The sequence below is a fragment of the Neoroseomonas terrae genome, assembly GCF_018129025.1.
Classification (GTDB): domain Bacteria; phylum Pseudomonadota; class Alphaproteobacteria; order Acetobacterales; family Acetobacteraceae; genus Neoroseomonas; species Neoroseomonas terrae.
On sequence record NZ_JAAEDI010000039.1, the window covers coordinates 1 to 49,635 of the forward strand.

Consider the following 49,635-nt stretch of genomic DNA (forward strand, 5'->3'; position numbering starts at 1 on the left):
GCCTCCGCGACGGCAGGGCCTTCGGCCGCGAGCGCCGGCGGCAACGCGGCGCCATAGACGGCGCGCAGATGCGCCAGCCGGCTCGACGGGTCCCGCAGCGCGCCGGCGGGCGCCAGGCCCCAGCCGGCGATCAGCGGCCGCTCATCGACGGCGAGGATCGACTCCGGTCCGGCCAGCACCAGCGCGCCGCGCAGCAGCGGATCGCTCATCAGCGGCGCCAGCGCGGCGAGCTCGGCGGCGAGGTTCTGCTCCACCGCGGCGCGGCGTTGGGGTGCCAACGCGGCCAGGGGCACCGGGTCTCCGCCTGCCACCGCGTACCAGGACACCGAACCGGTGTTGCGTCCATTGCCCCAGGTGACGACGGGCTCGGCGAACAGCGCCGCGCGTTCCGGGCCGAGCAGCGCGCGCAGCCGCGCATCGGCATCGAGAACGGACACGCCGCCGACCGCGACCGGTTCGAGCCCCGTGAGCTCGGTCTTCAGGATGAAGCGCGGACTCGCCATGTCGTCGTCGGCTCCGGAGCGGATAGGGCGGCGCGCAAGGAAACCGCGCCTGTCGCGGGGATAGTAGGCGGCATGGTCTCAACGGAGAATGGCTTCGCCGTGGCGAAACCAGCCCTGGGCGGTTCTTGCGGCGCTGTGTCGTGAAGCACTTCATCCGCCGGCGCGGCCGTGGTTGACCTTGCACCCCTCGCGACGCGAAGCATCGCGCCGCAACGCTTGCCCAAGGTCCGAACGATGTCGCGCCTCCTGTTCGTGCTCGCCCTGCTGATCGCCTGCCCCGCCCTCGGGCAGGGCCTGCCGACGGCGAAGCCGCCGCCGCTCGGCGCGCCGGGTGGCGCGGCACCGATGCCCGTCCCGATGCCCGCACCCGGGCAGGCACAGGGCGGGGCGCCGGGACGCTGCGCCGCGCCGCTCGCCGCGGGCTGCCAGCGCATGCAGAGTTCCTGCCAGATGGCTTGCCCGCCGATGTGGAGCACCAACCCGAACGCGCCGGCCTTCACGCCGACCGACCGCGCCGGCTGCATGCAGCGGTGCTTCCACCAATACCTTTCCTGCCAGCGGCAATACGGCTGCTAAGCGTTACCACGTCGTCCAAGCGAAGGCTGTCGCTCAACGTTGGGCCGGCAGCGACGGAGACTGCCCTAGCAGCCCTCGATCCCGTACCGCGCCGCCGCGGCGCAGCGCATCGCAACGATGCGGTCGCCGATCCTGAAGACGCGGAAGCTTTCGCCATTGTCGCAGACGGCGTGGATCGAACCGTTCTGCTGCCGTTCAGCTCGCGTCAGGCGCGGGCAAACCTCGGCGTTGAAATTGCCGTGGATGGCGCGGAGCGCGACGCGGCCGGCATCCCCGGCAGGAGCGCCGCTGATCTGCGGCTCCTGCGCCGCCGCGACAACAGGGCCGGCAGCGACCGCCAGGATTAGGGCATGGAGGACGAGGCGAATCATGACACGCAGGTTAGGCGAGCGGGCGCCGGTGCGGAACAGCGTCATCTCCGCTGTGGCGCCGCCCCCGAGCAAGGCGATAGCGATGTAACGCTGCCACGCTCCTGTTTTTCTTAGATCCCGTGTTGGCGTCTACTTCTATCGAATTGATAATACGGCATTTGCAGGAAGGCTATGCCTCAACCACGACATAGGATTCCTCTACGCTTACCGGCACCGTCTCAGCCTGGTACGGGCCCTCGACCAGCGTCGCCCCGGCCTCCACCGCCGCCGGGAAGGGCCGCACCTTCGTTCGCCGCGGATCGAACCAGGACTTCCCGGTGCGGATATCGAACTCCCATTGGTGCCATGGGCAGCGGATGAACTCCCCGGCGCGGGAGAAGTGATACCGCCCCGGCTCGTCGGACAGCGTCAGTCCGCACTGGATGCCGCCGGACAGCGCACCGCCCTGATGCGGGCAACGATCGAGCAACGCAAAGAAGTCGCCATCGAGGTTGAACACCACGATGCGCTTGCCCGCCGCTTCCACCACCTTGCGCCCACCCGGCGGGATCTCCGCGACCGGCGCCACGACATGCCGGCTCATCGGAAGCGATAGATCCGGTTGGCGTTGCCGCCATAGATGGCCGCCCGCTTCTCCTCGGGGATGAAGGATGGGACGGCGAGCCGCGGGTCGTCGAAGTCCCAGTGCGGGTAGTCGGACGCGAACAGGATGCGGTCCCACCCGATCCATTCCATGGCGTCGAGCAGATGCTCCGGCCGCTCGGGCTCCTCGATCGGCTGGGTCGAGACGAAGACGTGGTCGCGCATGTATTCCGACGGCGCGCGGGTCAGATGCGGCACCTCATCCTTCAGCCGCTTCCACGAGGCGTCGAGACGCCAACCCAGTGATGGCATCCAGCCGAAGCCGCACTCGATCATGACCGCCTTCGCGTCGGGGAAGCGTTCGAACACGCCCTCCACGACCATCGAGGCGACCTGCGCCTGGGCCGAGGTCGCGTGTTCCTGCACTTCCTCGACATAGAAGGACGGCCAGCCGCCATTGGTCATGGCGTGGCCCGAATAGCCGAAGGCGTGGATGCCGATGGGCAGCCCCACCTCCGCGGCGGCCTCATAGATCGGCCAGTAACGCTGGCGGCCAAGCGGCTCGCAGGTGCGGCTCATCAACAGCACCTGGCAGAAGCGCGGATCGCCCGCCCAGTGCCGTATCTCGGCGGCCGAGGCCGCGCCGTCCTCGTAAGGCACGACGATGGACCCGCGCAGCCGGTCCTCATGCCGCAGCCAGTGCTCGACCTGCCATTCATTCACCGCGCGTGCGAGTGCCGCCGAGAGCCCGTCATTCACATCGCCCTGGCCCGACGGCTGCAACGGGTTCAGCACGCCGATATCCATCCCGTAGCGGTCGAGCAGTTGCTCCTGCAGGAACGGCAGATCGGACGCCGGCGGCCCGCCGCCCGGCGGCCAGGCATCCCGGCGGCAGGCCAGCGGCGCGGCCTTTGGGAAGGGATACCCTTTGGCGAAACCATGCCGGGCGTGGATGCCGTAGGTGGTCAGCCGGTGCCAGTCGGCATCCGACATGAACGGCCGGAACTCGGCGAGGTCGCGGACGCGCGGGTGGATGTCGACATCCACCAGGCCGAGCGTCGCGGCGGCGGGGCGTCCCGGCGACGCGATCGGGCGGACGAGGTTCATGCGTTTCCTCCTTCTTCCCCGATCCGAACATAGGTCGCCCGCGGGTTGTCCACCATGATCTTCGGCAGCAGCCCCGGCGGCAGGCCGGGCGGGACCAGTGCGTCGCCCTCGAAATGGGCATGTGGCCAGTCGGTCGCCCAGAGCAGCATCTCGTCGGAACGCAGGTGGTCGAGGAGGCGCGAGACGGTGTCGGCGTCCTCGGGCGCATCGAAGGGGCGGACGGTGAGGCGCACCTGATCGCGGATGATCTCGGCCGGCGGCCGGTCCACCCACGGGATCTCGAAGCGCACGCCCTTCCACGACTTGCCGAGCCGCCAGAGGAAGGCCGGCAGCCAGCTGACCCCCGATTCCACCAGCACGACCTTCAGCCCCGGGAACTTGCCGAACACGCCCTCGGTCAGCAGGGACGCCAGCGATGCCTGGAAGCCGTAGGCGTTGGAGACGTATTCCTCGACATGCCAGGACGGCCAACCGACCGAGGTCGGCGGATGCCGCCAGGCGCTGCCGGCGTGGATCGCAAGCGGCAGCCCGGCCTTCTCCAGCGCCGCGTGCACCGGCCACCATTCGCGCCGCCCGAGCGGGATCTCGCCCATGCACAGCACCATGGCCTGCACGAAGCGGCGATCCGGCGACAGTCGCTCGATCTCGGCCAGAGCCTCCTCGACACCGTTCGGCAGCAGGATCGCGGCGCGCAGCCGCGCGTCGCGATCGAGCCATTCGGCCCGGACCCAATCGTTCACCGCGCGGGCCATCGCCGCCGACATGTCGCGGCTGAACGGAAGTTGCACCGGGAACAGCGGGTTCAGGATGCCGATCGCGGCGCCCCAGCGGTCCAGCGCCTGTTCCTGCAACTGCCCGACGGTGGAGGGGGCGCTACCCTTCGGCCCGCGCCAGTCCCCGCGCACGGAGGACGGCGCGTTCGGCGGATAGGAGGCGCTTTCGAGCACCTCGATCCCGCGCTCCTTCAGCGTGTGGCGCCAATGGTCGTCCATGTAGGGCAGCAGCGCCGCCACGCCGGGCACGCCCGGGTGCAGGTCGCAGTCGATGGCCGCGTCCGTCACGTTTCCTCTTCGCCTCTTCTGCCGTGGCGTCGCGACAGGTTCGCCGCGATGGGCGCCCAGGGCAATACCGGGCGGGATCACGGCGGTGCCATGGGGCGGCGGCAGCCATGTCCAGGCGGGGATTGAGCCGCCGGCCCGGCCGGGCCACGCTGTCCGCGACATGGACATCGAAATCCCTCCGCCGGGCGAGGCGCGCGACATCATTCCGGGCCTGCGCTGGATGCGCTTCCCCCTGCCCTTTCCGCCGAATCACGTGAATGCCTGGCTGCTGGAGTACGAGGCCGGCGGCGTGAACGCGCCCCCCAAATGGCTCGCCATCGATACCGGCGTCGCCAATGACGAGACCCGGGGGCATTGGCACACGGCGCTGACGGGTGCGGCCTTCGGCGGGGGCGTGCTCGGCCGGCTGCTCGTCACGCATTTCCATCCCGATCATGCGGGGCTCATGGGCTGGCTATCCGAAACGCACGGCGTCACGCCGGAGATGACGCGCATCGAATGGCTCACCTCGCGCGCGGTCTGGTACGACACCGGCACCGACATGCTGCAACAGCAGGCCGAATTCGCCCGCATCGCCGGGGCGCCGGAAGCCTACAGCGCCTATCTGCTGCGGCGCGGGGCGCTTTACGCGAAGGCGGTCGCGCCGCTGCCCCGCACCTTCCGCGCCATCGCGGATGGCGAAACGCTGACGATCGGCGGGCGGAAGTGGCGGGTGATGACCGGCCAGGGCCACGCCCCCGACATGGCCTGCCTGTTCTGCGAGGAGGAAAAGGTCCTGATCGCTGCCGACCAAGTGCTGCCGCGCATCACGCCCTATGTCGGCCTGCATGCGGGTGAACCCGACGGCGATCCGCTCGGTGGCTTCCTCTCGACGATCGACCGCTTCCGCGTGCTGCCAGAGGACACGCTCGTGCTGCCATCGCATGGCGAGCCTTTCACCGGGCTGCATGCGCGGCTCGATGCGCTGGCCAACCACCACGCCGAACGGCTCGACGCCCTGGACGATGCCATCGGTGTGCCGAAGACCGCCCACGATTTGCTGCCCGTGCTGTTCCGCCGGCCTCTGGATGACCGCAGCCTCGGCTTCGCGCTGGGCGAAACCCTCGCGCATCTGCGCCGACTGGAACACACCGGCCGCGCCTGGCGCCGGTTCAGGGCTGACGGCGTCGTGCTGTGGGAGAGACGCTGACCATGCCGCGCCCCGCCCGCCGCATCCCGCCCGCCCGCGCCATGATCGTGGCACCCCAGCCGGAAGCGGTGGAGGCCGGCGCGGCCGTCCTCGCCGCCGGCGGCAACGCGATGGACGCAGTGCTCGCCTGCGCGTTCACGCAGGGCGTGGTGGACCCGATGATGTGCGGCATCGGCGGGCTCGGCGTCATGACCGTGCATGACCCCAGGACCGACACGGAGGTCGTCTTCGACGGGCTCGCCCCCTGCCCTGCCGGCGCGCATGCCGAGATGTGGTCGAACCTGTTCGAACGCGAGTGCTCCGACGGCTACGGTTTCGTGCTGCGCGGCGCGGTGAATGAGATGGGCCGCACCGCCGTCACCGTGCCCTCCATTCTCCGCAGCTTCGCCGATGCGCACGACGCCTTTGGCCGCATGCCGTGGTCCGGCCTGTTCGACGGCGCGATCGCCTGCGCGCGGGATGGCTGGATGGTGCGCCCGCACGTCCACACGATGATGGCGATGGACGAAAGCGCCTATGGCCGCGTCAGCACCGCCGAAAAGCTGAAACTGACCGAGGATGGCGCGCGGCTGTACCTGCGCGCGGACGGCACACCGAAACGGCCGGGCGAGACGGTCGTGAATCCCGAGCTGGCCACGACGCTCGCGACCATCGCCCGTGACGGTGCCGACGCCTTCTACACCGGCGAGATCGCCCGTCGCATCGCCACCGACATGGCAGCCCATGGCGGGCTGATCACCGAGGCCGACCTCGCTGCCGTGCGGTCGCGCCGCGTCGCACCGCTCCGCGTGCCCTATCGCGGTCGCACGCTGGTGCTGCCGCCGCCGCCTGCGGGCGGCGTCTTTGTGGGCGAGGTGCTGCGCATCCTGGAACATTTCGACCTGCCGGCGATGGGTCACAACAGCCCGGCCATGATCGTCGCGCTGGCCGAGGCGATGAAGATCGCCGGCATCGACAAGGACACCCATGTCGGCGATCCGGACTTCGTACCGGTGCCGCTCGACCGGCTGCTCGGTGACGACCACACGGCCGACGCGGCCGAGCGCATCCGCCGCGGCGAGCGCACCAGCCTGGAGCGCACAGGCGCCGAGCCGAAGGGGACCACCACCATCTCCTGCGTCGATGCGGAGGGGCTGGTGGTATCGGTCACGCATACGCTCGGCGTGCCCTCCGGCGTCGTCGTGCCGGGCATGGGCTTCATGCTGAATGGCGCGATGAACTGGTACGATCCGCGACCGGGGCGCGCGACCTCCTACGCGCCGGGCAAGCGGCGGTATTCGTCCATGTCCCCGCTGATCGTCATGGAAGGCGATACGCCGGTCGCGACCCTCGGCGCGCCCGGCGGCGCCTGGATCGGCGTCGCGCTGGCGCAGGTGCTGGTCAACCTGTTCGATTTCGGCATGGGCATCCAGGAAGCCGTGCTCGCGCCCCGCGTCAGCGCCACGAGCGGAACGCTCGACCTGTCGCTGCGCATCCCGCGCGCGACCGAGGCGGCGCTCGCCGCCGACGGGTATCGTGTGAAGCGCGTGCCGACGACCTACGCCTTCGCCGGCGTCCATGGCATCACCTTCTGGGACGGCATGCTGGACGGCGCCGCCGATCCACAGCGGGATGGCTACCCGGCCGGCATCGCCTGAAACCCGCGCGGACGCGCCTGGAGACGCATCTCGCTTGGAGCCCCGCACCCCGCTACCGACCCGTGGCGCGATTCCCCTGGCCCTTCCAGACGGACCATGACCGCCCCGGTTGCGCAGCCCCAGCATTTCAACGACGCTCCGGTTCGCAGCGGGACGCGGAGTGACCAGTACCCGCGCGATCCGAAGGAAATGCCGCCCATGCTGCTTCGTCGTTGCCTGCCGGTGCTCGCCCTGACGGGCGCCGCGGGGTTCGTCCCGGCCGCCCACGCCCAGTCCCCGCAATTCCCGCCCTGTCCGACGACGGTGGAGGTCGCGCAGCAATTCACCGGCACCGCGCCGGAGGGCTGGCAGGTCGTGCAGCGCCCGACGGACCGGCGGATCGTCGACATCCGCTTCCAGAACGGCCCGTCGCCGACCGAGCCCTTCATCGCTCATTCATCGGGCAGCGGCCCTGGCGCGAGCTGGAGCCTGCACTACGAATTCCCGGCCTCGCGCAGCTCGGTCTACATGGTCTGCATCTATGCCGACACGGCCTTCGCCGCGATCCGGGAGGTCCGCGGCCCGCTGCCGCCGCGCGCGACCGTCACCTACGATCACGTCAACTTCCGGACGACGCTCTCCTACCCCTGACGGCGGCACCGGCCGGCCCCTTACCCCGGGGCCGCCACCCGCCTATGAGGGGGCCCATCCGAACGCCCCGATGGACACCGCCTCATGAACGCCTCCGAGACCATCGCCGCCATCCGTGCGGATGCCCGCTTCGCCAAGGCGGCCGCGCAGCTTGCCGCCGATCACGACCGCACCGTGCAGGACGTGATCACGTTGACCGAAATCCCCTCCCCGCCCTTCGGGGAGGAGAAGCGCGCCGCGGCCTATCTCGACATGCTTAAGGCGCACGGCCTCGAAGCGGTCGAGCAGGACGAGATCGGCAACGTCATGGGCATCCGCCGCGGCTACGGCAATGGCGACCTGCTGGTCGTCGCCGCGCATCTCGACACGGTCTTCCCCCCGGGCACCGATGTGCGCGTGCGCCGCGAGGGGACGAAGCTGTTCGCGCCCGGCGTGTCGGACGACACATGGTCGCTGGCGGTGAACCTCGCCTTCATCCGTGCGCTGGACGCGGCCGGCATCCGCACGCGGCAGGACATCCTGTTCCTCGGCGATGTGGGCGAGGAAGGGCTCGGCGACCTGCGCGGCGTGCGGCACTTCTTCGAGAAGTCGCGCTATCGGCCGAAGGTGCGCGACTTCCTGACGGTGGACAGCCCGCAGGTGGAACACATCGTCTCGGGCGGCGTCGGCTCCCGGCGCTATCGCGTGACGTTCCGTGGGCCGGGCGGGCACTCCTACGCCGCCTTCGGCCTGGTGAACCCGATGTATGCGATGGCCGAGGCAGCGCGTGGGCTCGCCGCCGTCGAGGTACCGAAGTCGCCGCCCACCACGCATTGCGTCTCCGTCGTCTCAGGCGGCACCTCGATCAACGCCATCGCCAATGCGGTGACGATCGAGGTCGACCTACGCTCCGCCTCGGCCGCTGAGTTGCAGCGGCTCGATGAACGCTTCCTGAAGATCGTCGATGAGGCCGTGGCGACCGAGAACGCCGCGCGCTCGACCGCCGCCGGCGTGATCACCGCCGAGATCGCCCGGGTAGGCGACCGGCCGGCCGGCGAGACGCCGGCACGGTCGCCGATCTGCGCCATCGCCGCCGCCGCCGTCGCCTCCGAGGGTTACGCGCCGCGGTTCGAATTCTCCTCGACCGACGCGAATGTTCCGATGAGCCTCGGCATCCCGGCGCTCAAGGTCGGCGCCGGCGGGCGCGGCGGCCGGGCGCATTCGCTGGACGAATGGCTGGATGTCGAACCGGGCGAAAGCCTGCGCGGCATGCGGACCACGCTCGCCACCATCCTGGCCCTGGCTGGAATGGAAGGCATCGGCTGACCACGGACGGGCGCGGAGGGGCCAAGGCCCCTCCATCGACCGGTCGGACTACTTCGTTGATGACGGCGCGCGGCGCCGCGTCCCACGGGGCGCCGCACCCGCCGGCGCCCGTTCATTTGCCCGAGGGCGACGCGGGGCGGCCGCCGCGGTAGCGGCCGGCGGGTCCTCCGCCGCGGGCTGCGTTTCGACGGCCGGCTCGGCGGCCGGCTCCGCGATCGGCGCCGCCACCTCTCCCAGGAACAGGCGTTCCACGACCGCCGCCCGTTCGGCCACCGCCGCCGACATCTCGCCCGTCGCGTCCAGCACCGACCGCAGCACCGCGAAGCCCTCCGCGCGCTGGCGGTGGTCGTCCGGCAGCAGGGCCGGCAAGGTCTCGATGGCCCGTGCCTCATCCAGCAACAGCATGAAAAACTGCCGCCTGATCACACGCTTGAATGCCGGCAGCGGCAGCGATGCCCGGCCGAGCCGGGCCCGGATGTGCCGGATCACCACGAAGCTGCGCTCGTCGACCTGCGCCGTCGGCATGCGTATCCAAAGCAGCGCGCGCACCAGCGCCTCGCGCAGCCCTCCCTCGCCCATCGATGCCGCCAGGCGCTCTGACTGGAGGGCGACGAAGGCGCGGTGATCGGGGGAATCGCCGGGGTGCAGGCGTGGCGGCGCGCTGGCTGCCGCCACGCCGGTCGCCGCCTGCACCAGCGGCGCGGCGTAGAATTGTCGGAAGAAGCGCTCGGTGAGCGCGTCACGCTGCCGGCCATAGGCCTCCAGCAGGTGTGTCACCGCCTGCGAGACCTGGCGTTCGGCGGCGCGGCCGGGATTGTCCTCGGACACGGGCGCACGGCCGGCGCGCGCCATCTCCGCGGCCGCCCCGATCCAGGCCATGGCCGGATTGCGGTCGGAGAACATGGCGTAGGGCAGTCGCGCGGGATGCAATTGCGCCGCAGCGCCCGTCGTCAGCGGCGTCGCCAGCGCACGCACGGCCGGCTGCGCGACATGGCGGTAGAAGGCCAGATTTGTCTCCGACACGCGGCGCATCGCGGCGAAGCGGCGCTCATCCTCGGCACTGGTACCGCCGTGCTTCGCCAGGTCGGGCAGGTCGCGCGCCTCGAAGGTGGCGCGCCATTCGCCATGGCCCGGCATGTCCATCGCCGTGCCCGTCGCCGGGTGCAGCACCGCCTCGTAGAGCCCCGGCGGCAGCACGTCGATCATGTCCATGGTCGAGGCGAACTCGTTGTGTTCCTTCTTCGCCACGCCGCCCGAGACGAAGATGCCGAGATGCCCGATGCTGCCATGCACGGAATAGACGATGGTCTGCCCGTGGGTCTGCAGGTCCTGGAGGCTCGGATAGAGATCGGTGATCCAGGACAATGCCTGCGCCGGTGGCGTGATCTCGTCCCCTTCCGAACAGAACACGATGATCGGTGAGGCGATGGCACGCAGGTCGACGCGCGTGCCATCGGAAAAGGTCAGCTCGCCGGTCGCGAGGCGGTTGCCGATGAACAGCTCGTCGACGATGAACTGCATCTCCCCGGCATTCAGCTCGACGTGGCCGCCCCACCATTTCTCGAAGCCGAGATAACGGTCGGCGGCGCGATCGACGTCCGACCAGACCTCATACTGCTTGGTCCAGTAGGTATTGGCCGGATTGCCCGATTCGAAGTTCGTGACCAGCCAGGCGCCGTCGAAGATGCCACCGCCGATGTCGCCGGTCATGGCGGTCATCCATGACCCGCCGAGCAGCCCGCCGAGGTAGCGCATCGGTGCCCGCCCGGGGACACCGGCCCAGTAGGAGACCGGCGTACCGGCGACCAGCAGCGGACCGAAGGCGTCGGGCCGGATGGCCGCGGCCATCAGCAATGCCCAGCCGGCCTGGCAGTTGCCGATCGTGACGGGCTTGCCGTCGGGCGTCGCGGCGTGCCGGCGCCCGACCTCCTCGGCGAAGGCGACGATGGCGCGGACCACGTCCTCGATCGTCTGCCCGGGTTCCGGCTGCGGCCGGAACCCCACGAAATAGCAGGGATGGCCGGCGGCCAGCGCCACGCCGATCTCACTGTCGGCCTTGAAGCCGCCGATGCCCGGCCCGTGCCCGGCGCGCGGGTCGATGACGATGAAGGCGCGGTTCAGCGGGTCCGTCGGCGGCGCACCCTCGGGCGGGGTGATGCGCGCCATCCAGTAGTTCACGGGGCGCGGCAGGTCGCGCCCGTCCATCACGACCTCGAAGCCGAAGCTGAGGACGTTGCGCATCGGATCGTGCTCGCGTTCCAGGAACGCGTTGCCGCGCTGGCGGAGCACATCGAGGAAAATGACCGAGCGCTGCCAGGCATCGACGGCATAGGCGGCCCAGGGGAACGGGCCGGGTTCCGCGGTCATCGCAATCCTCCTGTCGAGCGCAGGAGCGTGTCCTGTCGCGGCGTGCACGAGGCAGCCGGCCGGTCAGCGGGCGCCCGGCGACCTTCATAGCAGGATCGCCGCGGGCACCGACACGGCAGAGCCGATGATCGGGCTGGTAAATTCCTGTGACACACGCCGCCTCGGCCGCCCGGCCACGCTGGGACCGGGCGGTGGCCGTCTCAGGCGACGCTGAGTTCGACGCCGCGCTTGCTGCGGCCGGGCCTGAACGCAACACCGCCGCGTTCGAAGACGCGGCGGAGCGTGGCAAGGACGGTTGTCGGCGGCATCGCGTGACCGGCTTCGAAGGTCTCGAGCACGGCCACCGGGATGCGCGCGACGAAGGCGACCTCGGCGGTATCGAGGTCGAGCAGCGTCCTCGCCTCGCGGCAAAGCAGCGGCGTCAGGACAGGTTGTTGCTCCATATGGGCCGGTTCCTCCCCTTGGTCCCGGTGGGCCTCAGCCCTTGGCCGCCTTGCGCTTCGCCTTCTTGACGCCGCCAAGCGCCGCGGTCTTGAGCGACGGGCTCGCCTTGAAGCGGACCGTGGCGCCGGCCTTGATCTGGACCTTCTCGCCGGTCTTGGGGTTCAGCCCCGAGCGCTTCGGGGTTTCGCGGACGATGAAGGCGCCGAAATCGGGGATGGTGAAGCGCCCGTTCTGGACGATCTCGCCCTTGATCGCCTCGATGAGGTCACCGGCCAGCTTCGTGGCGGCGACGCCGGTCAGGTCGGTCGAATTGGCGATGACCTCGGACAGGAACTTCTTCGACACAGGCGGTATCTCCGTTGCAGACTGCCCCGCCATAGCCGACGCCGGCCGGCTTGTCAGCGCCGCGCGTGACATGCCGGCCGTGCACCGAACTGCCGGCGGTGGTTCAGCCCATCAGATCGAGCACGAGCCGACGCAGTTCGGCGTTGGAAAGGCCGGCGGGCTCCGGCGCGTCTACCGCGGTTTTCCCGGGAATTCCGGCGAGTGGAAGGGGTTTGTGCCCAGGCAGGGCGATATGTGTGACTTGATTCTTCATAGGCTTCGATATGGCATTGTCGCCTCCGCAACGGCGCGGTGGCTGCAAAGTTTCCTTGATTGTGAATTGAGTGCGACTCGGGGCCTTTAGCGAAGAATCGCGTAGTGTCCCCGGCGGTCGCTCCCCGCATCCTCGATGGGATCGGGCTGCCATGTTGCAGGCTTGTCCGGAGATGGGGGTTGCGTCGGAAATTTCAATGGACGGATGCGCGGAGCCCTGGCCAGCCGTGACATCTCGGCGGGCCGGGAAACATCGAACGCCATGCATGACGTGATCGTAGTCGGGGCCGGGTCCGCCGGTGCACCGCTCGCCGCGCGGCTATCCGAGGACGGAAGGCGCCGCGTGCTGCTCCTGGAAGCCGGCCGCGACTGGCGCACCGCAGAGGCGCCCGCGGCGCTGCGTAGCGCGAACATCGTCCCCTTCATGCACGACCCCCGGCATCAGGCCGGCTGGCAGTGGCCAGGGCTGATGACACGGCGGACCGCGGCGCAGGAACCCCGCTACTACTGGCGCGGGAAGGCGATGGGCGGGTCCTCCACCGTCAATGCGCAGATCGCGATCCGCGGCGTGCCCGCGGCATTCGACGCCTGGGCGGAAGCCGGGTGTGAAGGCTGGTCAGCGCGCGACGTGCTCCCGCTGTTCGACATGATCGAGGACGATGCGGACACCGGCGCGGCGCCGGGTATCCGCCGCGGCGGGCCCCTGCCCGTCTTCCGCATGCCGGCCGAACGCTGGGGCGCGGTCGACTTCGCCCTGCGGGATGCAGCGCTGGCGGCCGGCTTTCGCTGCAAGGCCGACCTCAACGCACCCGAGGGCGAGGGCATATCCTGCAACCCGATCAATCTGCGCGACGGCGTGCGGGTGACGACGAACGACGCCTATCTGGAACCCGCGCGCGGCCGCGCGAACCTGACGATCCGCGGCAATGCCCTGGTGGACCGCGTGCTGTTCGATGGCAGCCGCGCGCGCGGCGTGCGGGTGCGCTTCGGCGATGCGTGGGAGGAGATCGAAGGCAGGGAGATCGTGCTCTGTGCCGGCGCGATCCATAGCCCAACGATCCTGATGCGATCCGGCATCGGCCCGGCAGCGGCGCTGGGCGCACTTGGCATCGCCGTGCGGCACGACCAGCCGGCGGTCGGGAAGAATCTCATGGATCACCCGATCCTGCGCGCGACGCTCGCGCTGAAGCCGGCGTTCCGGGCCCAGGGACCGGATGCGCGCCACACCAATTGCTGTCTGACCTATTCGAGCGGCCTCGCCGGTGGCGGCGAGCGGGACATGATCATGATCGCCTACAACCACCGCGGCCTGACCGCGGATGGCCAGCCGGCGGTGGGCGGCGCGGTTGGCGTCGCGCTCTACGATGCCTTCTCGCGCGGCATGCTGCGCCTGACCTCGGCCGATCCGGAGGCGCAGCCCGAGGTCGATGAGAACATGCTGGACGACCCCCGCGACCGGGAACGCCTGCGGGACGGCGTGCGGCGGCTCGCGCGGCTCGTGGCGCTCGATCCGCTGTCGCGCATCGCCGATGCCACCACCTTCGGCGACAGCGGGCTGTCCATGCCGGATGCCGCGGCACTGGAAGACGAGGCGCTGGATGCGCTGATGCTGCGCGAGGCCGGCGACATCCAGCACGCCGCCGGCACCTGCCGCATGACGGCAAATGAGGATCCGCGCGGCGTGGTCGATCCGGACCTCCGCGTTCGCGGGGTCAGTGGGCTGCGCGTCGCGGATGCCTCGATCATGCCGACCGACTGCCGCGCGAACCTGCACTTCACCTGCGTGATGATCGGCGAGAACCTGGCGAGGCGGATGCGCGCAGCCGGCTGACGCCTACCGCCCTGCGCGCCTTGGCGCCGCCTTGTCCCGGCGCCAGTTCGACCATGTCACCGATGTCGCCCGCGCGCGACGTCGCATCGGCAAGGCGCGACGGGACAGGGCCCTCCCCCGGCGAGACGCTGCGCGCGGGATCGGTTCGCGGCGCGCCTACTGGCCGGCGAAGCGCCCGATCCTGATGGCGCGGGCCACCGTCTCGTGCTCGGCGAGGCTCTCCGCCATCAATCGCCGCATCTCATCCCCCTGCGTGCGCAATGGCACGAAGGCGAGCTGACGCATCACTTCCCGCACTTCCCGGCTGTCGCCCGCGGCGAGGAGCACCTCCGTCCAGCGGGAGGCGACCGCTTCCGGCAGGCCGCGTGGCCCACCGAAGCCGATCCACGGCTTCGCCGACCACGAATAGCCAAGTTCGGGCAATGTCGGGACGGCGGGGAATTCCTCGCTCTTGTCGGCATTGAGAATGGCGAGGATGCGCAGCGATCCGTCCCTCACAGTGGGCAGGACCTCGCCCGAGACCACCGCACATTGGATGTGCCCGCCGAGTAGCGCCGTATTGGCGGGCGCCCCGCCCGTGAACGGCACGAAGGTGACGTCCACGCCCTCCTCGGCAAAAAGCCTCGCCATGTTCAGATGCGAGTTCGCCCCGATCGCTGCCACGCCCACCGTCAGCTTTCCAGGCTCCCGGCGAGCATAGGCGATGAGGTCGCGCAGGCCGCTGAAGGGTGCGGTATTCGCCACCACCACGAAGGTGAGGAAGCTGCCATAGGTCATCAGCGGCGTGAAATCGGCGACCGGGTCCAAGGTCATCGTCACGAGCTGCGGTGCGACGGCGTTCGTGTTCACGCTCAGCAGACCGATCGTCAGCCCGTCCGGTCGGGCGCGGGCCAGTTCATTGAGCATGATGGTGCCGGCGCCGCCCGGCCGGTTCAGGATCGCTATCGGCTGGCCGATCATCGGCTCGGACGCACGCCCCATCGCGCGCTGCGTCACGTCGAACGACCCCCCGGCAGCATACGGTCCGAGGAAGGTCACCGGCCGGCCGGGCGCCCATTGCTGCTGGGCCGATGCCAAGCCGGGCGCCAGGATCATGGCGGTTGCTGCGCGGCGCGTGATCTTCATCCGGTTTGCTCCTTCGGGCACCCGTCATGATGGGACAGCACGACGGCCGAGGCCACCGATGCCGGCCCTCCACTGACGGATTGAAGGAACCACGTGCCGGAACTCGCTCCGCGCAGTTCGGGCGCGACTTGCGAATACAAGATCCTCTACGACGCGATCAGCACCGTGAACGTCACGCGCAGGCGCTGCTGGGGTAGTGTGTACCGGATCATGGAGGCGACGCTCGGCCCGTTCCCAAGCCCTCGTGCCGAAGCGCGGCGCTGGCGAGGTTTTCTGCGCAGCCCTCGACATTGGATCAGTGTGGCGACGTGGGCGGCCCCGGACCTCCGCGGCGCGCCCAGTAGGCGCCGCCGCCGGTCCCGATGCCATCGAATAGCGATGCGTTATCCCACAGCGGCGACAGGAGCCCGTGCAGTTGCGGCAGCTTCACCGCCCAGTGAACCGGCAGGAGCACCTCGTCGCCGCCATTGCCGCCAAGGAGATAAGCCATCAGCAGGTACTGCTCGTTGTAGAACCGCTCATCCCATGCGGACGGGTAGTCGCACGGGAGGAAGATGTCGTGGATGCCGTAGATCACACCGGGTGGGAGCGCCGGCATCACCTCCGAGAAGAATACGGTCACGTCCGAGCCGGGGAAGCTGCGATGGCTGTTGTCGATGAACAGCATGTCGCCGGCTGCAAGGCCTTCCCAATACGAGCCGGGGACGTCTTCCATCCTCTGCACGATCGTTTCATCGCATAGGTCGGACACTGCACCGCGCGGCTCCGGGTCGATCGAGACGATCCTCGTCGCCAGGCCGAGATCCGACACCGCCTGCCGCGCGAAGCGCGTTGAGATGCCGGAGCCGACCTCGAGATAGAGACGCGGCTGCCGTTCTGCGATCAGGCCGTAAAGCGCCGCGCCATCGAAGGGCGGAAACCAATCATTCTCCCAATGAGGCCGGGCCGGGTCTTCCTGGCATCGCGGAATGCGCGCCAAGGCATCCGCATGGCGGGCGATCCCTGCGATGGTTGTCGCGATCGAAGACTCGCTGCGGCGGAACAACTCCTCAATTTGCCGGCCTCCGGCCGCCCTGTCGATCGGACGCGCGACGGGGAAGTACGCGTAGTCGGTCACCAGAAGCCGGCTCTCATCCCGCGCCTGCCGAAGAGGCTTGGTGACACGATCGAGGGTCTCCCTGGCGGCGCGCTCGGCTCTCAGGGCGGCGTCGGCGGTCTGCAGCGCGGAGCGCTCCATTTGCAAGTCTGAGGCGGCGGCCTGCAACGCGGTCTGCGCCGCCTCCAGTTCCGCCCGCAGGCGGTCGCGATGATCCACAAGGCGGCGGAGAGCGGGCACCCGCAAGGCGAGCGAACGAATCTGACGCATGTGCAGATCCCCGGTGCGGCTCAGCGGGCCGGCAAAGTCCGACCGGCTCCGGAACATAGCTTGCCCGGCCCGACAATCGCTCGACAAGCGCAAACAGGCTTCAGAGCTCAGCACTCAATCAACGGCTTGAAGCGACACGGCTGGGCCGGATGCCGCAGGCGAATGACGGGCGGGTGCTCCATGGCATCAGCCATGTCATCGCGTGGCCTGTGGTGGCGCGATGCACCCGCCCCGACGCCCGCAGGGCGGCAAGCCGCATGGACGCGGTCGGCCGCAACCCGTCCGCTTCCGCCTCAATCAGTGGACCCTGAGCCGAGGAATGGTGCCAATTGCGCCGGCTCCCAGCACACCGCAGGCTCGGCCACAGGGGCGTCGAGCCACGCACCCTGCGCCTGAGGGCATGTCATCGCGAATGCCTGGATCTGGTGACGCCTGCATCGCAACCTTGTCGCTATTCTGCATCGTTGGCATTGGAGTCGCGCATGGAACCGAAACGGGCCGGCGGCGCACACCCATGACGGGCTGGCAGCAGTCGCTGCCGCGGTCCGGCGCGCCGTCCTGGCGGGCTCTGGCCGGCGCATTCCATGCCGGCGCGCCGCCGCTGCTGTTCGGCCTGCGCCTCGCCGCCTCAGTCTGCCTTGCGCTTTATCTCGCCTTCTGGCTGGAACTCGACGCGCCCGGCTGGGCCGGGACCAGCGCGGCCATGGTGTGCCAGCCGCAGCTCGGCGCCTCGCTGCGGAAGGGCTGGTTCCGCATGCTCGGGACGATCGTCGGCGCGGTCGTCGCCGTTGCGATAACGGCCGCCTTTCCGCAGGACCGCACCGGCTTTCTCATCCTGCTCGCGCTGTGGGGCGGCGCCTGCGCGCTGGCCGCGACGCTGCTGCGCAACTTCGCCGCCTACGCGGCCGGGCTTGCCGCACTCACCACCGCTGTCATCGTCAGCGACCAGCTGGGCGCGACGGGCGGGCCGAATGGCGACGCGTTCATGCTGGCGGTCACGCGGATGACCGAAGTCTGCCTCGGCATTGCCAGCGCCGGCGTCATCCTGGCCGCCACGGACCTCGGCGCGGCGCGACGCGGGCTGGCGACGACGGTCGCCGGGCTCATCGCCGACATCGGCGGCGGCTTCGCCGAGGCACTCGGCCGCGCCGGCGCCGACCTGCCAGATTCACGCCCCGTCCGGCGGGAATTCATGCGGCGCGTCATCGCGCTCGACCCGGCCATCGACCAGGCGATCGGGGAATCGGCGGCGCTGCGCAACCGGTCGCTGACGCTCCAGGCGATGCTTGCCGGCGGCGTCACCGCGCTCGGCGGCTGGCGGGCTGCCGCACTCCGGCTGGTCGGCCAGGCCGAGGCCGCCCCGATCCTCGCCGCCTTCCCGCCTGCCCTGCGCACCGCCTTCGCATCGCCCGGCCAGCAACCCCGGCTGCATGACCCGGCGCGGCTGGACGCCGAAGCTCGGGCGGCCGCGCGGGCGCTGGCGGACTACCCGGCGCGATCGCCCTCCGAACGGCTGCTCGCCGACCAGACGGCCAAGACGCTTGGCGGTCTTGCCGACATGCTGAATGGCCTGGCGTTGCTCGAGGGCGCCCGTGGCCGCGCCCCGCTCGGGCGTGGCGCCTGGCGCTTCCAGGTGCCGGACTGGCACCCGGCGCTGGTCAATGCCGGCCGTGCCATCTTGACCATCCTCGCCGCGCAGCTCCTGTGGATCGTCACCGCCTGGCCCCAGGGAGCGGTGGCGATCATCTGGGCGGCGGTGCCTGCCATCCTCTTCGCGCCGCGCGCCGACCAGGCGTTTGCCGGCGCGGTCGACTACATGCTCGGCAATGTCGTGGCAGTGACGGGAGCGGCGGTGGTCGGCTTCATGCTGTTGCCGGCACTCTCGTCTTTTCCGGCCTTCGGCCTGGCCCTCGCCGTTTATCTGGTGCCGGTAGGCGCGGTGCTGGCGAGCGGCTGGCGGCCTTCCGTCGCCATGGGCATGGTCGCTTCCTTCGTGCCCTTCCTCTCCCCGACCAATGCCATGGCCTACAACATTGCCGGCTTCCTCAACAATGCGGTGGCGCTGTTCGTCGGCTGCGGCATCGCGATGCTCGCCTTCCGGCTCTGGCCGCCGCCGCCGGTGGCGCATCAGGCGGCGCGGCTGCTGGGGCTCAGCCTTCGCGACCTGCGGGCGCTCGCCGCGGCGCCGCAACGCTGGACAGCCTCGGCCTGGACCGCGCGGCTCTACGCCCGGATCGCGGCCCTGCCCGACCAGGCCGCGCCGCTCGGCCGCGCACGGCTGCTGGTGGCGCATGATCTCGGGGAACAGATCCTCCGACTGCATGGCGAGATCCTTGACGCGGGCCGGTGCGCGTCGCTCGGTACGGCCCTCGCCGCCATCGCAGGCGGGCGCAGCGCCGCAGCCGTGGCGTGCCTTGCCGAGCTCGACCGCGCTCTCGTCGCGGACGGGCCGGCGGCGCTGCAAGCGCGCGCAGCGATCCTCGCGATCTCCGAGGCGCTGACTGACCACGCCGCCTACATCGACGACGGAGCGGTATCGTGAGATTCGCCGAGTTGTCCCTGTTCGGCGTCCTCGTCGCCCCCATCGTGCCGATGATGCTGGCCGCCTGGGCCGTCACCATTGCGCTGCGATGGGCCGCCGCGCGGCACGGACTGCTCCGCCATGTCTGGCATCCGGCGCTGTTCGTCTTCGCCGTCTATGTCCTGCTGCTCTCCGCCATCGTGCTGCTCACTGCCCATGGAGTTCCGGATGCCCTCCCCTGACGACGCTGCCCCGGCTGGCCAGGCTGCATCGCGCACGACCCCGCGCGGCGTACTGATCACGCTGTCGGCGGTGCTGTTGGCGGCCCTCGCCGGCTGGGCCGGTTGGCGGGCCTATATGGCGAGCCCGTGGACGCGGGACGCGACGGTACGGGCCTATGTCGTGACCATCGCACCCGAGGTCGCCGGCCGCATCGTTGCCCTGCCGGTGGCCGACAACGCCTTCGTTCGCCGCGGCGATCTGCTGATCGGCATCGATCCCACCGACTACCGCATTGCCGTGTCGCTGGCCGAGGCGGCCCTGCAGCAGGCGAGCGCCAATGCCGACAACGCCGCGCATGAGGCGCAGCGCCGCGCCCGCCTCACCGACCTCGCCGTCTCGCTCGAGGAACAGCAGAGCTACGCGGCGCATGCGGCTTCCGCGCAGGCGCTGGTGATGGAGGCGCGCGCACGGCTCGACCGGGCACGCGCCGATCTCGACCGCACCGAGATCCGCGCGCCGGTCGATGGCTGGGTGACGAACCTCGCCGCGCGGCTCGGGGACTATGCGAGCGTGGGGCAGAACCGCATCGCGGTGGTCGATGCCGGCTCCTTCTGGGTCGATGGGTATTTCGAGGAGACGGCCCTCGCCGCGATCCGCCCCGGCGACGCTGCGACGATCCGGCTGATGAGCCACGATGCGCCGCTGCGCGGGCGGGTGGACAGCATCGCGCGCGGCATCGCGGTCGCGAATGCACAGCCGAACCAGCAGGGCCTCGCGACGGTGAACCCGATCTTCACCTGGGTGCGCCTGGCGCAGCGCATTCCGGTGCGCATTCACATCGATGCCGTGCCGGAGGATGTCGTGTTGTCGGCCGGCATGACCGCCTCCGTGGAGATCGAGACGCGGGCGCGATAGGTCGGATCACCCCACTGCGCCGCAGCTAATCAGTAGGGCGCAGCATGGGCAGAGTGGCTTCAGAGCGGTCCTGGCAGGGGAAGCGCCGAATAGCGCCGCGACTGCTCGGGACCGGAAGCGGATTGCGCGCCTAACTCAGTGACCGGTCCCGGAGCAGAGCGGGTGCTGATCAGGCGTGTCCATGAGTTGTCGCGCATGGCCGGCGGGAGCATCTCATGCCTCCGCTACCCAACGCCACAACACGGCGCCGAAGGTGTGTTGGCGACCGGTGCTGAGAGCCGCGGGACCACCGAATACTGACCCATCACGCAACCATTCCGGTATAGTGCCGTTCAGCGGTTCGCAGGCAGCGGCGCCCGCTGCTCGGAAGGGGGACCTGGCTATGGACGACCGAAGCATCGGCTGGATTGCGGCGATCATCATTGGCGGCTTCGCCGGATGGATCGCCTCCGCACTCATGAAGTCCGGCACCGGCATTTTCCTGAACATCATCCTCGGCATTATCGGCGCCGCGATTGCCAGCCTCCTGTTCGGCATGGTGGGCGTTTCGTTCGGCGGATGGCTCGGCTACCTCGTGGCCGGTGTGGTCGGGGCGTGCATCCTGATCTGGGCCGTTAGAGCGATCCGGGGCGCGCGTTGACGGCAATGACGACGGCCTGATCGCCGGCGCGGGCTCGCCTCACCGGCGGGGGCGCAGTCCTCCCGTGTTGTGCGGCGACAAGCCGTTGTAGATGGGCGCCGCTGGGAAGTCCCATCTGCGCTGGTCACCGCCGAAGAACAGCGGTTCGAGTACGCGGCCGATCAGGCCGTGTCGTGATGCAGCGGAAGCCAGCTCGCCAGGCGGATGCCGGCGTTCAACGAGAAAGCCTCCACGCAAGGCACGGCTCCGCTGCGAAATCTGACGTCGCCGGTGACCCGGCCCGTCCCAGCATCCGCTCCGTCCACGCGTCATCGTCCGGGCCTGCGATGCGGGCGAACTGGTCCAGCAGGCCCGACTGATCGATCGGGGACGCAAGGAGGTGCACGATCGGCACCTCTGCATGCTTGTCCTCTCGCTCGACGCACCCTTGCCTCCAGGATCATCCGAGAGGTCAGCAGCAGCAGCACGCGGTCGCTTCGCCGGGATGCCACGTAAAATCGCGCGCCAGGTCGAAGGAGCCGTTACCCATGTGCCACCGCTCGCGCTGGCAGCGCGACTTCCGCGGCGCCGAGTGCTCCGCCCGCAGCGATGGTGCTCGCGTTGCCCAACGTCACCTCGGCGATCGCGCCAATCGCCTCGGCAGTGAAGAAGGCCTGGTGGCCCGTCACCAGCACATTGGGGAAGGTCAGCAAGCGGGCGATGACGTCATCATTCAGAATCTTGTTGGAGAGGTCCTCGAAGAAGAGGTCGGCCTCCTGCTCGTAGACATCAATGGCAAGGCCGCCGAGCCGGCCGGATTTGAGGGCATCGATCACTGCATCCGTGTCGATCAGCGCGCCACGGCTAGTGTTCACCAGCACCATCCCCGACTTCGCGAGGGCGAGCGTCTCGGCCCGGACCACATGATGGGTTTCGGGTGTCAGGGGACAATGCAGCGTCAGGATGTCGGCCTGGGCGGCGATCTCGCGAGGCGCGGCGTAGGTGACGCCGATCGCCATCAGTTCCGGGTCGGGACGGACGTCATGGGCCAGGACGCGGCATCCGAAGCCGCTGGCAAGGATGCGCGCGACGATGGCGCCGATCTTCCCGGTGCCGAGGACGCCCACCGTCTTACCGTGCAGGTCGAAACCGAGAAGCCCTTCGAGCGCGAAGTTTCCATCTCGCGTGCGCTGATGGGCTCGGTGGATGCCGCGCACGAGGCTGAGGATCAGTCCGATGGTGAACTCCGCCACGGCATGCGGCGAATAGGCAGGCACCCGGGCGACCTTCATCCCCAGGCGCTCCGCCGCCGCAAGGTCGACATTGTTGAACCCGGCGCAGCGCAGCAGCACCAACCGCGTGCCATCCGCGGCGAGCCGTTCCAGCACGGCGGCGCTAAGGTCGTCGTTGACGAAGACGCAGACGGCTTCCGCTCCAGCCGCAAGCGGCGCAGTGAGTGGCGCGAGGCGCGGTTCAAGGTACAGAATCTCGTGCCCCATGCCCTCGTTCACCGCATCGAAGCTCCGACGGTCGTAGGGCTTGGTGCTGAACATGGCGATGCGCATGGTCGTCTCCTCCCGGTCCGCGCCTCCGCGGCCTGTTTTCGATGCCGTCAGCCGAGCATGAACTGGACGGCGATGATCTTGGCGATGGTCATGGTGGGGAAGACAATGGCGTAGCCCACATCGGCGCGGTCAGACCCGAGCATCCGGTTGGCGCCGGCGAGGATGGCCGGGTTGCCTGTGGCCCCCGAGCAGACGCCGAACAGGTCGTCCATGCGGATACGCAGAAGCAGGTGGCCGACCAGGAGTACGGTCAGCACAATGGTCGCGAGAACAAGGGCGGCGCCGAGGAGGACCGCGAGGCCTTGTGCGGCGACGGTATCGACGAAAGGCCGGCCGGAAGCGATGGCGACCTGGCCGAGGAAGATCGACAGGCCGAAATTGCGCAGCACCATGTTGGCCGCCACCGGCATGCGCCAGCCAATCCCGAAGGTGCTGCCCCGCCAGCCGAGGAACAGGGCGACGACCAACGGCCCGCCCGCGACGCCGAGGCTGAAGTTCCCACCGCCCGGCAAAGGGATCGTGATCAGCCCCACCAGCAGGCCGATTGCCATACCGATGCCCATGGAGACGAAGGACAGCTCGGCGTTCCCCTTCACGCTGTCCCCGAAATGCGCGACGAGGTCCGGGCGGCGCCCCGCTTCGGCAAGCAGCACGAGAACGTCGCCGTATTCGAGCTCGAGATCGGGGCCTGCCGGCATCAGGGAATCGCCACGACGGACCTGGGCCACCCGCACTGGGAAGCTCGGCTTCGGCATGGTGGCCAGGGTGCAGCCACGGAAAGCCGGCTTCGAGACGATGACTCGAATCACATCGAGGTCGGCGCGGTCCTTTGCCAGGCGACCCTCCTCCTCCTCCCCCAAAGCGGCCACGGCTTGGTTCACGGCAGCGGGTGGGCCGAGGATGAGCAACCCATCGCCTGCGCTGAGTCGTGCACCTGGTTCCGCCGGGGCGTTCTGATGGTTGTGGCGCATGGCCAGGACGGTGACGCCCTCGGGTAGGCTTGCGCTGATCTCGGCGACGGTGCGGCTGGCCGCATCGGGACGCAACGTGATCTCCGCATGCCGCAGCGTCGGACTGGGGGTGGGGATCTTGGGGTGGAATAGCCGCAGCACGAAGCTCATCAACAGGATCGGGCCGATCACGCCGATCGGATAGGCGACGGCATAACCGATGGTCGGTTCAGGGCCCCCGCCAGCGGCTGTGATCGCGGCTTGCAGCGCGGAGGTGCTGGTACCTGCGCCGGCGAACATGCCAGCCTGGATCGCGGGCGACAGCCCGAGCACGCTGCCGACCGCCTGAGCGGTGAAAAGTGCGGCTATGACGGCCACGAGCGCGAGGACGATCCAGCGCAGCCCCGGCCCCTTCAGCCCGGCCACGCATTGCGCCCCGTACTGAATGCCGGTGCCATAGAGGAACATCAGCAGCCCCAGCGTCCCCACCAGCCCAGGCGGTGCAGAACGCGGAGCGATCGCCCCGATGGCGAGGCCGGAGAAGAGGACCGCGCCTGCACCGAAAGTCACGCCGAGGACCGGGATCTGGCCAAGCGCGTAGCCGAGGCCGATAGCGATGAAGAGGGCAAGCATAGGCGAGCCCTCAAGAATGCTGCCGAGCAGCGCCATGGCACCGTTCTCTCCCCGCCCGCATCCGCGGTTCGCGGTGCAGGCTTCAGCAGAGAATGCGCGTACCGCGATGCTCCGTGAAGGGTAATGATGCCTTTGACGTGATAGGGCGCAAGGCGGCCAACGGTAGGGCCACGCGGCGCTTCGTCGCCACCATGAGCGATTGCAACGTCACGGCATCGCAGCGCGCCGACACGAAACGGACAATGTTCGATCACGGACGAGCAGGATCCGATCGAACCCGATCATGAGCGCTCAGAACTGGGCGTTGGAGAACCTGGGCGTCCGACAAGCCCACCTAATGAAAAGGTTGGCGTCCTCTACGGACGCCAACTGGCAAGCCAGTGCCGTCTACGTAAAGCTTGTCTCTCAGCCTTCTAACTTGCCTTTGGCGCAATCCTCCATCTACACATGTCTAGGCCCCTCCACCCCTACCCCCATTCTGTTTGGGGGTAGGATCGGGGGTAGAGCGTTGGGGTGCGCGAATGGGCAAGCTGACGGCGGTGATGGTGAAGGCGCTCCGTCACGACCCCGCCAAGGGCAAGCGGCCGGTGCGGTTCGGCGATGGTGACGGCCTATATTTGCAGATCGCCCCCGGCACCAATGGCGACACGAAATCTTGGCTGCTCCGCTTCACGCTACACGGCAAGGCTCGCGAGATGGGCTTAGGGCCAGTTGGCGAGCTGCCTGCCGGCATTCCGTTGGCCGAGGCCCGCAAGCGAGCTGCTGCCGCCCGCGCCATCCTGGCGGCAGGTCATGACCCTATCGAGGAACGCCAGCCTGGCGCCCGCGAGCAGCAGGCCCAGCGAAAAGCCGCCGCGGAAGCCGGGGCCCGCACCTTTCGCATCGTCGCCGCCGCCTGCATCAAGGCCGAGGAGCCGGGCTGGAAGAACAAGCGTACCGCGCTGTTGTGGACCTCGTCCTTGGAGAATCACGCCTATCCGACCCTCGGCGACTGGCCGGTCGCCGAAATCGACCGAGCAAAGGTGCGCGAGGCCATCGACGCAGTTTGGACCTCGGCGCCATCCATCGGGCGGAAGGTGCTGAGGCGCATCGCCACCGTCCTGCGCTATGCCGCCGCGCATGGCTGGCGGGCGAACGACAATCCGGCCGACGCGAAGATGCTTCGCTATGCCGGCCTCCCGCCCCTGCCCGGCGGTCGCAAGCAACCATCCCTGCCCTGGGCACGGACGCCGGCCTTCCTGACCGCGCTAGACAAGCTGGACGGTGCTTCCGCCTTGGCGCTGCGGTTTCTGATCCTGACGGCGCTGCGCTCCGGCGAGGTGCGCCAAGCGCGATGGTCCTGGGTGTCCATTGATGGCACGCCGACGCTCACGGTCCCTGGTGAGGTGATGAAGGGGAAGAAGTCGGGCGAGGTGCAGCCGCATCGCGTGCCGCTGCCGCCCGCAGCCCTCGAAGTGCTCGTCCATGCCTATGCCTTCGCCACCGCCGGTAAGGCCACGGCTGCCGAGCTGCCCCGCCTCGCCGCCCTGCGCGGCGATGCGCTGATCTTTCCCAGCGCAAAGCGTGGCGTGCCCTTGTCGGATATGGCGCTATCGGCGGTGCTAAGACGGATGAACTCGGATCGGCCAAAAGGAAGGCCAGCCCCGTGGCGCGATGCCGATGGCCGGGACGCAGTGCCACACGGGTTCCGTGCCACGTTCTCGACCTGGGTCGATGACATCTGCCCAGAGGAACGGGAGGCTGCCGAGCGGGCCCTTGCCCATGAGATCGGGAATAGGGTGTCAGGGGCCTATCGCCGCTCCGACCTGTTCGACCGGCGCACGCCGCTCATGGCGGCGTGGGCCGAGCACTGCACTCGAAAACCCACCATCGCGGCCTCGTCAGTACGCTCACGCCGCAGCGCGAAGGCGGCCACGTAGAGCCGCAACGCAACGTGTTTTCCAGCGGAGACGCTGGCAACGGTGGCAAGGGTCCGTCGGCCGATGGGCCGTTGGAATCGCAAAATTCGGGGTGCCCCCACCCAATCCACCTAATCGGAGCGCTGCCGCCTACCGCGCCGTCAGCGGCCGGATCGTCTGCACTCCTTCGTCCGCAGGGCGCAGCAGCGTGCTAGCGTCGCCCTCCACCCCGCCGAGCCACACAGGCCAATTCCCCGCTTCGAGGACAACCGGCATGCGATCATGGACGGAGGACAGCAGGGCGTTGGTCTCAGTCGTGATGACGCAGTACGAGCGCGTCACGGTGCCCGCGCTGTCGCGATGCCCCTCCCACAACCCGGCCCAGGCCATCGGCGTCCCGTCCGCGCGCTGGATCGAGAAGCGCTTTCCCGGCTGCACCTTTGTGCTGCGCTGGAAGTACTGATCCACCTGCACGATGCAGCGCCAGGCTCGGAAGGCGACCGCAAGGAACGGGCTAGTCACTACCGTCTCGAAGCGGCGGTGCTCATGGACAAGGCCAGCGACAGCGTGGCCCGAGGCGAGGGGCTGGCCGAGGCCGGCATCGCCGAGGGCATCATGCATCGCGGTCATGCTCGGCGCCCGATCACCGCTTGGCGACGCTGGCTGAACCAGGCGCTGGCGCCGATCCGCGGCCAGGTGGAACGCGCCTTCGGCACGATGAAACGCAGCTACGGCTGGCGCCGCGTGCGCTACCGCGGCCTCTCGCGCAGCGGCGCCCATCTGCACCTGCTCTGCACGGCGATGAACCTGCGGCGTCCCGAACGGCTCAGCGACTGACGGGCGACGTGCGTCCGCAGCCCGGCCTCGGACCGCCGAAGCCGCCAGCCCCAGCCGCTTCCACGCCGCGTCCTCGTCTCAGCCAACCGATCAGGCCGGTTTCGCAGAGGTCTTCTACGGCACACATGGCACCGCACCGCGTATGAGCTCCAGCTAGTCCAACGGCAGCAGGGTGTCCCGCCGGAAAGAGACGACGATCGCCTCATCCTCGATCGAGAGTGCGGCGAAGCGTGGCTCGGCGGAACCGGCTCGTCGATCCGCGACATCGCTTCGCGCGCACGATTTCACGGTGGTCCTTGGGTTCTCGCCATGTCGGCGGGCCAGGGGTGGAAGTCTCGCTGACTGTGCTGGATCGCGCCAAGGTAGCGTCAGCCGTAAGGGTGCAACGGCGAGAAACCTGGCCCTGAGCGCGTGCTTCAATGCCCAGGAGGAGACTGCGCCGTCGAACCAAACAGCTAGGTCCTCACGCCGAGCTAGCATTTCTGTGCGCCATCAGAATATCTTCGAAAGGACTCTTGCTGGCTCAAGCAATGCGGCCGCTTCGGCTCCGGCGCGTCCCTCCGGAGGAGGAGCCAGGGCCCCCGCAGAAGAAGGATCGGCACGTGGAGCATTACCTCATCCAGCTATCCTACACCGCGCTGGCCTGGCAGCAGCAGATCGATAGGACGACCGACGCGGACCAGCGCTTTACTGCTGTGCGAAAGCTAATCGCACGGCTCGGTGGATCCTTCGCGCGCTACCACTTCTTCGATGGCGGCGAGCCCCCAACCGAGGATGTCCCGCCTTTTGTCGTCGCCGACAAGTTCGTTGGCATCGGCGAAGATGATGTCATCGCCATCGTTGCGCTGCCCAGTAGCCTAGCGGCCCGCGCCTTCTCCATGGCGATAGCCGCCGAGGGCGGGGTCAAGAGCGTGCGACTTACGCCGCTGCTCGGGATACCGCAGGCGGTGCAGGCCATGGGCATGGCGAAGGACGCGATCGCCATGGCGGGCTACTCGGCGCCCGGCGGCGCTGCCACGAGTTGGGAGGGCGCAACGCCCACGACCGCCGCCCGATCGGGAGAACGAGGCGTCGAGACCACGCCCCATCCCGAGCGGCCGCTGGGCCGCCGTGGCTCCCGACCGCGGAGCTAGGCGCGGCGAGGGTACCGGCGGACGGGCCGTCGGGGAGCCCCGCAGCCCTGGCGCCACCCCCGCCAACGTGTCGCGCCCCGTGTTGGTCCCGATTGCTCATGCTGCCGGAGGAGCGCTCGCCGCGCGAGCGTCCGGGCTCCAAGGCGAGCGTGCTGCGACGGTCCTCAAGGCTGCCACGGGCCGCCGGCGCGGCAGCAGTCGGCTAGCGAGCGCGGCGGGGGAGCGCCAAGTTGCGGGAAGCGAAGGGGCCACGCTGGAGAATGAGCGCAAGCAGATCACGGTTCTGTTCGCTGACATCTCCGGGTCGACGCAGCTGATCAGCGGCCTTGACCCGGAAAACGCCTGGGCGGTCATCAAGCCACTCATCCAGTCCATGGTGGACGCGGTTGGGATGTACGGCGGGACCGTGAATCAGATCCTCGGCGACGGGATTATGGCGCTGTTCGGAGCGCCGGCCTCGCTCGAGGACCACGCCTTCCGCGCCTGCTGCGCCGCGCTGCGCATGCACCAAGTGCTCGGTCACGTCTCCTCGGGCGCGGACGGAGGCGACACTGCCTCCGCCGTGGTGCGGATCCACGTCGGCATTGCCACTGGCGAGGTGCTGGTTGGGACCGTTGGCTCAGACCTCAACTGGACCTACAGCGCCGTCGGCGAGGTAATCCATCTCGCATCCCGCCTCATGCAAACGGCCGAGCCTGGCAAGACGCTCTGCGCCGCCGAGACAATCCACCTGGCGGGGGAGTTGGTGACGGCGACTGCGGTTGGCGAAGTGGCCTTGCGCGGCCTGCCTGGTGCGGTGGCAGTCTACCGCCTGCTCGGTGCTAGAAGCACGCGCGCGCGCTTCCACGCGAGAGCGATGCGCAGCGGTCTCAGCCCCTTCCTGGGGCGGGACGCGGAACTCGCCCTGTTGCAGGACCGCCTCGCGCGCGCCGGCGCCGGGCAAGGCCAGGTTGTAGCGCTGGTCGGTGACGCCGGGATTGGCAAGTCCCGGTTGATCTGGGAACTCACCCACTCGCCCCACGTCGAGGGTTGGCGAGTGCTTGAGGCGGGCGGCGTCTTCTACGGCAGGGACATCCCGCACCACCCCATTGCCGAGCTATTGAGGACGCTCTTTGATATCGGTGACTTGGACGATGCGGGCAACACGCACCGGAAGGTGGCCGAGGGGCTCAGATTACTCGGCGAACCGCTTTGGGACGCGGAGGCAGGAATACTGGCGCTGCTCAGCCTCGACCCCGCTACGCGGGCTTGGGCCGAGCTAGACCCGCACCGCCGGCGCGGTGCGGCGCGTGAGGCCTTTCTGCGGCTCGTGAGGCGGCTCAGCGAGGACAGGCCGCTGCTCCTCGTTGTCGAGGATCTCCATTGGGCTGACGACGAGACCCGCGCACTGCTCGCGGGACTACCGGGCCTGATCGCCGGGTCAAGGCTCCTCCTGCTGGCGGATTACCGCGCGGAGGGCGCAGACCCGGGCTGGCCGGAGGACGAGGCGAACGTGACGCGCCTCGCCCTCGCTCCGCTCTCCGCAGCTAGCACGCGGCGGCTCGTCGAGAGCGTCGTCGGCGTCCCCGCAACCGTCGCGGCGCTCGGGGAGGAACTGGCGGAGCGGACGGCAGGCAACCCGTTCTTCCTCGAGGAGACCGTGCGAGCGCTAGTCGAGGCGAAGGTGCTGGAGGGCGAGCCCGGCGCTTTCCACGCCACGGGGGCCCATTCGGAACTGCGGGTGCCGGCCTCGGTGCACGCCGTGCTCGCCGCGCGCATCGACCGCCTCGCGCCGCTCGAAAAGCGCATGCTGCAGGCCGCCTCGGTGATTGGCAATCGCTTCCCGCTCGTGCTGCTGCGCGCCCTGCTGCGCGACGCGCCGCAGGAGCAGGTGCTCAACCTCCTCTTCCGCCTGGAGGACGCTGGGTTGGTCCATGAGAGCGACCTCTACCCAGAGCCGCACTACGCCTTCGCGCACGCGCTGACGCGCGAGGTCGCCTACGATGGCATGCTGCGGAAACGCCGGTGCGCGCTCCACGCCGAGACTCTGCAGGCGATCGAACAGGTCCATGCGACTCGGCTGTCCGAGCAGGTGGAGACGCTTGCCTACCACGCTGGGCGCGGTGAAGTGTGGGACCGTCTCGCCGTATACGGGCGTGAGGCCGGCCAGCGTGCCTCCGGTCGCTCGGCCTATCGCGAGGCGATCCGACATTTCGAGCAGACGTTGCTCGGGTTGGCCCGCCTTCTCCCCCTGCGCGAGGCGCTCGCCGAGTCGGTCGATGTCCGCTTCGAGCTGCGCAACGCCTATTTCCCGCTCGGCGAGATCACCGCCGACCTTCGCAGTATGCGTGAGGCTGAGCGGCTCGCTGCCGAACTGAAGGACCGGAGCAGACTAGCCTGGGTCTCGGCTTTCGTCGCGCGGGACCTTTCGCTGCTCGGTCAGCCTGAACAGGCGCTGGAGGCGAGCCGGCGCGCACTGGCCCTGGCGGACGAGGTGGGGGAGCCGGACCTGCGGGTGCTTACGCGCTCCTACATCGGCCAAGCGCACTACGCGCGCGGTGACTACGCCGAGTCCGCCGCGACAATGCGCGAGGTGCTAACCGAAATCGCAGGGGCGGAGGTGCAGCGCGCCTTCGGTCTGCCCTTGCCGGCACAGGTGGCGTTCCGCGGCTGGCTAATCTGGGCGCTTGCGCGCCTGGGCGAGTTCGACGAGGCAGAGCGGTGCGGCGACGAGCTTCGCCGCGTCGCTGCCACGATCGGCAAGCCGCTTGGCCAAGCCGTCGCGCTCTACAGCCGCGGCTTCGCCCTAGTTCACCAGGGGCGTTTTGAGACGGCGATCCCGCTGCTCGAGCAGGGGCTCCGCCTTTGCAGCAAATGGGGCTTCGCCGCGTGGTTCACCAACCTTGCCTCGACGCTCGGCCATGCACTCGGCCGCGTCGGCCGGACAGAAGAGGGGATGGATCTAATCTGGCAGGCGATCCGGCAGACGCGGGCCGTCGGCATCATGGTAAGCCATGCGAACGAGGTCGCGTGGCTTGCCGAGGCACACTTGGTACGAGGCCAGTTCAACGAGGCCGCTCGGCACGCACAGGATGCGGTCGAACTCGCGCGGCGCTACCAGGAACGTGGGAACGAGGCCAACGCACTCCGCGTGCTCGGCGAGGTGGCGTTGCGGACGGAAGATGCGGATCTCGCGGCGGCAAGGGCGCATTTCTGCGCCGCGCTCGAGGCAGCCTCCGCCTGCGGCATGAAGCCCATGGTCGTAGCGTGCAAGGACGGGCTCGAGCGGCTCCGCCGACGGCTTGGACGCGACAGGGTCGGTGGTGCCGATAGTGGTCGGCCGGAGCGCCCGCCTGCCGCCGCCTCGGAGCCGGTGCGCACGCGCCCCAAGCGGGGCCCTAAGGGATGATTGGCGAAAGGAGGCACGGGCGGCAGCCCGCTGTAAATGTGATTGCGGGCCTTCTTGCTACGGATAGGCGCTGAACATTCGGTCTCTGCAGACAATAGTGTGGCCTTCGAACTGCCTGGGATCATTTCAGCTTCGGCGCCGCGGAAAACGTTTTGATTCAAGATGGCTGCCGGAATGGAGGCCGACAGGCATGGCGCAGGCGCCGTCGAAGGAAATTCGAGACAGAGTGGTGGCGGCAGTGGAGGCGGGAGCGACGCACCGGGAGGCATCGGAACGGTTGCCGTCCGAGGGCGTGCGTTTCGCGGCGAGAGAATGCGCGCGGCTGTCCCGCATCGGCACGGAAGACCGCCATCGTCGTCGCCGGCCTTCGCAACTGGGGCTTGGTCACGCCGATGGTCCTCGATCCACAGATAAAGGGCGTCGCCTTCCAGGCCTATTCGGCGCGACGCTGCGGGCCGAGCATGCCGACGCCCGACCATTGATCCCGGATGCAGCGCCGCAGCTGCCGGCAATGCCGGGGGGCGAGGCCATCGCGCGAGACTACGGCACCACCGGCCTGACCCTGCGGAACCACCCGCTGGCGCTGCTGCGTCCGGTCCTGCGGCGCCTGCGGTGCGATGACAGCCGCACCCTGGCACAGGCTGCCCAGGGTCGGCGGGTTCGCGTGCCCGGTCTGACGCTGATGCGGCAGCAGCCCATGACGGCCAAGGGCGTGATCTTCGTGACCATCGAGGACGAGTTCGGCATGGCCAACGTGGTGGTCTATACGCACATCTCGACGCGCGACCGCGTGCAGCTGCTGACATCGCGGCTGATGCTCGTGGAAGGGCGTGTCGAACGGGAGGCCAAGCACGCCGAGGTGCCGATCGTGCATCTCATCGCGTCGCGGATCATCGATCGTTCGGACCTGCTCGACCAACTCAGCACCATTAATGATCAGGAAGATGGTGCGTGGGCGGAGCGGATGCTTGGTCGGGCGGATGAAGTGAAGCGGCCCGAGCCAGGATCTCGACGGTTGAAGGTACCGAGGACCGGTACCCCGAGGCATTGAGGACGCTTCACCGCTTGGCGGGAATCCTTGATCGCATGGAGAAGCAGTAGGGGAGCAGCTCCCAGCCTTACTGTCACCGTCATCCCTTCGATCTGGCCCGGCCTGCCGGGCTGGTGGCCGATGAAACAGCGGAACTCGCGCGTGTGGCCGATGCGCTGGATCTCGAACCAGAAGCCCGCTTCCCCGTATTCCTGGCGCGCCAGCTCGGCCGCTCGGTCGCGCGCTGCACGCTCAAGATCGAGGTCTTCGATGCGGCGAGGCTTGGGCATGACGGAGGAACGCGAGCGGGTCTGGGCGCGTTGCGAAACTCCAGCGGTCTGGCGAGGTTCTAACGCTGCCCTCTAAGGGCAATCGTAACTCGCACCCATCTCCCTACGCCCGTCGCTCCACGCGGCGGGCGGCTTCTTATCGCCCAACAGGCCGCGCGGGTGCCGAGGCGGACTGGCAGCGCTACTGAGCCTCCGCGGTCTCTTCGCCAAAAATTGCGGCGACACTGGCCCAGACACCAGCGTCACCCTCCCCAACGAAGGGCGCGTAGTTCAACGCTTCTTGGTACATCTGTTCAGACCACCGCAAGCTACTAGCGTATGCCGCGGAAAGGATCATCGCGATCAGTACGCCGGCCGCCATGGCGTTCCACTCCGGAGGGCGGCGCAGTATCCTCACGCCACTGGCCACCAGGGAAAGCAAAGCTAAGCCAGGGCCTGTGCTCCTGGCGTCTGGCGCAATAAGGCGCGACTTAGTAGCTTCAGGAAACGGGCACGTACTGAGCTTAGTCATTCCCAGCGCGCTCTCGATCTCCTCGCATCGGGCCTGAGCCGTGCGGAACTTGGCCTCAGCAGCTTGCAGTGCGCGCGCCGCAACTTCCAACTCTACGCACGCGCGATGGTATGCGTCACGCAATTCAGTCATTCACCCCGCCCCCCAGCGCTTTGTCTTGTAGATCAGCTAATCACGAAAGCGATGGTTAGCCGGGAAGTTGCGCGGCAGTCACGCACAAAGACGGTGATGTTGGATCGAGGGGCCGACTGCGCCTCCTAAAGGCTCCCAGAGTGGAAGCCGCCACTGCGGGCGGTGGCGGCAGCTAGATCGGTCGAACCGCCCAACAAGAAGCCCGCCGAGCGCAAGTCGGCTTGTGCTCTCCGTCACGATCCCTGGTTCGAGTGACCGCGCGGCCCGGGTAGGCTGCCAGACCAGCCCCGGGTTGCCTAGGCCGGCTCCTTCGTCTCAGCGCTGCCTTCCGGCACCGGCTGCAGGCAGACTTGAGCGATGCGTTGGAGCGCTCGGGCGAATGCGTGATGGAACTCAGGATCGCTGCCGCGGAGAATGTTCGTCTCGGCGGTCGCGGCGATGTCGCGCAGTTCGGTCGCAGTCCAGCCGCGCGGCAACACCCCCTCACGTTCCAGGTGCCCGGCGAGCCGCGTCAGCAGCGTCACCGAGACCACGCCGAGGATCTTCGCGTCGATCTTTTCCATGGTGCTCCTAGGCGGTCTCATGCGGCCGCGCAGCACGATAGCGCGAACGGGGCGGTCGGCGGTAACTCGGCGGCCTCACCGCAGCAGAACCAATCGAATCCCGCCCGGCAGGCCCAGCGCCTCGTCAAACCGATAATCGCGGCCGGTAAGGTCGCGCTCGGCCACGGCCCGAAGCCACGCAGCGTACTCATCGTGGATGCTCTGTCGCAGGCTCTCTCCGCTGGCCGCTGCAGCGGGGTTCTCGTCGCGAGAGTAGCCGAGCCGGTATGCTTTCGCCGGGCTCGGGGTGAAGTTGGCAGCCTTCCGCTCGATTGTGCGAACCACCTCAGTGGCCCATCGCCATCACCAACCTGATAGAGACCGCCAAACGCGCGGTATCGGCGGCCAGTTTGAGGGAAAGGGCGGCACCTGCGCTTACAATCCCTGCCAGCGACGAGTGCACGGCTCGTCCCGGCTCACCTGCTCAGCCCTGCCCGAAATCCCCCCGCGTCGAAGGATGCGGCCCTTCACGCTTGATGGTGTCGGCGGCGCGCACGTCCGGGCAAACCTGGGCCTGGATGCGCCGGTTGTCGCAAATGCAGCGCGTCCGCTGCGCGATCGATCCTATCGTTGCCATCGCCCCAAACCGCACGATGCCGGGGCGGATGCCGAGATGCAGGATCTTCTCGCACCCGCTGTAGCCGGCGCAGCAGAAGCTAAGCCAAAGGTGGTCGGCGTTTGCCTCCAGCCCCGCCAGCGCCAGCGTGCCATCCGCCCCTTGCCAGCGTGACGGCTGCACCTGGTCGCGGCGGCGGCATGGTGGGACGGCCTCGGGCATCCCCGTGGGATAGTGCGAGGCCGGGGCCTTCGCGCGCTGCTATCAACGTGATGTTTCAGTCGCCCGTCAAAGCGAACTCGTGCGCATCCGCGTAGTTGTTCTTTCGCGCTAACCTCACGGAGGACCAGCCACATGAGTCAGAACCAGAATCAGAACCCCAACCAGAATCCTGACCAGAACGAGCGCGACAAGAATCGGCAGCAGGGCGGGCAGCGTCAGGACGAGCAGCGGCAGCAGACGCAGGACAAGCCCGGCCAGCGGATCGACGAGAAGAACAAGAACCAGAACGAGCAGCAGCAGCAGCAGCGCCGCTAGCCGCCGTCTACGGCAACAAACTCAGGCAAGCCGCGGGGGGCTCGTCTCCCGCGCCTTGTTCGCGTGCGGAGCTCGGTTAGCGTCTTACCTGCTGGCTGGCCGCTGCCGCGTCCTGGGAGCATTGCACAGCTCAACTTGTGGTCCGACCGCCGATGCCTGTCGACGCGGATCGGGATGGCGGCCACGGCCGCGGCGAGAAAGCATGACGTGGAGCGATCAACACCGCCCCGATGCACCCCTAGACGGTGCTAAATCGTCAATCAGGCTCGATCACCGCCCGGCGTAGTGCAGAGATCAACTCCGCGTCGGCGATTGGCTTATGCAGCAACTGGGTTCTCGCCAATCGAGGTGCATCGGGTGAAAGCTCGCCGTATCCTGACGTCCAGACCACTGGCACACCGGCATCGGCAAGCGCCCACGCGATGGGATAGGCGAACTGCCCGCGCAAATTGATATCGAGCAACGCCACGTCCACCCGGGCTCGTTCCGCATGGGCAAGCGCTAGACCACTATCGAGGGTCGTCGCACGTCCTACGACGTCGCAGCCTAGTTTCCGGAGCCTTGCCGCCATCTCCAGCCCGACAAGTGCGTCGTCCTCGACTACGAGAACTCGGATGCCACGCAAGGCAACATCACACCTGGGGGCATTGTCTGGCCTCGCCGAAGTCGGAGGTGTGGCAGGCGTTGCTGTCGCAAGGTTCGCGGCAGCAACATCAATGTCGCATTCCAATCCCGCAGTGTGCCAGCCCCATCGCACCTTTCCGGCCAGTTGGCTAAACACGGTCTGCTCGATCAGGATCGATCCGAAACCCTGACGATCCGGCGCAGCGGTAATAGACGGTCCTCCATGCTCCAGCCAACGCATGTGCAGCGCGCCCGTTACGGCATCTCGGTGCCAAGTGACGGCCACGCCGCCTGTGGCGACCGATAGGGCGCCGTACTTCGCGGCATTGGTGGCCAATTCATGCACGATCATGGCTACGGCCTGCACCGCTTCCGGCCGGAGCGTGATTGGCGGTCCGGCCAGCGCGACGCGGCCGTGATAAGGCTCAGTCTCCTCTTTGAGGACAGAAAGAAGATCCGTGCCTTCCCACCGATCTTTAGCCAGGAGTGCGTGAGCTCGAGCAAGCGCTGCTACGCGTCCCTCAACGGCGTCGGCGTACTCCTCGATGTCGTTGGCGGCAGTCAGCCGCACGATGCTTTGCACGACTGCCAACATATTCTTCGCCCGGTGGTCCACTTCCCGCGCTAGCAAAGCCTGGCGCCCTTCGGCGGCGCGCCGTTCGGTTACGTCGAGGAACAGGGCGCCAAAACGACCGGGCTCAATGCGATAGGCGGAAACTTCGAACCAGCGACCGACAGGCTGCACGTAGTCCTCGATATGGGCAGGTTCACCGGTCTCAAGAACCTTCGCATAAGTGGCGAGCCAGCGAGGTCCGAGCCCGGGAAACAGCTCTGACGCTCGGCGGCCGGTGACCTTCGCGGCTGGGATTCCGACCATCCGATCCCAGCCACCGCTTACCTCGACGTACCGCCAATCCTTGGGCTCGCCGTCGGGGCTATACTCCATGTCGCAGATACAGAAGCCTTCCTTCATCCGCGTCAGCAACCCGCGCCAGCGGGCTTCGCCGGCAGCGGCGGCGTCGGCTGCTTCCCGCCGGAATTGGGCAAGACGCAAGTTCGCGCCGACCCGCGCCAGTAGTTCCCGCGCCGAAAAGGGTTTGACCATATAGTCGTCGGCGCCCGCATTAAGGCCCTCGACTTCGGCTTCCTCCCCAGCGCGGGCTGAGAGCAGCAGCACCGGGGCATCTGCAGTGCGCGGGTCGGCACGAAGGGCGCGCAACAGTGCGAACCCATCTAGCTGCGGCATCATCACGTCACTGAGGACCAGCGCCGGAGGATTGTCCAGGGCGGCTTGAAGAGCCTCCTGGCCGTCCTTCGCGGTTTCGACCCGATACCGGGCCGCAGCCAACAGCCGCGTAAGGTAGTCGCGCATGTCCGAGTTATCGTCCGCGACGAGTATCCGCGGCGCATTAGCGGGGATGGATGGCGCGCTGATCTCACGCGGGCTCGGCGCCGTCGCGTCGGCATCTGATGGCTTGGGCAGCCATCGCATCACTTCATCCACATAGGCCTCGGTGCGCGCCGAAGTTGATCCCGAGACCGAAGTTGCGGGTTGCGATGCGTGCGCGAGCTCGTCTGCTAAGAGTGGCGCGGTGCCGAGCGGTATGGCTATCGTAAAGACGCTGCCGCGGCCCGGCTCGCTCTGGACCCTGACATCGCCTCCATGCAGCCGAATGAGTTCCCGCACCAGAGCGAGACCAATGCCGCTGCCTTCATGGGAGCGGCCGGCCGCACCTTCGACGCGGTGGAATCGGTCGAAGAGGTACGGAAGCTCATTGGCCGGAATACCTGTACCGGTGTCGGAGACCGCCAGTATGGCAGTCCCCTTCAACTCGGTCAGCGTCACGCGGATCGATCCGGCAAACGTAAACTTCAAGGCGTTGGAGAGGAGGTTGAGGACGATCTTCTCCCACATCTCGCCATCGACATATGCAACCTGGCTGAGACACGATGCTGGACGGCATCGGCATGCTGGCGCGCGTGCTGCTGGTGGCGCCGGAGAGCACTGTCGGCACGCGGTTCTATCGCGAAGCCCCGGAGGCGTGCGCCACGAGCCTGGCGACCTATCGCCGCCAGCTCGGAGCTCTCCTGCGTCGTGCACCAGCGACCAGGGCGGACGACAACAGCGTGCTCGCGCCGCATGTGATGACCCTGTCGCCCGACGCCCGAGCGTTGTGGATCAGGTTCAGTGACCACATGGAGCGGGAAGCGGGCCCGGGTGGTGCATTCGCGCCGATCCGGGCCTGGGCGGCGAAGGCCGCGGAACATGCCGGGCGCCTGGCCGCAGCGCTGACCCTCTACGCCGACGACGAGGCCATGGACGTGCCGGCCGACCTCATGTCCTGCGGCATCGCGCTTGCCCAGCACTATGCGCTTGAGATGCTACGGCTCGCCTGTGCGGCCAGGACCAGCGCCGATCTACGCCTGGCCTCTCGGCTGCTCGCGTGGTGGCAGCAGCGCCCCACCCCACCTAACCCGGCTAATCCACCTAATCCAGCACCCGCGGCGCCGGCCGGATTAGGTGCTTTAGGTGGATTAGGTGGGGGGTACCCCTCCGAACTGAAAAACGCGGGGCAGTTGGCTCCAGCATCTCGCGAAGGCCGTGGTCGAGACGCTCACCGCCGGCGCCGACCGCGAGGCCGACGACGACGGTGGGGTCGTACTGGTGCGGCCCTCCCGGGCATCGGCACGTCCTGTCACCGGACATCATCGCGCAGTTGGAAGCCGCGCGACTGCTGCCGGAACTACCGCCAGCCATACCGGCGTCCTGCTTCGCGGCGCATGCGCGGCCCAGTGCCTGGTCGGACCCCAGCGACGAGCCAAGGGCCGGCGATCGTTGCTCCTGCGGCGGCCGGCGCTGGTGGACGATGAAGAAGATCCTCGACGGCTGGTGCTGCTCGAACTGCCATCCCCCATCCATCTTCCGCACTACGCGGTCCATGAGGTAACGACATGACCCGAGAGAACGCTACGATCCTTGCGATTGCTATCGCCAACCTCGGCGCAAAGAACGACGAGACAGCATTGATGGCTGCGCGCGCCGCGGCGAAGCTCATCGCGGCCGAAGGCGTGAAGCAAAGCGCCTTCGCCGCAGCCATCATAGCCACGCTCACCAACATGAAGCCGAAGGCGGAACCTGAGAGCTTCGCCGAACTCGGGCGTCGGGGAGCACGCTCCCGGATGGCGGAGATCGCACGCCAGTCAACCGTTACTGACAACGACAGGGCGCGTATCGGCGCCCTGCGCGAGCGCTTCCTTGAGGCACGTCACGCAGAACTCGCTGCCGACGAAGTCGCTTGGCTCGACGCACTATGGGAGGCATCGCCGCGCGCGCGCGCGAGGGAGGCAGGTTAGCCAAACGATTTCGGAAAACCCTGGCGACGGAGGTCCCCTCATGGGCGGTATGAACAGCGGTCGGCGTGGCTGGAAGGCCACCGTCGAGGGATGCCGCACCCTTCAGTTGGACGTGAATCAGGTGACGCGCGCTGCTCGCCGGGCGCTTCGGAACCAAACCGACGCGACGCCAGTGGTTCATCGCTCCGTTTGGTCGTGGACGATGGACGGCGATGCCGCGCCGCGCGCCGGCGCCTCGGTGACACTATCGCTCCAACGTCTTCACGGAGCGGCTCGGCTGCAATTCGATATCGCCCAGCCCACCCACCGCACCGGGCCTCGCGACCAGACGGTTAATCTGGAAACCACGCCATGCCCATACGGCGGTGTGCGCTGGTGGTGAATTTGCCCGGCAACCGGCCGGCGATGCGCCACACTCTACTTGCCCAACGGCGGCAACCTGTTCCTGAGCCGTGGCCGAGGCGCATATCACCTTAGCTATGCATCGCAGAACGAAGGCGGGATGGATCGCAGCCATGCCCGGCTACGCCGCCTGCATCGGTTGCTCAAAGGCTCATACACGTATCCGGAAGCCCCGTTGCCTGCCCGACCCAAGGGGATGCGGCAGCGAACCTATGACCGTCTGTGGGCGGAATGGGAGGTCGCCCTGGGAGAGCACGATGCCGTCTGGATGGCAGGGGCCGAACGGCTCGCGAGCCGCTTGCGACCGAGCCCCTCATGCCTGGGATAGAGATAACGCAGCGCTGCTCCGGCCACCTCTACCGTCTACTCCCATCCAGTTCGTAGAAGGGGGTAAGTTTAGGGGTGGCGGCTCATCCACGCAAAACTTCGCCATGAAAATCAATAATTTGGAGCGAATGTATGGCGTCCCCTACGGGATTCGAACCCGTGTCGCCGCCGTGAACTCCACTAATCACGCTAGATCAATAATTTACTGCCAAGCCATTCTGACAACAGAAACGCGTGACGTGCTGGTGCCGGATGGACCGGCGCTTCTAGGGGAGCGTCGGGCCACATGCGTTGCCATCCATCACGATTTGGGCGGCGATCAGGCGCCCATCACCCTGCCGCGCGCGCGGATGTCATCCACCCTGCGCTGCCACCCCCGTCCGAAGGTCGGCCACAGCAGCGCGCCGGTGTTGCTGTTCCGCGCCACCTTCAGGAACGCCAGCCGATCATCGCAGATCCGGTCCACCAGCCGCGCCCGGTCGTTCACCGCTCGCACAGCCGCCAGCGTGATCGGCCCGATGAAGCCATCCGCCTGGACTCCGACCATGCGCTGCAGACACTTCGCCGCCCGCATGCCACCGCTGTTCACCGCGAAATCGAACACGGCCAGGTCGACGCCGGCGGGCAGGTCATCACCGCGGACATCCGCCCAGAACCACTGCCGATACACCATCGCCGCCTTCGCGGGGGACACGAGCAGGATATCGTCCCGGTCGACGTCACCATCACCGTCGAGATCCATCATGCGGCCGAGCGTCCGCGCATAGCGCAGCGAGATCCCCATGTTCGTCGCCCCGCCCGGATCGGCAGGGTGATCGACGAAGCCGCCTTCGTGCTTCAGGACGATGGCGACGCAATCCTGGAACCGGAGGTCCGCTTCGTTCGGCCGGAACGCCGGCGCCGGGTCGCCGACGGCGTGCACCGGTATGGCCCGGGTGGGTCGAGGCCAGGGCTCGATTGGCTGGATCGGCCCGGGCGCGACAGGCGGCGGCGCTGCCGAGCTGCCGCGCAGCCAGCTGAAGATTCTCATGGGGTAGCAATCTCCCTCACGGTTGCGAGCCGCTGCCGGCAGTCCTCGCCGGCCTCGGCCAGATCCAGGATCCAGCGCGCGAGCGCCTGGTCATCGGGGGCGACGGGCACCGGCGGCTCCGGCCGGCACACCAGCGTCGACGGCGGGAACACCCGCGGCGCCGGCGTCACGGGCGCGCAGCCCATCCAGAGCGGCGCGCACAGCAGGGGCAGCAACGCAGGCGTGCGTGACAGGCGCGGCATCGACGGCCCTCCGGATCGGTTGGAATCGCGCGTCGCGTTCGGCGACGGCCACAGCGAGGCGCTCGAGCGCGGCGATGGCGGTGTCCCTGCCCTTCACCGCTTCCTCAGCGGCAACGGCGCGCAGGTCGGCCGCCTCCCGCCGTGCAGCCTCGACGCGCCAGGCGCCGAACAGCACCAGCAGGACGGCGCCGGCGGCGAGCCAGCGGGTGGCCGGCGCCAGCAACCAGGCGGGCATCACCCCCTCCCCGCCATCAGCCGCGCGAGCTCGGCCTCGCACATCGTCTGCAGCGTCGCGTCAGGCGTGCCGAGGCGCGCGAGGGCCTGCGGCATGCTGTCGCGGCAGTGCTGGACCATGCGGGCGATCGCCGAATCCTGCGTCGATCCTTCGTCGATCTCGCGCAGCGCCCGCACGGAGGCATTGGCGATGGCGTAGCGCAGGCGCGTCGCGTCGCTGCCGTCCATGTAGACGCGCATCAGTGTCCATAGCCGCGGGAGCAGCGCGAGGCCGGCCGTGGCGAGCGCGCCGACGAGCCCGGCCGCCGCCGTTACCGCCGCGCTGGCGATGGGGGACAGGTCCATGATGGATCTCCGATGTTGGATGCCGGCACCCGCCGGCGGCGGATCAATAGGTCAGGGCTTCATGCATTCAGCCGTCTGGCCGAAGCAAAGCATCACCCTGTCGCGATGCGGCACCTGCCGCCGCACTCACGCGTTAACCCATCAGCTGTGCGCCGTAGGCGACGGAAGGGAACACGTTGGAGGTTGTATCCGAGTTGGAGTTCGAGCTGCTGCGGCACCAGGACGCTCTTCGGCGGTTGGTTACCGAAGGCGACGACACGCCTGCGCTTCATCAGGCCTTAGCGAACGCGCGGAGCCTGCTCGCAAGACTCATGGCGGAGCGGCGGGAGAGGGATTTCAAGCCGCCACCGTGACGCGGGCACAGCGGCAAACTTCCGCGAGCGTCGAACCCGCTCCATCGCCGCACGTTGCTTGAATGCCAGCAACGAAGGCGACCCATGAGCGACACCATAACATCTCCCGAAGAGACCGTGAGAGCCGCTGCCGACGCGGCTGCCGACGTCGTAACGGTGGCCGAAGAGTGCGCTGTTCGATGCGTACGAAAGATTCAGCAGCGGCCGATCCAGTCGCTGCTCATCGCCATGGCCGCCGGCGTCTTTGCTGGACTCGTGATGAGACGATGAGGCCCACGACACACGGTCCCGGCGCAGATACCCGGCTCGAGATCGCAGCCCGCCGTCTCGCGAATGACGCTGCGCGGGAGGCATACGGGGAAGCGGGTTTCTGCGTCCGATTGACCCGCTTCACCGACTCGCGCGACTTCCGAGCCTATATCGTCCACCATTCCGGGAAGCGCCACACGCTCGTCGGTAAGACGATCGTGGTTCGGGTTGAGGGTTAGGCGACACGCCGGCGATGCGAAGCCGGCCTAGGCGGCGCCGCTCAGTTCTGCCAACCGGTCAGTTCTGCCAACTTGTCCGGACGGCACGGTCACCCCGAACCAGGGATCGTGACGGAGATCTGATCCGCTCTGCGGGCTTCTCTTTGCTGTCGCGTTGCGCCGTGCGACGGGTCAGATGGCTATTCCTGGCGGTGCGTCGGATCGTCCGACGCGTAGTCGAGTTCCCCGGCCGGCGGCGTAACAGCCCATCCTCGCGCCCGAAGCCTGTGCACTATAGCCTTTTCAAGTTTGGTCAGCTGGGGGGAGGTCAATCCCGCCCACGTAGCGACTTCGGACACCGTATGAATTCCCACGTAATCCAGGTCGCGCATCGCACTAAGAACTTCGCTTGTAACGTCATCACGCCGGGTGATCCGAAGCCGCGCCAACGCATTTCGGGCGCGGGGACGCAAACCCTGAAACTCTCCGCTGCTTTGGTCCGGCTCCATCCCTGCGCCCCGCGCCTCTCTGCTTAAGTCGTGGCTGCCGCTCATGGACAGCGGCTCGAATGGATTTGGCTAGCAAACCCGGGCACGCAAGCTGCCCTTGGCTCCACTTGGCGTCTCCTACCTTTGAGTGGCATCGAAGGGATCCGCGGCGAAGGCGCGTCGGGCGAGTTCGGCCGGGGGATCGATACTTACCATGCCGGCTTGTCCGGCGCCCTAACAAGTGATTCCGCGCGGCCACCGGGCCGGCGTACCGTGGCGCTGCCTCCCAAGGGAGGCTGATCCATCTGCCTTTGACCTTTGCCCGCCGAGGGTCCCCCGGCGGGCTTTCTTTGGCGCAACGGCGCTTCTCGCGCCGCGCTTTAGGGCGCGCTTGCTGCCGTCGGCGCCGCTCAACCGATCGGCGGCTCGGGCCGCTTCAGCGGCTCATAATCTTCCGGGCGCTTCAGGTTCGCGGCGACCAGCACGGCACGCGCGTTGTTCGCCGCGTGGTAGGAATCGCGCCAGTCCAGGTACTGCGAAAACAGTCGCTGCCGCAGATCGGAGGCCAGCGCCTCCGTCGCGCGCAGCCGGGTCTCCAGCGTCGTCTTGTCGACGCGCAGGCCTTCGATTTCCTCGGTCTGCCGTTCGAACAGTGCGCGCTGATCTTCGCGGAGAGATTCCCTCTCCCGGTCATTGATCTGGGCGAGACGTGCTTCGCGGCCGCGGTGCCATGTGAAGAACATGTACACCATGATGATGGCAACGATGCCCCACGGGCCGTAAGCAGCGAGCGCCGGACCGGTGAGCAGCGACGAGAACAGCGCTTCCACGGGTCAGCCTCCAGCCCGGCGAATGAGCCGGTATTCGTCCTCCCACAGGATGTGGAGCGCGACGTACAGATTGCAGAGCGAGCAGGCGGCGTAGATCGACGCCGTCGGCGTGCCGGGTGCGGCAAGCCATGACGCTGCCGCCATTGATCCCCACAGGCAGCCAAGCCAACCCGCGGCGATCCATCGCGGCCACTTCAGCCAAGGCCAGGATCGGGACCCGCTGCTCAGCAGGGCGACCGTGCATTGCGCCCATCCGCCCAACAGGCCCGACCAGTGCCAGAAGTCCTCCGGCTGAACCTCGGACAGGACGCTGATTGAACCGAAGGTCGGCCCCTCGCGCCAATCCGCCCACAGCAGGAAGAAGAATACGGCTGTCGCACCGCCGAAGATGACCTCGAAAACCCAGGGTTCCCGTTCGAAGAAGAACCGGAAGGTGCGATAGGCGCGCTTCAGCGGTGTCGGCATGTCAGCGATCCCTGATCGAGTAGCCGTCGGGCGCGGCCGCATCGGTGTACTGCCGCGTCAGGTGCTCCACGCGCGGGCCGATCCAGCCATTCAGGTGATTCCCGCCAGCGGCATTGCCGAGGAATCCCCGCTGCAGCCCAGGCGGTATCGCGACGGCGGTCGAGATGGGCGCCGCGCCATTGACCGACAGGACCAGCCCCGCCGGCCCGTAGGACGCGCGCACCGTGTGCCGCACCAGCGCGGGGCCGGACGCCATCGCGACGGTTCCCGCGATCACGCCACCAACGATCGAGCGGAGCCGGACCGTCGTGCCGCCTGCAATCAGCGACAGGCGTATGCGATTGCTGGACGTGCCGTCGTCGATCGTAAGCAGCTCACGATCGCCGCCGACAACGTCCCCGGGGGTGAAGTCGATGACGAAGGTGCCGGCATCGGGCGTGAGCCAGCGCGGGACGTCGATGAAGGAGACGTTGTCGGCGGAGCGGGTAGATGCCCCGGGCGAGCCGATGGGCGAAAGCACCGGGCTCGGCACGAACCCTGCGAGGGCAGTCAGACCGCCCCACAGGTACACGCTCAGCCCAGCGGCCGCGTAGCTCGGCGCCCTGCCCTGGCCGGCGCCCGTGATGAGGTAGAGGTTAAGCGCGGCGGCCGTCGCCGCGCCTGTCATCGCCCCCGACATCCAACAGAGGAACCAGCCGTCCCGCAGCGGGCGGATGCCGCTGCTGACGTTCGCACCGGTGTTGCCGACCACGCCATTGGCGAGGTCGAAATTCGCCCAGGAACCAAAGCCCGCAATCGCATTGGCCCAAAGCAACTGAATGAAGCTGCCAGCGCCGGCCCGAGCCATGACGTAGGACGTATAGACGTCACCGATGGTCGCCACGGTCATGTTCGCCGCACCGATGACATGCGTGCTGGTCGCGCCGCCGTCGGTCAGGAGCGCCGCCTCGGTAAGGCCGTTAGGCGCAAGGCCGGCATTCGGTGCCAGAACCACGTTGCTTTGCGACCAGGCGGCACCTTGGAAGCGCGGGTCGGTGATGCGGTTGGTGATCGCCGCCTCCACCAGCAGACCGCGATGCGCCCCTGTCGCCGCATCCCAGTCAGGGCGCAGGGCGTTTGCCAGCCGCTCGGCCAGCACACCGTCCGGCCCGAACGACCAGCCGCTATTCGCCCGCGCCACCGCCAGCAGGTCGGTGTCCGGGTACTCCAGCCGGGACAGCATCAGACGCGCTCCACCACGCGCCAGGAGCCCGCGATCACCGCGGCGCCAAGCGCGGCGCCGAACAGCAATTCACCGAGCTCCGTCGCCGCGGGGCGCCGCGGGTCACCGGCAGGCCTCAGCCGCCACCCGATCTCGTACGCCGGCGCGCAGGTCAGTCCAGCCACCAACGGCCACCACCAACCACCGCCGGCGAGCCACAGCACCACGGCCGCGGGTGCCCCCCACAGCACGCCGCGCGCCGTGTGCAGCGCCGCGTCGCGGGACCATCCGCCCTCATTCCTGCCGAGGTCGATCGACCCCCACCATCCGGGGAGGCAGCCGAGCCAGAGTGCGGCTGCCAGCGCCAACGACCAGCCCCACGGCAGCGGCGTCACCAACCACGCCAGCAGCGCCAACGGGACGGCCCAGGCAACAACCCGCGCAGTCGTCGCGCCGCGGCCGGTGACGCGGGCAAACACCGCCGCGCCGCGCAGCCAGAAGCCCGCGGCGCCGATCAGCGCGCCCGCGAAGGCCCGGGTGAGGTCGAGGATCTCCGGCACCATCAAAGCCGCTCCACGACGCGCCAGGAGCGCGACCATCCGGGGAATGCCGTCCGCGTCATGCCGTCGACCTGGCCGGGCTGCACGACGGCACCCCAGATGCTGCGGATGTTCATCTCCGCCCGGCTGAGCCCGGTATCTGGCACCCACAGCACGTCGCGCACCGCGCCGTTCCGCCGCACCATCGCCCGATACTGCGTGGCGATCTCCGACACGCCGAGGTAGCGCGTCTCAAACGCGGCAAAGCGCGGGTTGCTGAGCGCCGGGGCGGGGAACTCCGCCCCCGTGAACCCATTCCGATCCCGGCGATCGAGGATCATCCGATCTTCCTGGTAACCCCAGGATTGAGCACGGGTCATGCGCCACAGCGCACCCGCCACCACCAGGCCGATATCGATCTCCGCCAGCGCCGCGTCGGTCACTTCCACCAGGAGGTAGCGGCCCGTCGCCGGACCGGCGGCGCGCACCACGACTACGTTGCCGTTGGCCTCGTCGCCGGTCGCCGCAGGCCCCACGCCACTATCCCAAGCGTCGCCGGCGGCGCCCGTATTATCGGCCGTTGAGAGCCGAACACGGATCGTTGCCGAGGCCGTCAGTGTGCCGGACAGGGGCGCCACGCAATCGAGGGGACGCGACGCGCCAAGGTCGAACAGGATCGCCGCCGTGCTCCCCATGAACCGCGTCCGCACCCGCGGCTGAGGGTCCTGCAGGTTCGAAAGCGGCATGGTCGGGACCGTGGCGGCAGAGGCCGTCACCGACGCAGCGCGCGCGATCACGTCATCGTAGAGAAAAGCGGCCGGCATCTCAGGCTCCTGGCAGGGTCGCGATGGTGATGGTCAGCCGCTGCGCCCCGAGCTGCTCCCGCCACCCGACGACGACGCCACGCACCCCGCCGCCCATCTCCCACAGGTCGTACGAGACGCGGCCGATGTGCCCGCACTCGATCTGACCGAGATAGCGGTCGGTGGTGACCTCAAAGATCCGCGGCCCCGCCTCCAGCCACCTGGCCCACGCCTGCGCGCGCGTGGCGGCATCGGCCTGCGACCAGAACAGCCCGGGAAGCAGCAGGTCTCGCTGCGGCGCGATGCGCTGGGTGAGGGTGACGCTGTTGATGCGCTCCGGGCCGGACGCGTTGTTCTTCAGCCGCTCGCGATCCGCGGCCGGGACACTACCCGCCACGTCCGTCATCGGGGTCCAGTTGGGCCGCCAATTCACGCCGACGGAGGTGGGCAGCGATCGGAGCGAGGCCGGCAGCGACACCGGGCGGCAGTCCAGGATCCAGGCCGCCTTGATATCGAACTGGTCAGTCGCGTCGCTCGCGATCGGATCGAACAGGCGAATGGCGCCCGACCGCCCACCGCAGAGCACCGCCCCGCTGGCCTGCACAATGGTGCTCGCGGCGTCGGAGGCTGTGATCTCCTGCCCGCCGCTGTACCAGCCGATCTCGCCCGGGATGTCCGCATCAGCAAAGGCGAAGGAAGTGCCGTCGATCTCCAGCGCGCCGACGCCCGGCCCCAGCGCATTGATCAGCCGCCGCAGGACGCCCGCGGTGCTGCTGACGTACCCGCCATCGGCGTCGCCGCGAACGTCGGCCGTCACGATCCCGTCCGGCGTGCTCCCGAGCTGGAACATGCCGAGAGCTTCCCACGGCCGCGCCTGGCCGACTGTCGGCGTGCCGCTGCTGACCAGCGCCTGTTCCACACCGCGGATGCGGACGGCATCGATGGAGAAGACCTGGCGCCAGGACACCTGATAGGTCGGCAAGCTGCCGGCGCCGAGATCGATGTTGCCGAGGAAGACCGGGCTGACGTTGCCGCAGCGCCCGAGCAGCACAGGCTTGGGCCGGTCCTTGAGTTCGTTGCCGCCCTCGATGCCGCCGGTCCCCGCGTACTTCGTCGGCTGCAGCGGCACCGCCAGGCGCTCCAGCACGTCGACACCGACCAGGGTGCCGGTGCGTCCTCGCCAAACGTCTTCACCATGACCTGGCGAAGGCCTTCATGGTCACCGAGGTCGGCCGCTCGCTCCGCCTGCGCCTGCGCCCGTGCCAAGCCGCCTATGCCATCCTTTGTGAACGGGGACATGACGCCAAGGATCCAGGCGCCGGCAGTCTTCACGCGACGCCGCTCGCCTGTGACGCGGCCGTCCTCGTCGATCGTCTCGCCCTCACCAACCCAGCGGCCAGTCAGGTTCATGGCATAGCGCTCGCCATCCTCAATCAAGCACCCCGTCGGGCAGACGAGCCGCGCCTTGGCCTGGACCTCGTCCAGCGGCGCATCCTTCGGCCAGTCGAGCACCATGCGACGCGACGTGCCGGGATGCGGCGAGGAGTAGGTGCCGCAATGCGGACAGCGCCACCACCAGGTGCAGCGCGTGCTGTCGGCGTAGACCGCCATGATGCCGCGCTGCTTCGTGCGCGGCGCGTCGATCGGAGCGCCCCGGTCGGGGTGACTGATCACCAGTAGCTTCGAATCAGCGCCGGCCGCCTGGCGACGTGGATTCAGCAAGGCGAGAGGGTCGCCGAGCGATTCGTCGTAGTTGTCGATCTCGTCGGCGACGATGCGCGCGACGTGCTTGTTCACCAGCGATGACGGCGTGAAGGTCAGAAACTCCGCCCGCCCGCCGCGGAAGCGCTTGAAGGCAACGGAATCACGCCCGAGGCCGCGCCGCAGATGACCGAGCAGCGGGTCATGCTGGTCGAGCATCGGCTCGATGCGGCCCTTCACATAGGCATCGAGCGCGGCGTCGGTGTTCAGGTACCACAGCAGATCGGCCGGATCGCTCTCGGCCGTGTAGAGCAGCCAGTTCTCCGCGATCATCGTCTTGCCGCAGGCGCCGGGCCCGACGATGCCGACCGTGTCGTACTGGTCGTCGCTGAGCCAGTGCATCGGCTCGGTCAGATACGGCGCGGTGTCGTGCGACCAGCGCTCAAGATGCGCGCCAACAGGCGACTTCACCCACCGATTCCTCCCCGCGTGGTCGGCGACCGACATGCGGTTCGGCGGAAGGAGAGCGTCGAAGGTGTCGCTCAGCAACCGGCCGGCGTTGGCGAAGGCGAAGCGCGCTGGGTCAGGCGGCGCCGGCATGCTCCTGTTCCTCGGGTGGCGGGGCCGCGTCGTCGCTCAGCAGATCATTGAGCTTGCGGTGCAGTTCCCGCTGCTGCGCCTCGATCGCGCGGCGCATGTCGCGCACCACGGCGTCGGGCAGGTTGTGTCGGCGACCGAGCTGCGAAGGCAGGCCGGCCAGAAACTGTGACAGCGGCGTCCATGCCTCCGCCAGACGGATGCGCATCTCGCTGGTCAGGACCAGAAAGCCGCGCTGCTTGGCGACGTCGTCCTCGACGCGCATCGCCTGCGCGAGCTTGAGCCGCTCGCCGGCGGACAGGATCCGCTCCGCCTCCGGCAGCAGGTCTTCCATCGGAAGGCTGACCTGCGACAGCAGGTCGTCGCGCTGGTCGCGGGCCGCCGCGTCCTCGTCGCGCTTTGCCTGGACGAAAGTGATGACCGCCGCCGGGTCCAGCTGCCAGGGGACGCCGTTACTTCCCTCCGCGACGACCGGAAATTCCGGATACCGCCGCATCATTCTGCGCAGCGTCGGAAGGGAGATGCGGAGCTTGTCCGCCATCTCCTCCAGATTCACGGTGACCATGCGACCCCCGCTGCGGCGCCGGCGCGGACAGAAACAGG

At 68.4% G+C, this 49,635-nt stretch carries 48 protein-coding genes; 21 read left to right on the top strand and 27 right to left on the bottom strand.

Annotated features, from left to right (window positions below; genetic code table 11):
- On the bottom strand, nt 1–503 hold a 503-nt coding region (locus tag GXW78_RS25485), incomplete at its 3' end, for a hypothetical protein (RefSeq protein ID WP_211871735.1).
- Nucleotides 504–737: 234 nt separating this feature from the next.
- Here GXW78_RS25485 and GXW78_RS25490 point away from each other — a divergent pair.
- Nucleotides 738–1,079: a hypothetical protein gene (locus GXW78_RS25490; protein ID WP_211871736.1), complete on the top strand. Its 342-nt coding sequence runs from the start codon at nt 738–740 to the stop codon at nt 1,077–1,079.
- A 65-nt stretch (nt 1,080–1,144) separates the two neighbouring features.
- Here the strand turns inward: GXW78_RS25490 and GXW78_RS25495 are convergent, their stop codons facing one another.
- The 4 genes from GXW78_RS25495 to GXW78_RS25510 all read right to left on the bottom strand — a co-directional run bounded on the left by GXW78_RS25495 (nt 1,145) and on the right by GXW78_RS25510 (nt 4,200).
- Complete coding sequence (locus tag GXW78_RS25495) at nt 1,145–1,450, bottom strand: hypothetical protein (protein ID WP_211871737.1); 306 nt, start codon at nt 1,448–1,450, stop codon at nt 1,145–1,147.
- 169 nt (nt 1,451–1,619) lie between these two features.
- Nucleotides 1,620–2,033: a Rieske (2Fe-2S) protein gene (locus GXW78_RS25500; protein ID WP_211871738.1), complete on the bottom strand. Its 414-nt coding sequence runs from the start codon at nt 2,031–2,033 to the stop codon at nt 1,620–1,622.
- Nucleotides 2,030–3,139, bottom strand: a complete 1,110-nt coding sequence (locus tag GXW78_RS25505; RefSeq protein ID WP_211871739.1) for an amidohydrolase family protein — start codon at nt 3,137–3,139, stop codon at nt 2,030–2,032. The genes GXW78_RS25500 and GXW78_RS25505 overlap by 4 nt, the downstream gene beginning before the upstream one ends.
- On the bottom strand, nt 3,136–4,200 hold the full coding sequence (locus GXW78_RS25510) for an amidohydrolase family protein (protein WP_211871740.1): 1,065 nt from the start codon (nt 4,198–4,200) through the stop codon (nt 3,136–3,138). The genes GXW78_RS25505 and GXW78_RS25510 overlap by 4 nt, the downstream gene beginning before the upstream one ends.
- Before the next feature lie 160 nt (nt 4,201–4,360).
- Here GXW78_RS25510 and GXW78_RS25515 point away from each other — a divergent pair, with 160 nt between their 5' ends.
- The 4 genes from GXW78_RS25515 (at nt 4,361) to GXW78_RS25530 (ending at nt 8,961) form a co-directional block, all read left to right on the top strand.
- Nucleotides 4,361–5,389 carry an MBL fold metallo-hydrolase gene (locus GXW78_RS25515; protein WP_211871741.1) on the top strand — a complete coding sequence of 343 codons (1,029 nt, stop codon included), beginning with the start codon at nt 4,361–4,363 and terminating at the stop codon, nt 5,387–5,389.
- 2 nt (nt 5,390–5,391) lie between these two features.
- The gene (locus tag GXW78_RS25520) at nt 5,392–7,026 is read left to right on the top strand and encodes a gamma-glutamyltransferase family protein (protein ID WP_211871742.1); all 1,635 of its coding nucleotides are present in this window, start codon (nt 5,392–5,394) and stop codon (nt 7,024–7,026) included.
- A gap of 198 nt (nt 7,027–7,224) precedes the next feature.
- On the top strand, nt 7,225–7,656 hold the full coding sequence (locus GXW78_RS25525; protein ID WP_211871743.1) for an STY0301 family protein: 432 nt from the start codon (nt 7,225–7,227) through the stop codon (nt 7,654–7,656).
- A gap of 84 nt (nt 7,657–7,740) precedes the next feature.
- The gene (locus GXW78_RS25530) at nt 7,741–8,961 is read left to right on the top strand and encodes a M20/M25/M40 family metallo-hydrolase (RefSeq protein WP_211871744.1); all 1,221 of its coding nucleotides are present in this window, start codon (nt 7,741–7,743) and stop codon (nt 8,959–8,961) included.
- 48 nt (nt 8,962–9,009) lie between these two features.
- On the opposite strand, the gene GXW78_RS25535 is transcribed toward GXW78_RS25530, so the two are convergent.
- From GXW78_RS25535 to GXW78_RS25545, 3 genes are all read right to left on the bottom strand, one after another.
- Entirely contained in the window at nt 9,010–11,328 is a 2,319-nt protein-coding gene (locus GXW78_RS25535; RefSeq protein ID WP_211871745.1) for a DUF3141 domain-containing protein, read from the bottom strand.
- 200 nt (nt 11,329–11,528) lie between these two features.
- The gene (locus tag GXW78_RS25540; protein ID WP_211871746.1) at nt 11,529–11,771 is read right to left on the bottom strand and encodes a hypothetical protein; all 243 of its coding nucleotides are present in this window, start codon (nt 11,769–11,771) and stop codon (nt 11,529–11,531) included.
- A 34-nt stretch (nt 11,772–11,805) separates the two neighbouring features.
- Complete coding sequence (locus GXW78_RS25545) at nt 11,806–12,117, bottom strand: HU family DNA-binding protein (protein ID WP_211871747.1); 312 nt, start codon at nt 12,115–12,117, stop codon at nt 11,806–11,808.
- 514 nt (nt 12,118–12,631) lie between these two features.
- Between GXW78_RS25545 and GXW78_RS25550 the strand changes: the two genes are divergently transcribed.
- The gene (locus tag GXW78_RS25550) at nt 12,632–14,200 is read left to right on the top strand and encodes a GMC family oxidoreductase (protein ID WP_211871748.1); all 1,569 of its coding nucleotides are present in this window, start codon (nt 12,632–12,634) and stop codon (nt 14,198–14,200) included.
- Nucleotides 14,201–14,356: 156 nt separating this feature from the next.
- On the opposite strand, the gene GXW78_RS25555 is transcribed toward GXW78_RS25550, so the two are convergent.
- Together GXW78_RS25555 and GXW78_RS25560 are read right to left on the bottom strand one after the other, a co-directional pair.
- Nucleotides 14,357–15,325, bottom strand: coding sequence for a Bug family tripartite tricarboxylate transporter substrate binding protein (locus GXW78_RS25555; protein WP_211871749.1), 969 nt, complete (start codon nt 15,323–15,325; stop codon nt 14,357–14,359).
- A gap of 295 nt (nt 15,326–15,620) precedes the next feature.
- Nucleotides 15,621–16,691, bottom strand: coding sequence for a class I SAM-dependent methyltransferase (locus tag GXW78_RS25560; protein WP_211871750.1), 1,071 nt, complete (start codon nt 16,689–16,691; stop codon nt 15,621–15,623).
- A 514-nt stretch (nt 16,692–17,205) separates the two neighbouring features.
- Between GXW78_RS25560 and GXW78_RS25565 the strand changes: the two genes are divergently transcribed.
- The 4 genes from GXW78_RS25565 (at nt 17,206) to GXW78_RS25580 (ending at nt 20,989) form a co-directional block, all read left to right on the top strand.
- The gene (locus tag GXW78_RS25565; RefSeq protein WP_211871751.1) at nt 17,206–19,233 is read left to right on the top strand and encodes an FUSC family protein; all 2,028 of its coding nucleotides are present in this window, start codon (nt 17,206–17,208) and stop codon (nt 19,231–19,233) included.
- Nucleotides 19,230–19,454, top strand: coding sequence for a DUF1656 domain-containing protein (locus tag GXW78_RS25570; RefSeq protein WP_211871752.1), 225 nt, complete (start codon nt 19,230–19,232; stop codon nt 19,452–19,454). Before GXW78_RS25565 ends, GXW78_RS25570 begins: the two co-directional genes overlap by 4 nt.
- Entirely contained in the window at nt 19,441–20,349 is a 909-nt protein-coding gene (locus tag GXW78_RS25575; RefSeq protein WP_211871753.1) for an efflux RND transporter periplasmic adaptor subunit, read from the top strand. The genes GXW78_RS25570 and GXW78_RS25575 overlap by 14 nt, the downstream gene beginning before the upstream one ends.
- Before the next feature lie 382 nt (nt 20,350–20,731).
- Entirely contained in the window at nt 20,732–20,989 is a 258-nt protein-coding gene (locus GXW78_RS25580; RefSeq protein WP_211871754.1) for a GlsB/YeaQ/YmgE family stress response membrane protein, read from the top strand.
- A gap of 521 nt (nt 20,990–21,510) precedes the next feature.
- Here GXW78_RS25580 and GXW78_RS25585 read toward each other — a convergent pair.
- Nucleotides 21,511–22,533, bottom strand: coding sequence for a 2-hydroxyacid dehydrogenase (locus tag GXW78_RS25585; protein ID WP_211871755.1), 1,023 nt, complete (start codon nt 22,531–22,533; stop codon nt 21,511–21,513).
- Between the two features lie 47 nt (nt 22,534–22,580).
- Nucleotides 22,581–24,152, bottom strand: a complete 1,572-nt coding sequence (locus tag GXW78_RS25590; protein WP_211871756.1) for an aspartate:alanine exchanger family transporter — start codon at nt 24,150–24,152, stop codon at nt 22,581–22,583.
- Nucleotides 24,153–24,637: 485 nt separating this feature from the next.
- On the opposite strand from GXW78_RS25590, the gene GXW78_RS25595 reads away from it, so the two are divergent.
- On the top strand, nt 24,638–26,035 hold the full coding sequence (locus tag GXW78_RS25595) for a tyrosine-type recombinase/integrase (protein ID WP_211871757.1): 1,398 nt from the start codon (nt 24,638–24,640) through the stop codon (nt 26,033–26,035).
- Between the two features lie 129 nt (nt 26,036–26,164).
- Here the strand turns inward: GXW78_RS25595 and GXW78_RS25600 are convergent, their stop codons facing one another.
- Entirely contained in the window at nt 26,165–26,644 is a 480-nt protein-coding gene (locus tag GXW78_RS25600) for an SOS response-associated peptidase (protein WP_211871782.1), read from the bottom strand.
- Between GXW78_RS25600 and GXW78_RS25605 the strand changes: the two genes are divergently transcribed.
- The 5 genes from GXW78_RS25605 to GXW78_RS25625 all read left to right on the top strand — a co-directional run bounded on the left by GXW78_RS25605 (nt 26,561) and on the right by GXW78_RS25625 (nt 32,755).
- On the top strand, nt 26,561–26,851 hold the full coding sequence (locus tag GXW78_RS25605; RefSeq protein WP_211871758.1) for a transposase: 291 nt from the start codon (nt 26,561–26,563) through the stop codon (nt 26,849–26,851). The genes GXW78_RS25600 and GXW78_RS25605 overlap by 84 nt on opposite strands.
- Before the next feature lie 602 nt (nt 26,852–27,453).
- Nucleotides 27,454–27,984: a hypothetical protein gene (locus GXW78_RS25610; protein ID WP_211871759.1), complete on the top strand. Its 531-nt coding sequence runs from the start codon at nt 27,454–27,456 to the stop codon at nt 27,982–27,984.
- 67 nt (nt 27,985–28,051) lie between these two features.
- Entirely contained in the window at nt 28,052–31,372 is a 3,321-nt protein-coding gene (locus tag GXW78_RS25615) for an ATP-binding protein (RefSeq protein ID WP_211871760.1), read from the top strand.
- A gap of 190 nt (nt 31,373–31,562) precedes the next feature.
- Entirely contained in the window at nt 31,563–32,423 is an 861-nt protein-coding gene (locus GXW78_RS25620) for a hypothetical protein (protein WP_211871761.1), read from the top strand.
- A 143-nt stretch (nt 32,424–32,566) separates the two neighbouring features.
- Nucleotides 32,567–32,755 carry a hypothetical protein gene (locus GXW78_RS25625; protein ID WP_211871762.1) on the top strand — a complete coding sequence of 63 codons (189 nt, stop codon included), beginning with the start codon at nt 32,567–32,569 and terminating at the stop codon, nt 32,753–32,755.
- An 876-nt stretch (nt 32,756–33,631) separates the two neighbouring features.
- Here the strand turns inward: GXW78_RS25625 and GXW78_RS25630 are convergent.
- Complete coding sequence (locus tag GXW78_RS25630) at nt 33,632–33,898, bottom strand: hypothetical protein (RefSeq protein WP_211871763.1); 267 nt, start codon at nt 33,896–33,898, stop codon at nt 33,632–33,634.
- Between the two features lie 463 nt (nt 33,899–34,361).
- Nucleotides 34,362–34,715, bottom strand: coding sequence for a hypothetical protein (locus GXW78_RS25635; protein ID WP_211871764.1), 354 nt, complete (start codon nt 34,713–34,715; stop codon nt 34,362–34,364).
- Nucleotides 34,716–34,847: 132 nt separating this feature from the next.
- Here GXW78_RS25635 and GXW78_RS25640 point away from each other — a divergent pair, with 132 nt between their 5' ends.
- Nucleotides 34,848–35,030 (top strand): hypothetical protein, encoded by a 183-nt coding sequence (locus GXW78_RS25640; RefSeq protein ID WP_211871765.1) that lies wholly within the window; start codon nt 34,848–34,850, stop codon nt 35,028–35,030.
- A 256-nt stretch (nt 35,031–35,286) separates the two neighbouring features.
- Here GXW78_RS25640 and GXW78_RS25645 read toward each other — a convergent pair whose 3' ends face one another.
- Nucleotides 35,287–37,569, bottom strand: a complete 2,283-nt coding sequence (locus GXW78_RS25645) for a response regulator (protein WP_211871766.1) — start codon at nt 37,567–37,569, stop codon at nt 35,287–35,289.
- A gap of 35 nt (nt 37,570–37,604) precedes the next feature.
- Between GXW78_RS25645 and GXW78_RS28675 the strand changes: the two genes are divergently transcribed.
- From GXW78_RS28675 to GXW78_RS25660, 3 genes are all read left to right on the top strand, one after another.
- Nucleotides 37,605–38,525, top strand: a complete 921-nt coding sequence (locus tag GXW78_RS28675) for a DUF3987 domain-containing protein (protein WP_211871767.1) — start codon at nt 37,605–37,607, stop codon at nt 38,523–38,525.
- An 81-nt stretch (nt 38,526–38,606) separates the two neighbouring features.
- Nucleotides 38,607–39,008: a hypothetical protein gene (locus GXW78_RS25655; RefSeq protein ID WP_211871768.1), complete on the top strand. Its 402-nt coding sequence runs from the start codon at nt 38,607–38,609 to the stop codon at nt 39,006–39,008.
- Between the two features lie 40 nt (nt 39,009–39,048).
- A complete protein-coding gene (locus GXW78_RS25660; protein WP_211871769.1) occupies nt 39,049–39,390 on the top strand; it encodes a hypothetical protein in 342 nt (113 codons plus the stop codon).
- Between the two features lie 666 nt (nt 39,391–40,056).
- Here the strand turns inward: GXW78_RS25660 and GXW78_RS25665 are convergent.
- From GXW78_RS25665 to GXW78_RS25675, 3 genes are all read right to left on the bottom strand, one after another.
- Nucleotides 40,057–40,767, bottom strand: coding sequence for a glycoside hydrolase family 108 protein (locus tag GXW78_RS25665; RefSeq protein ID WP_211871770.1), 711 nt, complete (start codon nt 40,765–40,767; stop codon nt 40,057–40,059).
- A 90-nt stretch (nt 40,768–40,857) separates the two neighbouring features.
- Nucleotides 40,858–41,244: a hypothetical protein gene (locus GXW78_RS25670; protein WP_211871771.1), complete on the bottom strand. Its 387-nt coding sequence runs from the start codon at nt 41,242–41,244 to the stop codon at nt 40,858–40,860.
- Nucleotides 41,244–41,588: a hypothetical protein gene (locus GXW78_RS25675; protein ID WP_211871772.1), complete on the bottom strand. Its 345-nt coding sequence runs from the start codon at nt 41,586–41,588 to the stop codon at nt 41,244–41,246. The genes GXW78_RS25670 and GXW78_RS25675 overlap by 1 nt, the downstream gene beginning before the upstream one ends.
- A 437-nt stretch (nt 41,589–42,025) precedes the next feature.
- Here GXW78_RS25675 and GXW78_RS25680 point away from each other — a divergent pair, with 437 nt between their 5' ends.
- Nucleotides 42,026–42,211, top strand: a complete 186-nt coding sequence (locus GXW78_RS25680; protein WP_211871773.1) for a hypothetical protein — start codon at nt 42,026–42,028, stop codon at nt 42,209–42,211.
- A 1,095-nt stretch (nt 42,212–43,306) separates the two neighbouring features.
- On the opposite strand, the gene GXW78_RS25685 is transcribed toward GXW78_RS25680, so the two are convergent.
- The 8 genes from GXW78_RS25685 to GXW78_RS25720 form a co-directional block, all read right to left on the bottom strand.
- Nucleotides 43,307–43,726 carry a hypothetical protein gene (locus GXW78_RS25685; RefSeq protein WP_211871774.1) on the bottom strand — a complete coding sequence of 140 codons (420 nt, stop codon included), beginning with the start codon at nt 43,724–43,726 and terminating at the stop codon, nt 43,307–43,309.
- 3 nt (nt 43,727–43,729) lie between these two features.
- A complete protein-coding gene (locus GXW78_RS25690; RefSeq protein WP_211871775.1) occupies nt 43,730–44,191 on the bottom strand; it encodes a hypothetical protein in 462 nt (153 codons plus the stop codon).
- Between the two features lies 1 nt (nt 44,192).
- Nucleotides 44,193–45,413, bottom strand: coding sequence for a phage head spike fiber domain-containing protein (locus tag GXW78_RS25695; protein WP_211871776.1), 1,221 nt, complete (start codon nt 45,411–45,413; stop codon nt 44,193–44,195).
- Nucleotides 45,413–45,955: a hypothetical protein gene (locus GXW78_RS25700; RefSeq protein WP_211871777.1), complete on the bottom strand. Its 543-nt coding sequence runs from the start codon at nt 45,953–45,955 to the stop codon at nt 45,413–45,415. Before GXW78_RS25700 ends, GXW78_RS25695 begins: the two co-directional genes overlap by 1 nt.
- Nucleotides 45,955–46,755 (bottom strand): hypothetical protein, encoded by an 801-nt coding sequence (locus GXW78_RS25705; protein ID WP_211871778.1) that lies wholly within the window; start codon nt 46,753–46,755, stop codon nt 45,955–45,957. Before GXW78_RS25705 ends, GXW78_RS25700 begins: the two co-directional genes overlap by 1 nt.
- A 1-nt stretch (nt 46,756) precedes the next feature.
- Nucleotides 46,757–47,584, bottom strand: coding sequence for a hypothetical protein (locus GXW78_RS25710; protein ID WP_211871779.1), 828 nt, complete (start codon nt 47,582–47,584; stop codon nt 46,757–46,759).
- A complete protein-coding gene (locus tag GXW78_RS25715; protein ID WP_211871780.1) occupies nt 47,548–49,035 on the bottom strand; it encodes a phage terminase large subunit family protein in 1,488 nt (495 codons plus the stop codon). Before GXW78_RS25715 ends, GXW78_RS25710 begins: the two co-directional genes overlap by 37 nt.
- Nucleotides 49,019–49,635 (bottom strand): hypothetical protein (locus GXW78_RS25720; RefSeq protein ID WP_211871781.1); only part of this gene is annotated, 617 nt, incomplete at its 5' end. The genes GXW78_RS25720 and GXW78_RS25715, both read right to left, overlap by 17 nt.

Excerpts from the sequence above, each read along its gene's own strand:
- GXW78_RS25575 (WP_211871753.1), top strand. The coding sequence starts at position 19,441 with ATGCCCTCCCCTGACGACGCTGCCCCGGCTGGCCAGGCTGCATCGCGC.
- GXW78_RS25620 (WP_211871761.1), top strand. The coding sequence starts at position 31,563 with ATGGCGCAGGCGCCGTCGAAGGAAATTCGAGACAGAGTGGTGGCGGCA.
- GXW78_RS25585 (WP_211871755.1), bottom strand. The coding sequence starts at position 22,533 with ATGCGCATCGCCATGTTCAGCACCAAGCCCTACGACCGTCGGAGCTTC.
- GXW78_RS25555 (WP_211871749.1), bottom strand. The coding sequence starts at position 15,325 with ATGAAGATCACGCGCCGCGCAGCAACCGCCATGATCCTGGCGCCCGGC.
- GXW78_RS25645 (WP_211871766.1), bottom strand. The coding sequence starts at position 37,569 with ATGTGGGAGAAGATCGTCCTCAACCTCCTCTCCAACGCCTTGAAGTTT.
- GXW78_RS25635 (WP_211871764.1), bottom strand. The coding sequence starts at position 34,715 with ATGCCCGAGGCCGTCCCACCATGCCGCCGCCGCGACCAGGTGCAGCCG.
- GXW78_RS25655 (WP_211871768.1), top strand. The coding sequence starts at position 38,607 with ATGACCCGAGAGAACGCTACGATCCTTGCGATTGCTATCGCCAACCTC.
- GXW78_RS25600 (WP_211871782.1), bottom strand. The coding sequence starts at position 26,644 with ATGACCGCGATGCATGATGCCCTCGGCGATGCCGGCCTCGGCCAGCCC.
- GXW78_RS25675 (WP_211871772.1), bottom strand. The coding sequence starts at position 41,588 with ATGGACCTGTCCCCCATCGCCAGCGCGGCGGTAACGGCGGCGGCCGGG.
- GXW78_RS25495 (WP_211871737.1), bottom strand. The coding sequence starts at position 1,450 with ATGATTCGCCTCGTCCTCCATGCCCTAATCCTGGCGGTCGCTGCCGGC.
- GXW78_RS25715 (WP_211871780.1), bottom strand. The coding sequence starts at position 49,035 with ATGCCGGCGCCGCCTGACCCAGCGCGCTTCGCCTTCGCCAACGCCGGC.
- GXW78_RS25595 (WP_211871757.1), top strand. The coding sequence starts at position 24,638 with ATGGGCAAGCTGACGGCGGTGATGGTGAAGGCGCTCCGTCACGACCCC.
- GXW78_RS25660 (WP_211871769.1), top strand. The coding sequence starts at position 39,049 with ATGGGCGGTATGAACAGCGGTCGGCGTGGCTGGAAGGCCACCGTCGAG.
- GXW78_RS25500 (WP_211871738.1), bottom strand. The coding sequence starts at position 2,033 with ATGAGCCGGCATGTCGTGGCGCCGGTCGCGGAGATCCCGCCGGGTGGG.
- GXW78_RS25505 (WP_211871739.1), bottom strand. The coding sequence starts at position 3,139 with ATGAACCTCGTCCGCCCGATCGCGTCGCCGGGACGCCCCGCCGCCGCG.
- GXW78_RS25705 (WP_211871778.1), bottom strand. The coding sequence starts at position 46,755 with ATGCCGGCCGCTTTTCTCTACGATGACGTGATCGCGCGCGCTGCGTCG.
- GXW78_RS25580 (WP_211871754.1), top strand. The coding sequence starts at position 20,732 with ATGGACGACCGAAGCATCGGCTGGATTGCGGCGATCATCATTGGCGGC.
- GXW78_RS28675 (WP_211871767.1), top strand. The coding sequence starts at position 37,605 with ATGCTGGACGGCATCGGCATGCTGGCGCGCGTGCTGCTGGTGGCGCCG.
- GXW78_RS25630 (WP_211871763.1), bottom strand. The coding sequence starts at position 33,898 with ATGGAAAAGATCGACGCGAAGATCCTCGGCGTGGTCTCGGTGACGCTG.
- GXW78_RS25670 (WP_211871771.1), bottom strand. The coding sequence starts at position 41,244 with ATGCCCGCCTGGTTGCTGGCGCCGGCCACCCGCTGGCTCGCCGCCGGC.
- GXW78_RS25695 (WP_211871776.1), bottom strand. The coding sequence starts at position 45,413 with ATGCTGTCCCGGCTGGAGTACCCGGACACCGACCTGCTGGCGGTGGCG.
- GXW78_RS25680 (WP_211871773.1), top strand. The coding sequence starts at position 42,026 with ATGAGCGACACCATAACATCTCCCGAAGAGACCGTGAGAGCCGCTGCC.
- GXW78_RS25640 (WP_211871765.1), top strand. The coding sequence starts at position 34,848 with ATGAGTCAGAACCAGAATCAGAACCCCAACCAGAATCCTGACCAGAAC.
- GXW78_RS25530 (WP_211871744.1), top strand. The coding sequence starts at position 7,741 with ATGAACGCCTCCGAGACCATCGCCGCCATCCGTGCGGATGCCCGCTTC.
- GXW78_RS25550 (WP_211871748.1), top strand. The coding sequence starts at position 12,632 with ATGCATGACGTGATCGTAGTCGGGGCCGGGTCCGCCGGTGCACCGCTC.
- GXW78_RS25710 (WP_211871779.1), bottom strand. The coding sequence starts at position 47,584 with ATGTTCCAGCTCGGGAGCACGCCGGACGGGATCGTGACGGCCGACGTT.
- GXW78_RS25535 (WP_211871745.1), bottom strand. The coding sequence starts at position 11,328 with ATGACCGCGGAACCCGGCCCGTTCCCCTGGGCCGCCTATGCCGTCGAT.
- GXW78_RS25565 (WP_211871751.1), top strand. The coding sequence starts at position 17,206 with ATGACGGGCTGGCAGCAGTCGCTGCCGCGGTCCGGCGCGCCGTCCTGG.
- GXW78_RS25605 (WP_211871758.1), top strand. The coding sequence starts at position 26,561 with ATGGACAAGGCCAGCGACAGCGTGGCCCGAGGCGAGGGGCTGGCCGAG.
- GXW78_RS25560 (WP_211871750.1), bottom strand. The coding sequence starts at position 16,691 with ATGCGTCAGATTCGTTCGCTCGCCTTGCGGGTGCCCGCTCTCCGCCGC.
- GXW78_RS25490 (WP_211871736.1), top strand. The coding sequence starts at position 738 with ATGTCGCGCCTCCTGTTCGTGCTCGCCCTGCTGATCGCCTGCCCCGCC.
- GXW78_RS25690 (WP_211871775.1), bottom strand. The coding sequence starts at position 44,191 with ATGCCGACACCGCTGAAGCGCGCCTATCGCACCTTCCGGTTCTTCTTC.
- GXW78_RS25665 (WP_211871770.1), bottom strand. The coding sequence starts at position 40,767 with ATGAGAATCTTCAGCTGGCTGCGCGGCAGCTCGGCAGCGCCGCCGCCT.
- GXW78_RS25520 (WP_211871742.1), top strand. The coding sequence starts at position 5,392 with ATGCCGCGCCCCGCCCGCCGCATCCCGCCCGCCCGCGCCATGATCGTG.
- GXW78_RS25515 (WP_211871741.1), top strand. The coding sequence starts at position 4,361 with ATGGACATCGAAATCCCTCCGCCGGGCGAGGCGCGCGACATCATTCCG.
- GXW78_RS25700 (WP_211871777.1), bottom strand. The coding sequence starts at position 45,955 with ATGGTGCCGGAGATCCTCGACCTCACCCGGGCCTTCGCGGGCGCGCTG.
- GXW78_RS25590 (WP_211871756.1), bottom strand. The coding sequence starts at position 24,152 with ATGGCGCTGCTCGGCAGCATTCTTGAGGGCTCGCCTATGCTTGCCCTC.
- GXW78_RS25525 (WP_211871743.1), top strand. The coding sequence starts at position 7,225 with ATGCTGCTTCGTCGTTGCCTGCCGGTGCTCGCCCTGACGGGCGCCGCG.
- GXW78_RS25540 (WP_211871746.1), bottom strand. The coding sequence starts at position 11,771 with ATGGAGCAACAACCTGTCCTGACGCCGCTGCTTTGCCGCGAGGCGAGG.